The sequence below is a fragment of the Microbacterium lushaniae genome (assembly GCF_008727775.1).
GTDB classification, from domain to species: Bacteria; Actinomycetota; Actinomycetes; order Actinomycetales; family Microbacteriaceae; genus Microbacterium; species Microbacterium lushaniae.
This window is the reverse complement of sequence record NZ_CP044232.1, coordinates 3276564-3333209: the sequence shown is the minus strand read 5'-3', so window position 1 is coordinate 3333209 and position 56646 is coordinate 3276564. Positions and strand designations below refer to the sequence as shown.

General features: G+C 71.5%; 51 protein-coding genes, 1 pseudogene and 1 riboswitch (1 of these 53 cut by a window edge). Of the genes and pseudogenes, 39 read left to right on the top strand and 13 right to left on the bottom strand.

Annotated features, from left to right (window positions below; all coding sequences use genetic code 11):
* Together F6J85_RS16105 and F6J85_RS16100 are read left to right on the top strand one after the other, a co-directional pair.
* Positions 1-422: the end of a nuclease-related domain-containing protein gene (locus F6J85_RS16105; RefSeq protein ID WP_150919827.1), read on the top strand. The gene continues 496 nt to the left of window position 1, outside the view; only the last 422 of its 918 coding nucleotides appear in the window; its start codon lies off the left edge, out of view; the stop codon is at positions 420-422.
* A gap of 29 nt (positions 423-451) precedes the next feature.
* Positions 452-1762, top strand: a complete 1311-nt coding sequence (locus F6J85_RS16100) for an SLC13 family permease (protein WP_150926596.1) — start codon at positions 452-454, stop codon at positions 1760-1762.
* 13 nt (positions 1763-1775) lie between these two features.
* Here the strand turns inward: F6J85_RS16100 and F6J85_RS16095 are convergent, their stop codons facing one another.
* Positions 1776-3326 carry a D-alanyl-D-alanine carboxypeptidase family protein gene (locus F6J85_RS16095; RefSeq protein ID WP_238706989.1) on the bottom strand — a complete coding sequence of 517 codons (1551 nt, stop codon included), beginning with the start codon at positions 3324-3326 and terminating at the stop codon, positions 1776-1778.
* A 36-nt stretch (positions 3327-3362) separates the two neighbouring features.
* Positions 3363-3472: riboswitch (TPP riboswitch) on the top strand.
* On the opposite strand from F6J85_RS16095, the gene F6J85_RS16090 reads away from it, so the two are divergent.
* The 3 genes from F6J85_RS16090 to F6J85_RS16080 all read left to right on the top strand — a co-directional run bounded on the left by F6J85_RS16090 (position 3464) and on the right by F6J85_RS16080 (position 6329).
* Complete coding sequence (locus tag F6J85_RS16090) at positions 3464-4099, top strand: ECF transporter S component (RefSeq protein ID WP_150926594.1); 636 nt, start codon at positions 3464-3466, stop codon at positions 4097-4099. It overlaps the preceding riboswitch by 9 nt.
* Positions 4100-4173: 74 nt before the next feature.
* Positions 4174-5544, top strand: coding sequence for an ABC transporter ATP-binding protein (locus F6J85_RS16085; RefSeq protein WP_150927541.1), 1371 nt, complete (start codon positions 4174-4176; stop codon positions 5542-5544).
* Positions 5541-6329, top strand: a complete 789-nt coding sequence (locus tag F6J85_RS16080; protein ID WP_150926592.1) for an energy-coupling factor transporter transmembrane component T family protein — start codon at positions 5541-5543, stop codon at positions 6327-6329. Before F6J85_RS16085 ends, F6J85_RS16080 begins: the two co-directional genes overlap by 4 nt.
* Positions 6330-6387: 58 nt before the next feature.
* Here the strand turns inward: F6J85_RS16080 and F6J85_RS16075 are convergent, their stop codons facing one another.
* Positions 6388-7008: a TetR/AcrR family transcriptional regulator gene (locus F6J85_RS16075; RefSeq protein ID WP_191906660.1), complete on the bottom strand. Its 621-nt coding sequence runs from the start codon at positions 7006-7008 to the stop codon at positions 6388-6390.
* 123 nt (positions 7009-7131) lie between these two features.
* Between F6J85_RS16075 and F6J85_RS16070 the strand changes: the two genes are divergently transcribed.
* The gene (locus tag F6J85_RS16070; protein WP_191906659.1) at positions 7132-7788 is read left to right on the top strand and encodes a CPBP family intramembrane glutamic endopeptidase; all 657 of its coding nucleotides are present in this window, start codon (positions 7132-7134) and stop codon (positions 7786-7788) included.
* A 43-nt stretch (positions 7789-7831) separates the two neighbouring features.
* Here the strand turns inward: F6J85_RS16070 and F6J85_RS16065 are convergent, their stop codons facing one another.
* Positions 7832-8599 (bottom strand): aminoglycoside 3'-phosphotransferase, encoded by a 768-nt coding sequence (locus F6J85_RS16065; RefSeq protein WP_150926586.1) that lies wholly within the window; start codon positions 8597-8599, stop codon positions 7832-7834.
* Between the two features lie 137 nt (positions 8600-8736).
* On the bottom strand, positions 8737-9222 hold the full coding sequence (locus F6J85_RS16060) for a GNAT family N-acetyltransferase (protein WP_150926584.1): 486 nt from the start codon (positions 9220-9222) through the stop codon (positions 8737-8739).
* Positions 9223-9348: 126 nt separating this feature from the next.
* On the opposite strand from F6J85_RS16060, the gene F6J85_RS16055 reads away from it, so the two are divergent.
* From F6J85_RS16055 to F6J85_RS16040, 4 genes are all read left to right on the top strand, one after another.
* Entirely contained in the window at positions 9349-10113 is a 765-nt protein-coding gene (locus F6J85_RS16055; protein ID WP_150926582.1) for an SDR family NAD(P)-dependent oxidoreductase, read from the top strand.
* Between the two features lie 25 nt (positions 10114-10138).
* Positions 10139-10912 (top strand): enoyl-CoA hydratase/isomerase family protein, encoded by a 774-nt coding sequence (locus tag F6J85_RS16050; RefSeq protein ID WP_150926580.1) that lies wholly within the window; start codon positions 10139-10141, stop codon positions 10910-10912.
* A gap of 57 nt (positions 10913-10969) precedes the next feature.
* Positions 10970-11809, top strand: coding sequence for an SDR family oxidoreductase (locus tag F6J85_RS16045; RefSeq protein WP_150926578.1), 840 nt, complete (start codon positions 10970-10972; stop codon positions 11807-11809).
* Positions 11810-11950: 141 nt separating this feature from the next.
* Positions 11951-12325, top strand: coding sequence for a VOC family protein (locus F6J85_RS16040; protein WP_150926576.1), 375 nt, complete (start codon positions 11951-11953; stop codon positions 12323-12325).
* Between the two features lie 120 nt (positions 12326-12445).
* Here F6J85_RS16040 and F6J85_RS16035 read toward each other — a convergent pair whose 3' ends face one another.
* Positions 12446-13018, bottom strand: a complete 573-nt coding sequence (locus F6J85_RS16035) for a TetR/AcrR family transcriptional regulator (RefSeq protein ID WP_202980847.1) — start codon at positions 13016-13018, stop codon at positions 12446-12448.
* 99 nt (positions 13019-13117) lie between these two features.
* Between F6J85_RS16035 and F6J85_RS16030 the strand changes: the two genes are divergently transcribed.
* The 6 genes from F6J85_RS16030 to F6J85_RS16005 all read left to right on the top strand — a co-directional run bounded on the left by F6J85_RS16030 (position 13118) and on the right by F6J85_RS16005 (position 21139).
* A complete protein-coding gene (locus F6J85_RS16030; RefSeq protein WP_150926574.1) occupies positions 13118-14143 on the top strand; it encodes an ABC transporter permease in 1026 nt (341 codons plus the stop codon).
* Positions 14144-14284: 141 nt separating this feature from the next.
* Positions 14285-15541 (top strand): dual-specificity RNA methyltransferase RlmN, encoded by a 1257-nt coding sequence (rlmN, locus tag F6J85_RS16025; RefSeq protein ID WP_150926571.1) that lies wholly within the window; start codon positions 14285-14287, stop codon positions 15539-15541.
* A gap of 15 nt (positions 15542-15556) precedes the next feature.
* Entirely contained in the window at positions 15557-16426 is an 870-nt protein-coding gene (locus tag F6J85_RS16020; protein WP_150926570.1) for an ABC transporter ATP-binding protein, read from the top strand.
* On the top strand, positions 16423-17256 hold the full coding sequence (locus F6J85_RS16015; RefSeq protein WP_238706987.1) for an ABC transporter permease: 834 nt from the start codon (positions 16423-16425) through the stop codon (positions 17254-17256). Before F6J85_RS16020 ends, F6J85_RS16015 begins: the two co-directional genes overlap by 4 nt.
* A gap of 113 nt (positions 17257-17369) precedes the next feature.
* Positions 17370-19103, top strand: a complete 1734-nt coding sequence (locus tag F6J85_RS16010) for an ABC transporter ATP-binding protein (RefSeq protein WP_150926568.1) — start codon at positions 17370-17372, stop codon at positions 19101-19103.
* Complete coding sequence (locus F6J85_RS16005) at positions 19100-21139, top strand: ABC transporter ATP-binding protein (RefSeq protein ID WP_150926566.1); 2040 nt, start codon at positions 19100-19102, stop codon at positions 21137-21139. Before F6J85_RS16010 ends, F6J85_RS16005 begins: the two co-directional genes overlap by 4 nt.
* Positions 21140-21581: 442 nt before the next feature.
* Here F6J85_RS16005 and F6J85_RS18330 read toward each other — a convergent pair whose 3' ends face one another.
* A complete protein-coding gene (locus F6J85_RS18330; protein ID WP_420846102.1) occupies positions 21582-21950 on the bottom strand; it encodes a hypothetical protein in 369 nt (122 codons plus the stop codon).
* Between F6J85_RS18330 and F6J85_RS18325 the strand changes: the two genes are divergently transcribed.
* From F6J85_RS18325 to F6J85_RS15985, 3 genes are read left to right on the top strand one after another with little or no spacing between them, the layout of a single operon-like run.
* Complete coding sequence (locus F6J85_RS18325; RefSeq protein ID WP_420846101.1) at positions 21934-22080, top strand: LuxR C-terminal-related transcriptional regulator; 147 nt, start codon at positions 21934-21936, stop codon at positions 22078-22080. The two genes, F6J85_RS18330 and F6J85_RS18325, sit on opposite strands and share 17 nt — an antisense overlap.
* 41 nt (positions 22081-22121) lie before the next feature.
* The gene (locus tag F6J85_RS15990; protein ID WP_150926564.1) at positions 22122-23135 is read left to right on the top strand and encodes an aldo/keto reductase family protein; all 1014 of its coding nucleotides are present in this window, start codon (positions 22122-22124) and stop codon (positions 23133-23135) included.
* A 1-nt stretch (position 23136) separates the two neighbouring features.
* Positions 23137-23619, top strand: coding sequence for an NUDIX hydrolase (locus F6J85_RS15985; protein ID WP_150926562.1), 483 nt, complete (start codon positions 23137-23139; stop codon positions 23617-23619).
* Positions 23620-23784: 165 nt separating this feature from the next.
* Here the strand turns inward: F6J85_RS15985 and F6J85_RS15980 are convergent.
* Positions 23785-24300 (bottom strand): annotated as a pseudogene (locus F6J85_RS15980) (ABC transporter ATP-binding protein); the annotation flags it as partial.
* Between the two features lie 104 nt (positions 24301-24404).
* Between F6J85_RS15980 and F6J85_RS15975 the strand changes: the two are divergent.
* The 12 genes from F6J85_RS15975 to F6J85_RS15920 all read left to right on the top strand — a co-directional run bounded on the left by F6J85_RS15975 (position 24405) and on the right by F6J85_RS15920 (position 37688).
* Positions 24405-25247, top strand: a complete 843-nt coding sequence (locus F6J85_RS15975; RefSeq protein WP_150926558.1) for a hypothetical protein — start codon at positions 24405-24407, stop codon at positions 25245-25247.
* Between the two features lie 140 nt (positions 25248-25387).
* Positions 25388-26020: a GntR family transcriptional regulator gene (locus F6J85_RS15970; RefSeq protein WP_150926556.1), complete on the top strand. Its 633-nt coding sequence runs from the start codon at positions 25388-25390 to the stop codon at positions 26018-26020.
* Positions 26017-27543 carry an MmgE/PrpD family protein gene (locus F6J85_RS15965; RefSeq protein ID WP_150926554.1) on the top strand — a complete coding sequence of 509 codons (1527 nt, stop codon included), beginning with the start codon at positions 26017-26019 and terminating at the stop codon, positions 27541-27543. Before F6J85_RS15970 ends, F6J85_RS15965 begins: the two co-directional genes overlap by 4 nt.
* Positions 27544-27652: 109 nt before the next feature.
* Positions 27653-28552: a methylisocitrate lyase gene (gene prpB / locus F6J85_RS15960; protein ID WP_150926551.1), complete on the top strand. Its 900-nt coding sequence runs from the start codon at positions 27653-27655 to the stop codon at positions 28550-28552.
* A gap of 25 nt (positions 28553-28577) precedes the next feature.
* On the top strand, positions 28578-29768 hold the full coding sequence (locus F6J85_RS15955; RefSeq protein WP_150926549.1) for a bifunctional 2-methylcitrate synthase/citrate synthase: 1191 nt from the start codon (positions 28578-28580) through the stop codon (positions 29766-29768).
* The gene (locus tag F6J85_RS15950) at positions 29768-30949 is read left to right on the top strand and encodes a thiolase family protein (RefSeq protein ID WP_150926548.1); all 1182 of its coding nucleotides are present in this window, start codon (positions 29768-29770) and stop codon (positions 30947-30949) included. Before F6J85_RS15955 ends, F6J85_RS15950 begins: the two co-directional genes overlap by 1 nt.
* 169 nt (positions 30950-31118) lie before the next feature.
* Entirely contained in the window at positions 31119-31895 is a 777-nt protein-coding gene (locus F6J85_RS15945) for an electron transfer flavoprotein subunit beta/FixA family protein (RefSeq protein ID WP_150926545.1), read from the top strand.
* Positions 31896-31907: 12 nt separating this feature from the next.
* A complete protein-coding gene (locus F6J85_RS15940) occupies positions 31908-32888 on the top strand; it encodes an electron transfer flavoprotein subunit alpha/FixB family protein (RefSeq protein WP_150926543.1) in 981 nt (326 codons plus the stop codon).
* Between the two features lie 8 nt (positions 32889-32896).
* Positions 32897-34579 carry a cytochrome b/b6 domain-containing protein gene (locus F6J85_RS15935; protein ID WP_150926541.1) on the top strand — a complete coding sequence of 561 codons (1683 nt, stop codon included), beginning with the start codon at positions 32897-32899 and terminating at the stop codon, positions 34577-34579.
* A gap of 231 nt (positions 34580-34810) precedes the next feature.
* Entirely contained in the window at positions 34811-35971 is a 1161-nt protein-coding gene (locus F6J85_RS15930) for an acyl-CoA dehydrogenase family protein (protein ID WP_150926539.1), read from the top strand.
* 28 nt (positions 35972-35999) lie between these two features.
* The gene (gene mmsB, locus F6J85_RS15925) at positions 36000-36902 is read left to right on the top strand and encodes a 3-hydroxyisobutyrate dehydrogenase (RefSeq protein WP_150921827.1); all 903 of its coding nucleotides are present in this window, start codon (positions 36000-36002) and stop codon (positions 36900-36902) included.
* Positions 36903-36911: 9 nt separating this feature from the next.
* Positions 36912-37688 (top strand): enoyl-CoA hydratase-related protein, encoded by a 777-nt coding sequence (locus F6J85_RS15920; protein WP_150926537.1) that lies wholly within the window; start codon positions 36912-36914, stop codon positions 37686-37688.
* 12 nt (positions 37689-37700) lie between these two features.
* On the opposite strand, the gene F6J85_RS15915 is transcribed toward F6J85_RS15920, so the two are convergent.
* The 3 genes from F6J85_RS15915 to F6J85_RS15905 form a co-directional block, all read right to left on the bottom strand.
* The gene (locus F6J85_RS15915) at positions 37701-38237 is read right to left on the bottom strand and encodes a MarR family winged helix-turn-helix transcriptional regulator (protein ID WP_150926535.1); all 537 of its coding nucleotides are present in this window, start codon (positions 38235-38237) and stop codon (positions 37701-37703) included.
* Between the two features lie 694 nt (positions 38238-38931).
* A complete protein-coding gene (gene cofE / locus F6J85_RS15910) occupies positions 38932-39696 on the bottom strand; it encodes a coenzyme F420-0:L-glutamate ligase (protein WP_150926533.1) in 765 nt (254 codons plus the stop codon).
* 1 nt (position 39697) lies between these two features.
* On the bottom strand, positions 39698-40204 hold the full coding sequence (locus F6J85_RS15905) for a GNAT family N-acetyltransferase (protein ID WP_150920571.1): 507 nt from the start codon (positions 40202-40204) through the stop codon (positions 39698-39700).
* A 378-nt stretch (positions 40205-40582) separates the two neighbouring features.
* Between F6J85_RS15905 and F6J85_RS15900 the strand changes: the two genes are divergently transcribed.
* On the top strand, positions 40583-41941 hold the full coding sequence (locus tag F6J85_RS15900; RefSeq protein ID WP_238706986.1) for a hypothetical protein: 1359 nt from the start codon (positions 40583-40585) through the stop codon (positions 41939-41941).
* A 380-nt stretch (positions 41942-42321) separates the two neighbouring features.
* Here F6J85_RS15900 and F6J85_RS15895 read toward each other — a convergent pair whose 3' ends face one another.
* Both F6J85_RS15895 and F6J85_RS15890 read right to left on the bottom strand, forming a co-directional pair.
* Positions 42322-42867, bottom strand: a complete 546-nt coding sequence (locus F6J85_RS15895) for a DUF4352 domain-containing protein (RefSeq protein ID WP_150926531.1) — start codon at positions 42865-42867, stop codon at positions 42322-42324.
* The gene (locus F6J85_RS15890; RefSeq protein ID WP_191906658.1) at positions 42864-43547 is read right to left on the bottom strand and encodes a hypothetical protein; all 684 of its coding nucleotides are present in this window, start codon (positions 43545-43547) and stop codon (positions 42864-42866) included. The genes F6J85_RS15895 and F6J85_RS15890 overlap by 4 nt, the downstream gene beginning before the upstream one ends.
* A 71-nt stretch (positions 43548-43618) precedes the next feature.
* Between F6J85_RS15890 and F6J85_RS15885 the strand changes: the two genes are divergently transcribed.
* The 6 genes from F6J85_RS15885 (at position 43619) to F6J85_RS15860 (ending at position 50365) form a co-directional block, all read left to right on the top strand.
* Complete coding sequence (locus tag F6J85_RS15885) at positions 43619-44653, top strand: LacI family DNA-binding transcriptional regulator (protein WP_150926529.1); 1035 nt, start codon at positions 43619-43621, stop codon at positions 44651-44653.
* Between the two features lie 93 nt (positions 44654-44746).
* Positions 44747-46078 carry an extracellular solute-binding protein gene (locus F6J85_RS15880; RefSeq protein WP_150926527.1) on the top strand — a complete coding sequence of 444 codons (1332 nt, stop codon included), beginning with the start codon at positions 44747-44749 and terminating at the stop codon, positions 46076-46078.
* A complete protein-coding gene (locus tag F6J85_RS15875) occupies positions 46075-47025 on the top strand; it encodes a carbohydrate ABC transporter permease (RefSeq protein WP_150926525.1) in 951 nt (316 codons plus the stop codon). Before F6J85_RS15880 ends, F6J85_RS15875 begins: the two co-directional genes overlap by 4 nt.
* Positions 47022-47933 carry a carbohydrate ABC transporter permease gene (locus tag F6J85_RS15870; RefSeq protein WP_150926523.1) on the top strand — a complete coding sequence of 304 codons (912 nt, stop codon included), beginning with the start codon at positions 47022-47024 and terminating at the stop codon, positions 47931-47933. Before F6J85_RS15875 ends, F6J85_RS15870 begins: the two co-directional genes overlap by 4 nt.
* Positions 47934-47973: 40 nt before the next feature.
* The gene (gene arfA, locus F6J85_RS15865; protein WP_150926521.1) at positions 47974-49509 is read left to right on the top strand and encodes an arabinosylfuranosidase ArfA; all 1536 of its coding nucleotides are present in this window, start codon (positions 47974-47976) and stop codon (positions 49507-49509) included.
* Positions 49510-49801: 292 nt separating this feature from the next.
* On the top strand, positions 49802-50365 hold the full coding sequence (locus tag F6J85_RS15860; protein WP_150920579.1) for a thioesterase family protein: 564 nt from the start codon (positions 49802-49804) through the stop codon (positions 50363-50365).
* Here F6J85_RS15860 and F6J85_RS15855 read toward each other — a convergent pair whose 3' ends face one another.
* On the bottom strand, positions 50366-52720 hold the full coding sequence (locus F6J85_RS15855; RefSeq protein WP_150926518.1) for a transglutaminase domain-containing protein: 2355 nt from the start codon (positions 52718-52720) through the stop codon (positions 50366-50368). It abuts the gene before it with no gap.
* A 199-nt stretch (positions 52721-52919) separates the two neighbouring features.
* On the opposite strand from F6J85_RS15855, the gene F6J85_RS15850 reads away from it, so the two are divergent.
* The gene (locus F6J85_RS15850) at positions 52920-56609 is read left to right on the top strand and encodes a proline dehydrogenase family protein (protein WP_150926515.1); all 3690 of its coding nucleotides are present in this window, start codon (positions 52920-52922) and stop codon (positions 56607-56609) included.
* Positions 56610-56646 lie beyond the last annotated feature (37 nt).

Below are 56646 nucleotides of genomic sequence, written 5' to 3'. Positions count from 1 at the left end.
ACGACGTCGCCGCATCCCGTGACGGCATCCCCGACGACAAGGTCGACCACGTCGTGCTCGGACCCAGCGGCCTGTACGCCGTGCTCTCGGAGGATTTCGGCGGCCCGGTGGGATTCCGCCGCGGCGAGCTCGTCGGGCCCAACGTCATCGGGGCACCGGTGACCGACCTCGTCAGCAGACTGCGCGTGATCGCGCGTGCGGCCGGCGTGCGCTTCAGCGGCGCCATCGTCGTCCTGCCCGACGGCGACACACTCGACGCGATCACCCAGCTCGGCAAGGTCCGCGGCACCCCGGTGGCCGTCGCCGCGCGCAGCGCCCTCTCCACCGTGCTGCGGCAGGGGGTCGCCGGTGCCCGGGAGATCGGCGGGACCGAGCTGTTCGACGTCCGCACCCGTCTGCAGCAGCGCGTGCGGCACGTTTGAATCCGGCCCCTGAGGGTTAGCGTGGGAGCGTGGATCCCCTTCTCGCGACGCTCCTGATCCTCGCCGCGGCGATCCTGGCCTTCCTCTCCGGTCGCATCCCGCTGGAGGTCATCGCCGTCGGCGTGGCGCTGGCGCTGTGGGGCACCGGGGTGCTCACCCTCCCGGAGGCGGTCGCCGGGTTCGCCGATCCCACGGTGCTGTTCATCGCGAGCCTGTTCGTCGTGGCCGGGGCGCTGGATGCCACGGGGGTGACGCGCTGGGCGGGTGGCTTCATCGTGGCGCGGGCCGGCCGCCGGCGTGGTCCGGTGACGGTCTGGATCATCGGGGTCGCCGCCCTGCTCACGTCGCTCATCAGCATCAACGGAGCCGTCGCCGCTCTCGTGCCGGTCGTGGCCGTCGTCGCACGGCGCGCGGGCATCCCGGTGTCGCAGCTGATGATCCCGCTGGCCTTCGCAGCATCGGCCGGATCGCTGCTCACCCTCACCGGCACGCCGGTCAACGTCGTGGCATCCGAACTCGCTGAAGAGGCGGTCGGACGCCCGATCGGCTTCGTCGAATTCGCGCTCGTGGGCGGGCCGCTCCTGATCGTGAGCGCGCTGATCATGCTCGTGTGGGCACCGCGCGCCCTTCCCGCCCACGGGCCGGGGCCGCACGTCCCGCTGACCGAGCGGGAGGAGGAGAACCTCGCGCTGGTCCCGCCGGCGGTCCGCACCGGTGGCATCCGCGTGCCCCGGCCCGCCGGGGGCGTGGGGCGCGGCGCCCGGCGCACGCTGATCATCACGGGAGTGATGATCGTGCTGCTGGCCACGGGCCTGGTACCGCCCGCCGTGGCGGGGCTGCTGGCCGCCGGGGCGATCCTCCTCGCCCGCGTCCTGCCCGCCGATGAGGCCTACCGCAGCATCTCGTGGACGACGATCATCCTCATCGCCGGCATGATCCCGCTGTCCAACGCGGTCCTCGACAGCGGGGCCGCCGACGCCCTCGCCGACGTCGTGCTGGGTCTGGTGGGCACCGCGTCGCCGCGCCTCGCGCTGCTGGTCATCTGCCTGGTGACGGTCGTCCTTGGGCAGTTCATCTCCAACGTCGCCACCGTGCTCGTGGTCGCTCCGGTGGCCATGTCCATCGCCGCGACGCTGGACGTCAGCGCACTGCCGTTCATCGTCGGGCTGGCGGTGGCGGGGGCCGCCGCGTTCCTGACCCCCGTGGCCACGCCCGCCAACCTCATGGTCATGGAGCCCGGTGGCTATCGGTTCGGCGACTACTGGCGGCTGGGGCTCCCCCTCGCCGCGGTGTTCGTGGCGTTCGCGGTGCTCTACGTGCCGCTCGTGTGGCCCTTCTGAGGCCGCTGCGGCATCAGCCGTTGAGGCCCAGCAGGTCGAGCGGGTGGGTGAGTCGCCACCACGCGGTCGGCCCTTCCAGGTCGGAGGCGAGCTGGAGCTCCACGGTCGTGCCGTCCAGCGGGCCGGTCACCGAGAGGGTGCCGACGGCATCGCCCTTGCTCTCGGCGTCGCCGAGGTCGAACTCGGATGCGGCCGTGGCGGCGATGCCGTTCCACAGGATCACCGAGGCATCCGATGCGGTGATCACATCGGCCGACTCGCCCCACCGGGTCACGACCTGACCGGCGACCGTGCCGGCCGTCACGGACGGACGCAGCCGCAGCTCGTCCTCCATCTGCGTGAACAGAGCCCGCGTCGCGTCGTCGCGCGCGGTGGTGTCGGGCTGACCCAGCACGGCGGCGTAGAGGCGGACGGTGGTGTCGCCGAGGACGACCTCCTTGGCCGAGAGCAGGTTGTACGAATCCAGCGTGCCGGTCTTGATGCCGACCATCCCGGGGTCGACCAGGAGCGGGTTGGAGTTGGTCACGCTTCCCGCGCCCGGCAGGTCCACCGACTGCTTGCGCACGATCTCGGAGATCACCGGGTGGCGCATCGCCCTGTCCGCCAGCGCCAGGAGCGCCTCGGGGCTGGCGGCGTTCCCGGCCTCGATCCCGGTGGGGTCGACGATCGTGATGCCCGGGATCCCCTGCGTGGACAGCCATGACCGGGCCGCCGCGGCGAAGACCTCGTCGGAGGGCCACAGATCGACCGCGAGACGGTCGGCGTAGTTGTTGGCCGAGCCGATCAGCATCCCTTCGAGCATCTGGTACTGCGTGAGGCTGCCACCCACCGGCACGTCCAGCGCCGATTCGCCGTTGGCACGGTACTGCCAGTACCGCGCGCGATCGGCGGCGGAGAACCGGTAGTCGGGACCGCTCTCCCCGACGGCCAGCGGCATCCGATCCAGCACCAGCAGCGCCGTGACGACCTTCGTGATGCTGGCGATGGATGCCGCCTCGCCGCTGGAGGCCAGTGCTCCGTCGATGCCGGCCACCGAGATGGCGGCGCTGCCCTGGCCGGGCCAGGCTGGGGCGGCGGCGGGAGCGGGAGCAGTCTGCACCGCGACGGCTTCGATGCGGGGCGGGATCGCGTGCAGGGGCCACAGCAGCGTGATCGCGGCGTACGCCATCGTGACCAGGAGCAGGAAGGCGGTGGGGACGATGACCCCGGGGCGCAACGGCGAGCGCGGACGTACGCCGGTGAGCAGATCCGGCGCGGAGTCCGGTGCGCCCTCCGCCGGTCCGGTGACCGGGGCCGGCAGGGTGATGCGCGTCTCGTCCACCCAGCCCAGGGCCACCGGCCCCGAGGTCTCCGCAGACCCGGGCGGGTCGGCCGGCTGCTGCATCACGAGCACGCCCGCATCCTCCGGCGCGGCGGCGTCCTCCGGCGCGGCGGCATCCTCGGGCGCGGCGGCAGCCTCCGGCGCGCCCGCCGCGGCGGCGCCCTCGCCGGCGGCGCCGGCATCAGGGTCACCGGCGTCATGCCGCAGAGCCCGCCGGGTCGGCGGGGGCGCATCCGTGGTCACCCGGCTAACTTAGCGTCCCGCGAGGCTATACTCGGGCGCGACAACCACGGGAGTCCGGTGAGCCGGGCTGAGAGGAAGCGATCCACGCTTCGACCGTCGAACCTGATCTGGGTCATGCCAGCGCAGGGAGGAGCGAAATGAACATTTCCACGTCCACATCCGGGTCCGCCGGAACCGCCACCGCGGCGCACCGCTTCCGCTGGCGCGTCATCGACATCGTCGTGGCGAGCGTCCTCGGCGTCGCCTCGGGCCTGATCTTCCTGCTGTGGAACATCGGCTACCTGGGTCCCAAGGCGCTGCTCGAACCCCTCCTGCCCGGGGTGCAGGGGCTTCTCGACGGACCCTGGCTGTTGGCCGGCGTGCTCGGGGCGCTCATCATCCGCAAGCCGGGCGCTGCCATCTACACCGAGACGCTCGCCGCGGTCGTGTCCGCGCTGATCGGCAACCAGTGGGGCGGATTCCTGACGATCGAGGCGGGACTCGTGCAGGGGCTCGGGGCCGAGCTGGTGTTCCTGCTGTTCTTCTACCGCCGCTGGAACCTCCCCGTCGCCGTGCTCGCGGGCATCGGCGCCGCCCTCGCCGGGGGGATCAACAACCTGGTGCTGTGGTACGCCGGCGCCGACACCGGCTTCACCGTCGTGTACCTCATCAGCACGGCACTCTCCGGCGCCGTGCTGGCCGGCGGCCTCGCCTGGCTGCTCGCGCGAGGGCTGGCCGCCACGGGGGCGCTGGACCGCTTCGCCGCGGGCCGATCCGCCCGCGTGCGCGTCTGAGCCCGGTGGAGCAGCCGGCAGAGGTCGTCGCCCGCGGGTGGGGCTGGCGGCACGCGTCACGGCGGGCGTGGGCGCTGCGGGAGGTCTCGCTGCGCATCGCGCCGGGGGAGCGCGTGCTGCTTCTGGGCGTCTCCGGGTCGGGCAAGTCCACGCTGCTGGCAGGGCTCGCCGGCGTGCTCGGAGGCGAGGAGGAGGGCGAGTCCCGCGGCGAACTGCTCCTGGACGGCGTGCCGGCCGCCCACCTGCGCGGCCGCGCGGGACTGGTCCTGCAGGACCCGGATTCGCAGGTGATCCTCGCGCGCGTCGGCGACGACGTCGCGTTCGGATGCGAGAACCTCGGCGTGGCGCGCGAGGAGATCTGGGGGCGCGTGGCGGCGGCGCTGGATGCGGTGGGTCTGGACGTGCCGCTCGAGCGCCCCACCAAGGCGCTCTCGGGCGGGCAGAAGCAGCGCCTCGCCCTCGCCGGTGCCCTCGCGATGCGCCCAGGCCTGCTGCTGCTGGATGAGCCCACCGCGAACCTCGACCCCGCCGGCGTGGCCGAAGTGCGTGCGGCCGTCGACCGGACCCTTGCGGCCCACCCCGCGACGCTCGTCGTCGTGGAGCATCGCGTGGACGTGTGGCTGCCGATCGTGGGCAGGGTGATCGTCCTCGGCGACGGCGGCGTGATCGCCGACGGATCGCCCGAGCGCGTCCTCGCGGAGGAGGGCGAGGCACTGGCCCGCGCGGGCGTGTGGGTCCCCGGCATCCCCCCTGCCCACCCCGCCCCGCCCAAGGCTGCGCCCGGGCCCGCCCTCCTGAGCGCGCGGGATCTGGCCGTCGAGCGGGTGCGCGGGCAACCCGTCGCCGCCGGCATCGACCTCGTGGTGGAGGCCGGCGCCGCCCTGGCGATCACCGGGCCGAACGGGGCCGGCAAGTCCACCCTCGGACTCACCCTCGCCGGGCTCCTGCCCTCCGCGTCGGGTGAGCTGACCGCATCCGCCGCCCTCGCCGGCGGCGCCGGCCCCGCACCCATCCGGTGGACGTCGCGGCAGCTGCTGACGCGCATCGGCACGGTGTTCCAGGACCCCGAGCACCAGCTGCTCACCCGCACGGTGCGGGACGAACTGGAGGTCGGGCCCGCCGCTCTCGGCACCGTCGACGCGCGCCGCATCGACGAGCTCCTGGAACGGCTGCGGCTGTCGGCCCTCGCCGCGGCGAACCCCTACACGCTCTCGGGCGGGGAGAAGCGGCGGCTCACCGTCGCCGCGGCCCTCGCCACGCGCCCGAGCGTGCTCGTGCTGGATGAACCCACCTTCGGGCAGGACGCCCGCACGTGGGCAGAGCTCGTCGCCCTCCTGGCCGAGGTGCGCGACGACGGCGTGGCGCTGGTCGCCGTCACGCACGACGAGGACGTGGTGACTGCGCTGCACGCCCGCCGGTTCGCGCTGGATGGAGCGGTGCGATGACGCTCCTGGACGCGCGAGCGCGCACCGGGGCGGTCGCGGGGCTCAACCCGCTGTCCAAGCTCGCCGCCAGCGCGCTCATCGCGCTGCCGCTGATCCTGACGCTGGATGCCGTGTCGGCGGGTGTCGCGCTGGCGCTGGAGTGCCTGCTCCTGCCCTTCGCAGGGCTCGGATGGCGCGAATTCTGGGTGCGCACGTGGCCGGTGTGGGTGGCCGCGCCCCTCACCGCCGTCACGATCGCGCTGTACGGCGAGGCGTCGGGGCGGGTCTACGTCGAATGGCTCCTGCTGCGCGTGAGTGACGGCTCCCTCGAGCTCGCGCTCGCGACGCTGCTGCGCGTGCTGGCGATCGCGCTGCCCTCCGTCGTGCTGTTCGTCACGGTCGACCCCACCGATCTCGCCGACGGGCTCGCGCAGATCCTGCGGCTGCCGGCCCGGTTCGTGCTGGGCGCGCTGGCGGGGCTGCGGATGGTCGGGCTGTTCCTGGACGACTGGCGCGCCCTCGAGCTCGCGCGGAGGGCGCGGGGCGTCGCCGACCGGGGCCGCATCCGGCGATTCGCGGGCATGGCCTTCGCGCTGCTGGTCCTGTCCATCCGGCGCGGCTCCAAGCTCGCCACCGCGATGGAGGCGCGCGGCTTCGGCGCGCCCGGCCGGCGCACGTGGGCGCGGGAATCGCACTTCGGCGCCGGTGACATCGCGCTCGTCGCCGTCGGAGCCGCGATCTCGGTCGTCGCGGTGCTCGCGGCCGTGCTCACCGGCGCGTGGAACTTCATCCTCGGGCCCTCCTGACGCGGCTCGCGCTCGAGTCGGCGGGAGCGCAGGTGCAGCGCGTCTGCGGTTCGGGATCTCAGCGGGCAGACACCGCACTCGTCACGAAGTCGAGCAGTGTCGCGGTGGCTGATGCCAGGTCGCTCGTTTCCTCGGCCGCCCATCGGTCGAGGACCGCGTTCTTGGCAGCAAGGATCAGGTGGGCGACTTCCCCGACGTCGAATGGCCGGAAGTCGCCCCGTGTCTGGCCTTCGGCCAGCAGCTCGGCCAGAGCCTCGCTCTCCGTGGCGGAGACGTGGTCGAATTCGCGCGCGAAGCGGGTGTCGCGATGGTTGGCCATGACTTCCGCCATCGCGCGGAACTCCACGCGGCGCGAGGAGAAGAACTCCAGTTCGGCACTGATCGCGGCACGCAGGCGCTCGGCAGGGGTCGTCGCGCCCGACGTGTTCGCGGCGATGTGGGCTGCGCACTCCCGGAACAGGCGGAGCGCCACTCGGCGCAGGATCTCGTCCTTGCTTGCGAAGTGGTAGGTGATGACGCCCTTGCTGACGCCGGCATGCTCCGCGATGCGCGCGACGGACGCGGCAGCGTAGCCGACCTCAGCCAGCACCTCCGCCGCCGAACGCTCGATCTGATCGCGCCGGGCGCGACCGGCGAAGGTGCCGCCCGCTTCGCTCGACCCTTCCTCATTAGTACGCACGTGCAGATTCTAGTACGTTCGGACTAGGCTGGTCGGATGCGAGCAGTGGAGGAAGCGTCGGAGAGGACGCGCGCCGGCAGCCGGAGCCTCCGAGTTGCGAGGCTGAGTCTCTTCTCCGTTCTCATGCTGCTGGTCACCGCGTTGCTGGCCCTGGTCTCCAGTACGCCGCTGTTCCGGTTCGCTCCCTTCGAGAGCGACGTCGTGAACCGGATGCTGAACTATCAGCTCAGCGCCCTGCCGGTCGCCGGCCTGGCCCTCCTGTTGACGTTCGCGTGCGCGGGGAGGATCCGACTGGGCTACCTGAACCTGAACCGGCGGGGAGAGATGCGCCCCGTCTTCGGGCGGTCGGGCGGCGGCAGATGGGAAACCGATGCGTGGTTCATCGGCTCCGTCATGGTCGCGATCGTCGCGGTCGTGACGTTCTTCCAGCTCCTCCCGGGCGGGTTCACGTTCCACTGGGTCCACGTGGCGCTGATCGTCCCGTTCGCGGTGATGAACGCGTTCACCGAGGAAGCGATCTTCCGGCTGCCCTACGTCACCATGGGCGACAACGACACCAACTCCCGGGCGTACGGGCTCGTCATGGGTTCGATCGTGTTCGGATTCATCCACTTCTGGGGCGTCGCGCCGAACGGATTCGTGGGCGCGATCATGTCGGCGGCTCTCGGTTTCTTCCTCGCGAAGTCCATCCAGGAGACCAGAGGGTTCTTCTGGGCGTTCATGATCCACTTCACGCTGAACCTCGCGGGCATGACTTTCATACTCAACCGGAGCGTTTGAGTCAGAACCGGCTGCGGCCAGGAGCCCGGGGCGGGCATTGGCCTCAGGTGGCGTTCCAGAGGGCCTGGTAGTACGTAAGGCGCTCGCGATCCGGGCTGATGCCATAGGCGTCGACCAGGGCGTCCTGCCATCCCGGGCCGTAGTTCCACTCCGTGCTCATGGCGGCCACGGCGATGTCTGCCCACCGGTCGGCGACGCCCAGGGCGCCCAGGTCGACGTGCCCGCTCCAGGTGCCGTCCTCGCCGACGAGGGTGTTCGGCGCGCACGCGTCGCCGTGGCACACGACGAGCCGGTCGACCGGCGGAGCCTCGCGCAGCGCCGCCGGGAGGATGATCCCGCGCTCGGCCGCGTTGGCCGCGCGGGCGGGCACGTTCCAGTCGAACGGGCACTCCTCGACGGGAAGAGCATCGTGCAGCCCCCGCAGCCCGCGCCCGATCGCGCGGACGGTCGTGTCGGGCTCGGCGAGCCAGCGCGGATCCACGGCGGAGCGGCCGGGCACGGCCGCGGTGACGAGCCACTCCGTCGTCGCATCGGCGCCGTGCGTCAGCACGCGGGGCACGGGTGTGTACGGCGCCGCCCATCGCATGCGCGCGGCCTCCGCGACCATCGAGGTCTCGGCATTGCGTGGACCGTACTTGATGTAGCGGATGCCGCCATCCCCACGGGCGCGGAAGGTCACACCGCCGAGTTCGTTCTCCCACACCGGCTCCAGCTCCGCGTCGCCGGCGAGCGCGCGGACCCGAGCGGGGACCGGGGTGGCGGCCGGCGGCACGAAGGCCTGCTGCCACGTCTCCGACTCGCTCCGGCTCATCGCCCCATCATCCGCTGTCCACGTGCGGCGCGCTCGCCGGCGCCCGAATCAGGAGAATCGCCGAGATCAGGACGATTTGCGGCCGGATCGGCCTGATCCGGGTGATTCTCCTGATTGCGGATGCGGGGGGCGGCGGGTCAGAGCACGCGCTCGAAGCACAGCGACTCCGGCATCGTGGCGACGTACGGCTCGTAGACGGGGATCGGCGTGAAGCCCGCGGCGGCGTAGAGGCGCACCGACTCCGGCTGCGGCTCCCCGGTCTGCAGGATGACCCGGCGTGCGCCGCCGGACCGCGCCCGCTGCACGACGGCGTCGGTGAGGGCGCGCCCGACGCCCCGGCGGCGTCCCGCCGGCGGCACGATGAGGCGCTTGAGTTCCCACTCCTCGCCCAGGCGCCGCAGCATCACGTGACCGAGCGCCTCGTCATCCTCACCGAGTGCGAGGAAGGTCGCCACGACTTCGCCCGGGTGCACGGTCAGGGCCGCTTCGCGCGCGGCGGTGACCTCGGCCGGCTCGCCGGCGACGAGGGGGCCGTAGCGGGCGTGGAGTTCGGCGTCCAGAAGCGCGCGCAGCGCCAGCGCCCTCGGATCGGCGACGGAGACCTCTTCGATGCGCGGCGTCACCTTCCCATCCTGCCCCGGGCACGGCAGGGTGGGTGAGAAGCTGCGGACCCGGCCCAGAAGCCCGATTCTCAGTCCCGGATAGGCTGGGACCCGGTTCCTGGTTCGACGACGAAACGGAAGAGACGAATGGACATCGCAGGATCGAGCGCACTGGTCACCGGCGGCGCGAGCGGCCTGGGCCGTGCGACGGCGCGACGACTCGCGGCATCCGGCGCCACCGTCACGATCGTCGATCTCCCGTCCTCCCCTGGCGAGGAGGTGGCCGCCGACCTGGGCGGCCGGTTCGCGCCGGCCGACGTCACCGACCCCGGGCAGATCGCCGCGGCCGTCGCGGTCGCCGCCGAGACCGGACCGCTGCGCGTCGTCGTCAACTGCGCGGGCATCGCGCCGCCGGGGAAGGTCCTGGACCGTGACGGCACCCCCACGCCCCTCGAGACGTTCGAGCGGATCGTGCGGGTGAACCTCGTCGGCACGTACAACGTCATCGCGCAGGCAGCCGCCGTCATGTCGCGCACCGAACCGGTGCATGAGGGCGGTGACCGGGGCGTCATCGTCAACACGGCGAGCGTCGCCGCCTTCGACGGGCAGATCGGCCAGCCCGCGTACTCGGCGAGCAAGGGCGGCGTGCACGCCATGACCCTCCCGATCGCCCGCGAGCTGGCCCGCTACGCGATCCGCGTCGTGACGATCGCCCCCGGCATCATGGAGACGCCGATGCTGCGCAATCTGCCGCAGGCGGCGCAGGACTCCCTCGGCCAGCAGGTCCCGCATCCCGCGCGCCTGGGTGAGGCCGACGAATACGCGCGGCTCGTGCTCGCGATCGTCGACAACGGCTACCTCAACGGCGAGACGATCCGCCTCGACGGCGCCATCCGCATGGCGCCGCGATGACCGCACCCCTACCGAAGGAACGACGATGAGCGACAGCATCCTGGTCACGATCGACGACGGGCTCGCGCGCGTGACGCTGAACCGTCCGGGGTCGCTGAACGCGATGGACTTCGAGATGGCCGAACGCTGGCGCGACGCGGCCCGCACGGCCACGGCGCCCGGCGTGGGCGCGGTGATCCTGGATGCGGCCGGCCCGGCGTTCTGCGCGGGGGGCGACGTCGTCGCCATGGCCACCTCCGGTGCCGCCGGTGCCGACCTGACCGCGACGGCGCACGTCATCCACGAGGGCATCCGCACGTTCGTCGAGGCCCCCGTGCCGGTCGTGGCGGCCGTGCAGGGAGCCGTCGCCGGTGGCGGACTCGGGCTCATGCTCACCGCCGACTACATCGTCGCCTCGGAGGCCTCGCGGTTCGTCAGCAAGTACGCCAACATCGGGCTCACCCCCGACCTCGGTGTCTCGACGCTGCTGCCGGCGGCGATCGGACAGCGCCGTGCGCTCCAGCTGCTGCTGCAGGACCGGTCGCTGTCGGCCGCCGAGGCGCTGGAGTGGGGCCTCGTGGCAGAGGTGGTCCCCGCCGCATCCGTCGCCGCGCGCGCCGAGGAGGTCGCCCGATTCTGGCTCGACAACGCCACCGCCGCCTTCGGGCAGGCGGCGCGCCTCGTGCGCACCGGCGCTCAGCGCACATTCGCCGAGAACCTCGACGACGAGGCCCGCACGATCGGCGCCGCCTTCGACACCGCCGACGCGAAGGCCCGCGTGGCCGCGTTCGCCGCCGCATCCTCGAAGCCCCGCGCGTGAGGGCGGCTTCCGCCGCGGGACACGCACGACCGGGACGACACACGTGAAGGAGAACGCATGAGCGAGAACACCCTGGCCGGGAAGACCATCCTGATGTCGGGCGGCAGCCGCGGCATCGGGCTCGCGATCGCCCTGCGCGCGGCGCGGGACGGGGCGAACATCGCGCTGCTGGCCAAGACGGATACGCCGCATCCGCGCCTGGAGGGAACCGTCCACACCTCCGCCGCCGCGATCGTGGAGGCCGGCGGCAAGGCGCTGCCGATCGTGGGAGACGTGCGCAACGAGGACGACATCACCGAGGCCGTGCTGAAGACCCAGGGGGAGTTCGGCGGCATCGACATCGTCGTGAACAACGCCAGCGTCATCGACCTGTCCGGCTCGCTCGAGCTCGCGACGAAGAAGTACGACCTGATGCAGGACGTCAACGTCCGCGGCACGTTCCTCCTCTCCCGTGCGGCGATCCCAATGCTCTCCGACGCCGAGAACCCGCACATCCTGTCGCTGTCGCCGCCGCTGAACACCACGGCCAAGTGGCTGGGCGCGCACACCGGCTACAGCCTCGCGAAGTTCGGGATGACGATGGTCACCCTCGGGATGGCGGAGGAGTTCGCCGACCGCGGGATCGCGGCGAACACGCTGTGGCCGCGCACGACGATCGCCACCGCCGCGGTGCAGAACATCCTCGGTGGCGACCGGATCATGGCGGCCAGCCGCACGCCGGAGATCTACGCGGATGCCGCATACGAGGTGCTCACGGCGCCCGCGCGCGAGCGCACCGGGCAGACGCTCATCGTCGAGGACGTGCTCGCCGAGGCCGGCGTCACCGACTTCGCGCGCTACGCCGCCGTGCCGGGCACGCCCGACGGCGCCCTGTTCCCCGACATCTTCCTCGACTGACCCGCGTCCGCCCCGCGCCATCCCCGCCATCCCGCTCCACCCCGAGAGTGCATCACCTCGGCGAATCCGTACCGGATCCGGTGCACTTTCGCCGAGTCGATGCACTTTCGGGGGCGGGAGGGCGCGGGTACTGTGGCCGCCATGGCGGTGCAGTCGCTGTTCCCGATCCTGCTGACAGGCGACCTGCCGCGACTGGTGGCGTTCTACGAGGCGGCGATGGATGCTGCCGTCGGGTACCGCTTCACGGATGACAGCGGCGCCGACGCGTACGTCTCGCTCACGATCGGCGCCACCACCCTCGCGATCGGCCGCGACGCCGCAGCATCCGCCGCCACCGGCGACCGCGCGGCGCTGTGGTTCTACGTGGACGACGTCGACGCGGCCTTCGCGCGCATGATCGATGCCGGCGCGGTGACGGTGCAGGAGCCCGCCGACATGCCGTGGGGTGAGCGCGTCGCGCAGGTGCGCGATCCCGACGGCACCCTGGTGAACCTCGGCGCCCTCGCATCCGCCTGATCCCGCATCGCCCCCAGAGTGCATCACCTCGGCGAATCCGTACCGAATCCGGTGCACTTTCGCCGAGTCGATGCACTTCCGGCGGAGCGGGCAACGCCCGCCTGATGCGTCGGCTCCGGGCTACGCGCGCAGGCCTGCGGCGAAGACCGCGGCCAGGCGCGCCGTGAGGTGCGGGGCGCGGGCCTGGAGGGCGGCGGGCTGCGGCCGCGTGATCATGCCGATCGCCAGCACCAGTTCGACGGGGTCCAGTTCGGCGCGGACGATCCCCTTCGCGCGGGCGGCTGCCAGCAGGGCGGCGACCTCGTCGAGCGCGTCGTCCTGCGCCTGGCGGACGGCGGCGGTCAATTCCGCCGGTGCGCGCAGGGCGAGGGCATCGGCGAGCGCGCCGAGTTCGAGCCCGACCATGCGCGTGAGGAAGTCGTCCCACGCGGCCGTCGCTGAGTCATCGACCACGGCGAGGGCGGCGCCGGCGGCGGCGCGGATGTCGGCCAGGATGTCGAGGGCCACCGCGTCGGCGAGTTCGGCGCGCGTGGCGAAGTTGCGGTAGAGCGTCGCGATACCCACGCCGCCGGCATCCGCGATCGCCTCCAGCGCGACCGACCCGCCGTGCTCGGCGAAGAGCCGCCGGGCCTCGTGCAGGATCGTCGCGCGTCGCTTCGCGGCATCCGAGCGCATATCCACCTCCGCGTCCATCGTGTCGGGGAACCGTCCGCGACGCGACTCCCAGCAAAAGTGGAGGGTTATCCTCCGTATGATCGGAGACTCATCCTCCACTTATCCCGTCTGGACTCCATGGCCGCCCCCACGCCCCTCGACGCCGCCCCCGCGACGGTGCGCCGCACCCCGCCCAAGCCCGTACTCCTGGTCGGTCTCACCGCCGGGCTCGGCGTCATCCTCGCGGTGCTGCTGATGCTGTTCATCATGCCGTCGCTCAAGAGCGGCGCCCACAACCTCCCGATCGGTCTCGCCGGTCCGTCGTCCGCCGTCACGCAGGTGGAGGAGGACCTGGATGCGGCGGCCCCCGGCGCCTACACGACGCAGGCTTTCGCATCGGAGGCCGCCCTGCGCGACGCGGTGCTCGATCGCGACGTGGTGGGCGGCATCGTCGTGAAGGAGGGCGGGGTGGACGAGGGTGGGGTCCACGCCCTGGTGGCGGGCGCTGGGTCCACGGCGATCTCGGCGACCATCTCCGGCACGGCCCAGAGCCTGGCGCAGAAGGCCGGGACCACCGCGGAGATCGAGGACGTGGTGCCGCTTCCCGAGTCCGATCCCACGGGGGTCGGCATCGGCGGCCTCGCCTTCCCCCTCGTGTTCGGCGGGATCGTGCCGGCGGTGGCCTTCCGCAAGGTGTTCTCGCGCAACCTCGGCTGGGCCGTCGGCGGCATCCTCGCCTTCGCGGCCGTGGGCGGCATCGTCGTGGCCGCCGTCCTCATGTTCCTCTTCGGCAGCATCACCACGGCGTTCTGGCCGGTCGCCGCCGCCATGGCCCTCGGGATCGCCGGCCTCGCGCTCCCGCTGGCCGGCCTGCAGGAGGTGTTCGGGGGCAAGGGCTTCACGATCGGCGCGATGATCATGATGTTCGTCGGCAATCCCCTCGCCGGCATCGCGACCGGCGGCGCGTGGCTGCCCGCGGGGCTCGGCGCGGTCGGACAGATCCTCCCGCCCGGCGCCGCCGGCACGCTCGTCCGCTCGGCGGCGTACTTCGGCGGCGCGGGCGGGATGACCGCGGGCCTGACCCTCGCCGCGTGGGTCGCGGCCGGCGCCATCCTGCTCGCCATCGGCGCCCGCCGCACGCGCCTGCCCGCGACCTCCCGCTGAGCGCACACCGCCCGCATCCCGAGAGTGCATCACCTCGGCGAACCGGCACCGAATACGGTGCAGTTTCGCCGGGGCGATGCACTTTCGGCGACCTGGGGCAAGGACAGCTTGCGTGCAGGCGGCCCCGGTAGCCTGGAATCCATGACCGATCAGCCTCCCGTGCGCACCACCAAGCCCCGCCAGGTGCGCCCGACCACCGAAGGCTGGTCGCAGAAGAAGGATGCCGAGGGCCGGCCGCTGCTGCAGTTCGCCAGCCCCAAGCGCGGCAAGCCGCCCGTGCACCTGGCCGACCTCACTCCCCAGGAGCGGGTGGCCAAAGTGCAGGAGCTCGGGCTCCCCGGTTTCCGCGCGAAGCAGCTGGAGAAGCACTACTTCACGCACTACACCTCCGACCCGGCGCACATGACCGACCTGCCCGCATCCGGGCGCGAGGAATTCGTCGCGGGCATGCTGCCGCCCCTGCTGACCGAAGTGCGGCGCCTGGAGACCGACAGCGGCGACACGATCAAGTTCCTGTGGAAGCTGCACGACGGCGCCCTGGTGGAGTCGGTGCTCATGCGCTACCCCGGCCGGATCACGCTGTGCGTGTCGAGCCAGGCCGGATGCGGCATGAACTGCCCGTTCTGCGCCACCGGCCAGGCGGGCCTGACCCGCAACATGTCGGCGGCCGAGATCGTCGAGCAGATCGTGCGAGCCAACCGCCTCATCGCCGAGGGCGGCCTCGGCGGGAAGACCCGCCGCCCGGCCGACGGCCCCGGCCAGGCGCCCGAGCGCGTGTCGAACATCGTCTTCATGGGCATGGGGGAGCCGCTGGCCAACTACGCCCGCGTGATGCAGGCCGTGCGGGTCATGGTCGACAAGGACCACGGCCTCGGCATGAGCGCGCGCGGCATCACGGTCTCGACCGTCGGCCTGGTGCCGGCCATCACGAAGCTTGCGAACGAGAACATCCCCGTCACGTTCGCGCTGTCGCTGCACGCCCCCGACGACGGGCTGCGCGACGAGCTGATCCCGGTGAACTCGCGCTGGAAGGTCGACGAGGCCCTCGACGCCGCTCGCGCGTACTTCGACAAGACCGGCCGGCGCGTGTCGATCGAGTACGCCCTCATCAAGGACATGAACGACCACGGATGGCGCGCCGACCTGCTCGCCGACAAGCTCAACGCCCGCGGCCGCGGGTGGGTGCACGTCAACCCCATCCCCCTGAACCCGACGCCCGGCTCGATCTGGACCGCATCCGACGTGCCCGTGCAGAACGAGTTCGTCCGCCGGCTCAACGCCGCCGGGATCCCCACGACGCTGCGCGACACGCGCGGCAAGGAGATCGACGGCGCGTGCGGTCAGCTCGTGGCCACCGAAGAGGACCAGGTCGTCGCCGCCGCGACGCCCGTGGGCTGACCGGCGGCTCCGGACATGACGGATGCGGTCGTCCAGGTCTCTGATCTGCGGAAGACCTATCGCGGCGGGTTCGAGGCGCTGCGCGGCGTGAGCTTCGACATCCGCCGCGGCGAGACCTTCGCCCTCCTCGGACCCAACGGCGCCGGCAAGAGCACCGTGATCGAGATCCTCGAGGGCTACCGCGACCGCTCGTCGGGCGACGTGTCAGTGCTGGGGGTCGATCCGCAGCACGGCGGGCTGGCGTGGAAGGCGCGCCTGGGGATCGTGCTGCAGAACACCGGCGAGGCGCCCACCGCGACCGTCCGGGAACTGCTCGCGCATTTCGCCGGGTTCTACCCGAACCCGCGGGGCGTCGACGAGGTGATCGATGCCGTCGGGCTCACCGCCAAGGCCAAGACGAGCGTACGCAAGCTCTCCGGCGGCCAGCGCCGCCGCGTGGACGTCGCCCTCGGCATCCTCGGTCAGCCGGAGCTGCTCTTCCTCGACGAGCCGACGACGGGGTTCGACCCGGAGGCGCGCCGGCAGTTCTGGGGACTCATCCGGGCGCTGCAGGATGACGGCACCACGATCGTGCTCACGACCCATTACCTCGACGAGGCTGCCGTCCTCTCCGAGCGTGCAGCGATCCTCGTCGGCGGGCGCATCGCGTCGCTCGGCCCCATCGACGCGCTCGGCGGCGAGGAGGCGCGCGTGCCGATCGTGCGCTGGGCCGACGAGCACGGCCGACACGAGGAGCGCACCCGACGCCCCGGCGAACGCGTGGCTCAGCTGGTCGCCGAAGGCGGCGAGCCGGACCGGCTGGAGATCGTGCACCCGAGCCTCGAGGACATCTACCTGTCGTTCCTCGGCGAAGACGCCGCGCAGTCCTCGGGGGTCGCGGCGTGACCGCCGCCACGCGCACGGTGTCCTTCGGCATCGCCCGAGTGCTGCGCCTGGGCGTGTCGCGCATCGGCTTCGAGGTCCGCTCGTACTTCCGGCAGGGCGACACCCTCTTCTTCACGTTCCTGTTCCCGCTCGTGCTCCTGCTGATCTTCTCCGTCGTCGCATCCGACGGATTCGGCCCGCCCGGCGAGGAGATCTCCTCCGCGGCCTACTATCTGCCGGGGATGGTCGCGGCGGGCGTGCTGCTGTCGGGCCTGCAGAACATGTCGATCGACATCGCGATGGAACGCAGCGACGGCACGCTCAAGCGGCTGGCGGGCACGCCGCTGAGCCCCGTGTCGTACTTCATCGGCAAGCTCGGGCAGGTCATGATCACCGGCATCCTGCAGTCGGCACTGCTGATCGTCGTGGCCGCCACGGTCTTCGGCGTCGAGCTGCCCACCGACCCCGAGCGCTGGCTCACCTTCACGTGGGTGTTCCTCCTCGGCGTCACCACGTGCGCGATCCTGGGGATCGGCCTGAGCGCCGTGCCCCGCACCGGGCGGAGCGCGGCGGCCGTCGTCATCCCGATCGTGCTGATCCTGCAGTTCATCTCGGGGGTGTACATCGCGTTCTCGTCGCTGCCGGACTGGCTCCAGAACGTCGCGAGCGTCTTTCCGCTGAAGTGGCTCGCGCAGGGGATGCGCTCAGTGTTCCTCCCCGAGTCGTTCGCGTCGGTGGAGCCGTCGGGCACGTGGCAGCACGGGCTCACCCTGATCGTGACGCTGCTGTGGCTCGTGGTGGGTCTCATCGCCGTGCGGCTGACCTTCCGGTGGATCCGCAAGGACGCCTGAATCCGCCCTCAGCGGACGCGGCACGGGGACCGATGCGGATGTCGGCGGCCCGTGGCAGGCTTGCCTGATCCACCCGCGCGCGTCCGATCGCGCCGCCCTGCCCGGGAGTCGTCGTGCTGGTCTCTCTGCTCATCCGCTACCTCAAGCCGTCGCGCTGGCTGCTCGTGGGCGTGCTCGTGTTCCAGGCCGCGTCTGCCCTCGCCTCGCTGTACCTGCCGAGCCTGAACGCCCAGATCATCGACGAGGGCGTGGCCCGGGGCGACACCGAGTTCATCTGGCGCACGGGCGTCTTCATGCTCACGATCTCGCTCGCCCAGATCCTGGCGTCGATCGTCGCGACCTACTTCGCCGCGCGGGCCGCGATGCGCGCGGGTCGCGACATCCGCGACGACGTCTTCGAGCGGGTGTCGGCCTTCTCCGAGCGCGAGGTGACCGCGTTCGGTGCGGGCTCGCTCATCACGCGCAACACGAACGACGTGCAGCAGGTGCAGATGCTCGCCATGATGGCGGCGACGTTCCTGGTCACCGCGCCGCTGCTGGCGGTCGGGGGGATCGTGCTGGCGCTGTCGCAGAGCCTCAGCCTCTCGTGGATCATCGCCGTCGCCGTGCCCGTGCTGCTCGTGGTCGCCTTCGTCGTGATCGGCCGCATGGTTCCGCTGTTCCGCAGCTTCCAGCGCAAGCTGGATGCGGTCAACCGCGTCATGCGCGAGCAGCTCACCGGGATCCGCGTCATCCGCGCCTTCGTGCGCGAGCCGATCGAGCAACGCCGCTTCGGCGAGGCCAACACCGACATCATGATCGTCGGCCGCAAGGTCGGCTCCCTGTTCGTGCTGCTGTTCCCCGCCGTCATGCTCATCCTGAACCTGACCGTCATCGCCGTGCTGTGGTTCGGGGGGATGAAGGTCGACGCCGGTGAAGTGCAGATCGGCACGCTGTTCGCCTTCATGCAGTACGTCATGATCATCCTCTCGGGCGTCATGATGGCGAGCTTCATGACGATGATGATCCCGCGCGCCGCGGTCTCGGCCGAGCGGATCGGCGAGGTGCTCGACACGACCGCATCCTTCACCCGGCCCGCCGACGCCCAGCACGAGTTCCCCACCCCCGGGCGGGTCGAATTCCGCGACGCCGCGTTCACGTACCCCGGCGCGGAGGAGCCGGTCATCGCCGGCGTCTCCTTCGCGGCCGAGCGCGGAGAGACCGTCGCGATCGTCGGATCCACCGGCGCCGGCAAGACGACGCTCGTGTCGCTCATCCCGCGTCTGTTCGACGTCACGGGCGGGGCCGTGCTCGTCGGTGGCGTCGACGTGCGCACCGCCGACCTGGACGCCCTGTGGCGCATGATCGGGCTCGTCCCGCAGCGCCCGTTCCTGTTCACCGGCACCGTCGCCTCGAACCTCCGGTTCGGGCGGGAGGAGGCAGACGACGCCGAGTTGTGGGAGGCGCTGGAGATCGCGCAGGCGAGCGACTTCGTCGCGCAGATGCCGGGAGGACTCGACGCGCCCATCGCGCAGGGCGGCACGAACGTGTCAGGCGGCCAGCGGCAGCGCCTCGCGATCGCCCGCGCCATCATCCACCGGCCCGACGTCCTCGTCTTCGACGACTCGTTCTCGGCGCTCGACCTCTCCACCGACGCGCGCCTGCGCCAGGCGCTGTGGCGCGAACTGCCCGAGGTCACGAAGATCGTCGTGGCCCAGCGCATCTCCACCATCACCGACGCCGATCGCATCGTCGTCCTCGATGACGGTCGCATGGTGGGCCTCGGCACCCATGACGAGCTCGTGGAGACCAACCCGACCTACCGGGAGATCGTGCAATCACAGCTCGCGGCGGAGGTGATCCGATGAGCGGCGACGCCGAGCTCACCGACGAGGAGAAGCGCGACCTCGAACAGGCCGAACAGGCCCGCATCGGCGCCGATGACTGGAGCGGAGCGGTCGCGCCGGGAAAGCCGGCGCAGTTCGGCCCGTCGTTCCGGCGCCTCCTGGGACTTCTGCGCCCGGACGCGGTCGCGTTCGTCGTGGTCTCCGTGATGGGGGCGATCGGCGTCGTGCTGGCCGTCCTCGCACCCAAGATCCTGGCGGAGGCGACCAACATCCTGTTCGAGGGTGTGGTGTCGCAGATGGCACCCGCCGGCACGACGCAGCAGCAGGTCGTCGACGGCCTCGTCGCGTCGGGGGAGCAGGACCTCGCCAACATCGTGGCCAACCTGCAGAACTTCCGCCCGGGGGAGGGCGTCGACTTCACGCGGCTCGGGCAGGTGCTGGCCGGTGTGATGGCGCTGTACATCGCCTCGTCGGTGCTGTCGTGGCTGCAGGGCTACGTCATCAACGTCGTCATGGTCCGCACGATGTGGCGCCTTCGCGAGCGCGTCGAAGACAAGATCCACAGCCTGCCGCTGAGCTACTTCGACCGCACGCAGCGGGGCGAGCTGATCTCGCGCGTGACGAATGACATCGACAACATCACCCAGATGATGCAGCAGTCGCTCTCCAGCGCAGTGACCTCCGTGCTCACCGTGCTGGGCGTGCTCGTCATGATGCTGTCGATCTCCTGGCAGCTCACGCTCGTCGTCCTGATCAGCTTCCCGCTCATGGCCGTGCTGTTCGGCGTGATCGGCCCCCGCTCGCAGAAGGCCTTCGGCATCCAGTGGCGCAAGGTGGGCCGGCTCAACGCCCGCGTGGAGGAGTCGTTCTCCGGTCACGCGCTGGTGAAGGTGTTCGGCCGCGAGGAGAGTTCGCGCGAGGCCTTCCGCGTCGAGAACGAGGAGCTGTACCAGGCGTCGTTCAAGGCACAGTTCCTGTCCAACATCATGATGCCCGCGATGACGTTCATCGGGAACCTGACATATGTCGGCATCGCGGTGTTCGGGGCGCTCATGGTCGCGAGCGGGCAGCTGCGGCTGGGCGATGTGCAGGCCTTCATCCAGTACTCCCAGCAGTTCACGCAGCCGCTGTCGCAGCTGGGCGGCATGGCCGCCGTCGTGCAGTCGGGCACAGCCTCGGCCGAGCGCGTGTTCCAGCTGCTGGACGAGCCCGATCAGGAGCCGGATGCGGCGGATGCGCCGGCCCCGGTGGACGGCGACGGCACGATCGAGTTCGACCATGTGTCGTTCTCGTACTCGCCCGAACGCCCGCTCATCACCGATCTGTCCTTCCGTGTGGAGCCGGGCCAGACGGTCGCCATCGTCGGCCCGACCGGCGCGGGCAAGACGACGCTGGTGAACCTGATCATGCGCTTCTACGAGCTCGACGGCGGCCGCATCCTGCTGAACGGTCAGAACACCGCCGACCTGACCCGCCACGACGTACGCGCCAAGACCGGCATGGTCCTGCAGGACCCGTGGCTGTTCGCCGGCACGATCCGCGACAACATCCGCTACGGGCGCGCGGACGCCACCGACGAGGAGATCCTCGAGGCGGCGCAGGCCACGTACGTCGACCGTTTCGTGCACTCGCTGCCCGATGGCTATGACACCGAGCTCGACGAGGACGCGTCGAACATCTCCGCGGGCGAGAAGCAGCTCATCACGATCGCGCGGGCGTTCGTCGCCCGGCCGAGCGTCCTGATCCTGGATGAGGCGACCAGTTCCGTCGACACGCGCACGGAGCTGCTGCTGCAGAGCGCCATGGCGGCGCTGCGGCAAGGGCGCACGTCGTTCGTGATCGCGCACCGTCTGTCCACGATCCGCGACGCCGACCTCATCCTCGTCATGGAGGACGGGGCGATCGTCGAGCAGGGCACCCACGAGCAGCTCATCGCCGCGCGGGGGGCCTACTTCCGCCTCTACAACGCCCAGTTCCAGCACGCGGCCACCGACCCCGACGCGGATGCCGCGACCGCGGACGAGCGCCAGGAGACCGAGGGCGCCGAGGTCCTCTAGCCGCGGTCGTGCGGTGACACCCGCCGGGTGGGGCGGGGTTCCCGGTCGCTGAGCGGCGCATCAGGCTGGGGGCTGGGGCTGGGGCTGCAGGCTGCCCGGCTGGGGCTGCTCGGCTGGGGCTGGGGCTGCCCGGCTGGGGCTGGGGCTGGGGCTGGGGCTGCGGGATTCGGTGCCGGGCGCGCCGGCCGCAGCCCGAACTCCGCAATTCCGGGCCCGGGAACCGGTTGCAGGCGCCGTTCGCGGGCATGTCGGTGCCGGTTTCGAGGAGTTCGGGTTCACGCGGACCGCTGATCGGCGCACCGTGCAGCGGGGTCGGGGCTGGGGCTGCGGTATTCGGTGCCGGGCGCGCCGGCCGCAGCCCGAACTCCGCAATTCCCGCCGCGGGAACCGGTTGCAGCCGGCGTCCCCGGGCATGTCGGTGCCGGTTTTGAGGAGTTCGGGTTCATACGGACAGCTGAGCGGCGGTGGACATCGCACAGAGCTCGACCGTCACGACGAGGCCACCGGCCGCATCCTCGCCGTCGCTCCCGCGGTCCGCGTGATCATCCTCACCACCTATGAGACCGACGACGCGATCCTGCGCGCCATCGGCGCCGGTGCCAGCGGATACCTCCTCAAGGCCGCGCCGGAGGACGAGCTGCTCGCCGGCATCCGCGCCGTCGCCGCTGGAGAAGTCGCGCTCGCTCCCAGCGTCGCGCGCGTGCTCGTGCGGCGGGCGACGCAGCCTCCGAGCGCCGCCCGCTCCCGTGCTGACACCACGGGAGCGGGAGGTCTTGAGCCTTGTGGCCGCAGGCTTGAGCAACCGCGCCATCGGTTCCCGGCTCCACGTCGGTGAGGCCACGGTCAAGACGCATCTGCTGCACGTGTTCGTGAAGCTGGAGGTGGATGACCGTACCCGGGCGGTCACGCGGGCCATGGAACTCGGCCTCCTGGGTCGCTGAGCACGGGCCGGGCAGGGGTGCGGCGCGGATAGCGTAGGGGGATGGTGAACTATCGGTACCTCGGAAACAGCGGCCTGAAGATCTCGGAGATCACGTACGGGAACTGGGTGACGCACGCGTCGCAGGTCGAAGACGACGCTGCAGTGAAGACCGTGCACGCCGCGCTGGATGCCGGCATCACGACGTTCGACACCGCCGACACGTACGCCAACACCGGCGCAGAGGTCATCCTCGGGAAGGCCCTGGAGGGGCAGCGCCGCGAGTCGCTCGAGATCTTCACGAAGGTGTACTTCCCCACCGGCCCGAAGGGGCCCAACGACACCGGGCTCAGCCGCAAGCACATCTTCGAGTCGATCCACGGGTCGCTGAAGCGGCTGGGCACCGACTACGTCGACCTCTACCAGGCGCACCGCTTCGACTACGAGACTCCGCTGGAGGAGACCTTCCAGGCCTTCGCCGACCTCGTCCGGCAGGGGAAGGCGCTCTACATCGGGGTGTCGGAGTGGACCGCCGAGCAGCTGCGCGCAGGGCACGCGCTCGCGAAGGAACTCGGCATCCAGCTCATCTCCAACCAGCCGCAGTACTCCATGCTGTGGCGTGTCATCGAGGGCAAGGTCGTCCCGGCCAGCGAGGAGCTCGGCATCTCGCAGATCGTGTGGTCGCCGATGGCGCAGGGCGTGCTCAGCGGCAAGTACCTGCCGGGGCAGCCGGTGCCGGAGGGCTCCCGCGCGACCGACGAGAAGAGCGGCGCGACCTTCATCAAGCGCTTCCTCCACGACGAGGTGCTCACGGCGGTGCAGCGACTCAAGCCCATCGCCGAGCAGGCCGGGCTCACGATGCCGCAGCTGGCGATCGCGTGGGTGCTGCAGAACCCCAACGTCGCCGCGGCGCTGGTGGGCGCATCCCGACCCGAGCAGCTGGCCGACACGGTCAAGGCCTCGGGCGTCACCCTCGACGCCGACACGCTCGCGGCGATCGATGAGGCCCTCGGCGACACGGTCAACCGCGACGCGGAGGACACCTACACCCTCTCGCCCAAGAGCCGGCTCACCTGACATGGCGGCCAGGAGCGCCGGCATCCTGCTCTACCGCCTCGAGGGGGAGGGTGGGGTGCGGGTGCTCCTGGCGCACATGGGCGGACCGTACTGGGCGTCCAAGGACGCCGGCGCGTGGTCGATCCCCAAGGGCGAGTACGACATCGACGCCGAGGGGGCGCTGGATGCGGCGCGCCGCGAGTTCCGCGAGGAGCTGGGTGTCGATCCGCCCGACGCCGAGTACGCAGAGCTCGGCACGTTCGCATACTCGTCCGGCAAGAAGATCGTGGTGTTCGTCGCCGACGGCGCCGAGTTCGACCCGGCTGCCGACGACCTCGAATTCGGCGAATTCGACATGGAATGGCCGCCCCGCTCGGGGAAGACCGCGCGCTTCCCCGAGGTCGACCGCATCGAATGGTGCACGCCCGACGAGGCACGCGAGCGGCTCGTGAAGGGCCAGCGCCCCGCGCTCGACCGACTCCTCGCGCACCTCGCGGAGCTCTGACCCCGCCGCGCGACGGGCCTGGGCTCACTCGGTGGGTGCCAGTTGCCGCCGGCGCATGAGGGTGAAGGCCAGGGCGGTGCCGGCGACGACGGCCGTGACCAGCCATCACAGCCCACGCAGGTCGACGTCGCTGCCCGACACGGTGGGCGTGACGGCGATCGGCGACACCATCTCCATCAGCGGGTCCAGCCCGCTCGTCGGTTCGTCGAGGATGTAGAGGTCGGCGGGAACGGTGAACGCGGCGATCAGCGCGATCTTCTGCCGATTGCCCTTGGAATACGCACGGCCCTTCTTGCGAGGGTCGAACTGGAAAGCCTCCTGGAGGCGCGCCCGTTCGTCGCGATAGGCGGTCGACCGCCCGCCCCCGCGAAGCCGGCAGAGGAGATCGATCGCTTCGCCGCCGGAGAGGTTCGGCCACACGCTCACGTCGCCGGGGACGGCGGCGATCCGTCGATGCAGCCGCACGGCATCGCGCCACGGATGACCTCCGAGGACGGATGCCTCGCCGCCGCCGGCGCGTGCGAGGCCGAGGAGGATCCGGATCGTCGTCGACTTCCCGGCGCCGTTCGGGCCGAGGAACCCGTGGATCTCGCCGGGTGACACGTCGAGGTCGAGCCCATCGAGCGCCAGGACGCGGCCGTAGCGCTTTTGCAGCCCGCGCGTGCGGATGACAGCTTCCATGGGCGGGACGCTACGCCGGTCCGGGGCCGGCGGCATCCCCCCGCCGACCGGCATTTGCACGAAGCGATGCCGGCCCGGCACACTGGGGCCGGCGAAGGAGCACGATGTCCGATGACGCGCTGATCACCCACACCCGGATCGCCTCGCGGCAGGTGGTCCGCGGACACCTGAACGCGGCGTACGTCGAGCGCGCCGCCATCGACGGGGTCGCAGGCGAAGGGCTGGCCGATCGCACGTGGCACGCGGCCCGCGAGGTGGCCGAGTCCGCGCGCCGGGAGGTGAACCGGGCCCTCCGCGAGCGGTTCGGTCCCCGCGACCCCCATCGCGGATGGCTGGGGTGGCTGTTGTTCTTCACGCTCCTGGCGGCGGCCTTCGCGCTCGTCCATGCCCTCGGCGTGCAACGCCTCCCCACCGACACGGGCGTCTCCGGCTGGCTGGGCCTGGCGGTGGCCGCGATGGACCTCCTGCTTCTCGCCGTCGCACGCACGCGCACCCTGAACCGTGCCTTCCCGCGCGCCCTGGCGCCGACCCCGGTGCTTCTCGCGGTGACGACCGTCGCGCTGGCGAACGGGGACCTGCCCGGGGTGGAGGGCGCCCTGGCGGGTGCCGTCGTGTCCTTCGCGACGCTGGTGTGGGTGGTCGCCGTGCGCCATCGGGATGCGGGGGCCCGTCACGAGATCGACATGGCCATTCCGATGGCGTATCTCAACGCGGCTCCGCTCCTGCGGGAGGGGGTGGCGAAGATCCAGGACGACGTGCTGGCCGAACTCGGGAGCGACCGCGCCGCGCAGGTCGTCCGGGTGCGGGACGCCGTGCTCGCCGAATTGGCGACGGATCATCCGAAGCTGCGGGACGCCCCGTCCGGGGTGCCCGCGGGCGCCCTCATCATCGGACACCTCACCGAGAACTGGTCGCCCGTCTACATCCCGCAGGGCAGCGACGGCTGACGGGGGGCTGCTCCGGGCCGGTCGCGTCCGGGTGTGGGGCTGGCATCGATGTATACCCAAAAGCAGGATTCCCGCACCATCGCGCGACCGGATGGCTCCTGATGTATACACTGGAGTGAGTTGATGCCGAAGGAGGAGCCATGCGGGCCAGTGACCGCGCCTACGCGACGCTCCTCGACGAGATCCAGTCCGGTGCGCTGCCCCCCGGCGCCGTTCTCGCAGAGGTCGAGCAGGCGACCAGACTCGGCGTGAGCCGCACGCCGTTGCGCGAGGCCCTCGGTCGTCTCGCCGCCGACGGACTCGTGGAGCAGGCCTCGCCCCGTGTCACCGTCGTCGCCGGCATCGACGCCGACGACATCCGCGCACTGTTCACCGTGCGCCGTGCCCTCGAGGAGATGGCTGCGCGGCTCGCCGCTTCGACTCCCGACCGTTCGGTCTTCACAAACCTCGCGGCGGAGTTCGCCGCCGCCGAACCCTCGGACCGGGCCGACGCCTACTATGCCCTCATCGGCCGCTTCGACGCGGCGATCGACGCGGCCGTCGTCAACGACTACCTGACCTCCGCCCTGCGCACGGTGCGCACGCACCTCGTGCGGGTGCGGCGGATGGCACGGGACAACCCCGTGCGCCTGGGCGAATCCGCCCGCGAGCACGAGCTCATCGCGAGCGCCATCGCCGCCGGCGACGGCGAGCTGGCCGCGCATGCCACCCACGTGCACCTGCACAACGCCCTCACGACCATCCTCGAGTCCCTTCCGGAGGAACAGCCATGACCATCACCCACCACGTACGCGTGCACCGCAGCGACGAGGACCTTCCCCGCGAGGGGCAGCTGGCATGGGCGATCGCTCGCGTGGCGACCGACGACGTCGCCGTCGACGACGACGTCGCCGACATGATCATCAACCGCGTCATCGACAACGCCGCCGTGGCCGCGGCATCCCTCACCCGCCGGCCCGTGTGCGCCGCACGGCAGCAGGCCCTCGACCACCCCGTCTCGATCGGCGGCGTCGGCTCGACCGTCTTCGGCTGCGCACTCGAACGGCGCACGAGCCCCGAGTGGGCGGCGTGGGCCAACGGCGTCGCCGTGCGCGAGCTGGACTACCACGACACCTTCCTGGCCGCGGAGTACTCCCACCCCGGCGACAACATCCCGCCGATCCTCGCCGTGGCCCAGCACACCGGCCGTGACGGCGCCGCGCTGCTGCGCGGCCTCGCGACCGGATACGAGATCCAGATCGACCTCGTCCGCGCGATCTCGCTGCACAAGCACAAGATCGACCATGTCGCCCACCTCGGCCCGTCGGCCGCGGCCGGCATCGGGACGCTCCTGGGCCTGGACATCGAAACGATCTACCAGGCCGTCGGCCAGGCGCTGCACACCACCACGGCCACGCGGCAGTCGCGCAAGGGCGAGATCTCCACGTGGAAGGCGCACGCGCCCGCGTTCGCCGGGAAGATGGCGGTCGAGGCGGTGGACCGCGCGATGCGCGGCGAGACCAGCCCTTCACCCATCTACGAGGGCGAGGACGGCGTCATCGCGTGGATGCTGGACGGCAAGGACGCGGCGTACGACGTGCCCCTGCCCGGTGAGGGCGAAACCAAGCGCGGCATCCTCGACTCGTACACGAAGGAGCACTCCGCGGAGTACCAGGCGCAGGCCTGGATCGACCTCGCGCGCCGCCTGGGGGCGGAGCATCCCGAGCTGCGCGATCCCGCGAACGTCGCCTCGATCGTGCTGCACACCAGCCACCACACGCACTACGTGATCGGGTCGGGCGCCGGCGACCCGCAGAAGTACGACCCCACGGCCTCGCGCGAGACCCTCGACCACTCCATCCCGTACATCTTCACCGTCGCTCTGCAGGACGGCGCATGGCACCACGTCGACTCGTACGCCCCCGAGCGCGCCGGGCGACTGGACACCGTCGAGCTGTGGCACAAGGTCACCACCGCCGAGGACGCCGAGTGGACCCGCCGCTACCACTCGGAGGACCCGAACGAGAAGGCCTTCGGCGGCCGGGTCGTGATCACCCTGACCGACGGGTCGACGATCGAGGATGAGATCGCCGTCGCCGACGCGCACCCCCTCGGCGCCCGCCCGTTCGCCCGCGAGGAGTACATCCGCAAATTCCGCCTGCTGGCAGAGCCCGTGCTGCTGCCGGAGGAGATCGAACGGTTCCTCGACCTCGCCCAGCGCCTGCCCGAGCTCACGGCAGCCGAGGTGCTGCAGCTGAACATCACCGCCAAGCCCGGCGTGCTCGCGATGGCGCCGGCTCCGAAGGGGCTGTTCTGATGGCGCGCACCGTTCAAAACTCAGGAAGAATCGGCCGCCGGATGCCCCGGAGCGGCGTCGCCGCGGCGTGTCTCCTGAATTCTGAACCTGACAACGAAGGAGAACGCTGATGCTGTACGCGCAGACTCCGGCGGCCGAGAAGCGCCGCCTCTTCCGTGAGCGGCTCGCCTCGGGTGAGCTGCTGCGGTTCCCCGGGGCGTTCAACCCGCTCTCGGCCCGCCTCATCGAGCGCAAGGGCTTCGAGGGCGTCTACATCTCGGGTGCCGTGCTCTCCGCCGACCTGGGCCTGCCCGACATCGGCCTGACCACCCTCACCGAGGTCGCCGGCCGCGGGCAGCAGATCGCCCGCATGACGGAGCTTCCCGCCATCATCGACGCCGACACCGGATTCGGCGAGCCGATGAACGTCGCCCGCACCATCCAGACGCTCGAGGACGCCGGCCTTGCCGGCACGCACATCGAGGACCAGGTGAACCCCAAGCGGTGCGGGCACCTCGACGGCAAGGCGGTCGTGGATGCCGATACCGCGGTCAAGCGGATCCGCGCGGCCGTCGACGCGCGGCGTGACCCGAACTTCCTCATCATGGCGCGCACCGACATCCGCGCAGTGGACGGGCTGGATGCGGCGATCGACCGCGCCAAGGCGCTCGTGGACGCCGGTGCCGACGCGATCTTCCCCGAGGCGATGCGGTCGCTGGAGGAGTTCGCCGCCGTGCGCGCGGCCGTGGACGTGCCGATCCTGGCGAACATGACCGAGTTCGGCAAGAGCGACCTGTTCAGCGTCGACGCCCTCCGCGACGTGGGGGTCAACATCGTCATCTGGCCGGTGTCGCTGCTGCGCATGGCGATGGGTGCGGCCGGGCGTGCGCTGGACACGCTGGTCGACGAGGGGCACCTCACCTCGAAACTCGATGAGATGCAGCATCGCGCAGATCTCTACGACCTGATGGACTACGAGGGCTACAACCACTTCGACACGAGCGTGTTCAACTTCACCGTCGCCCGCTGACGCGGCATCCTCCGAAGGAACGGCAATGACCGACACCGACATCAAGAAGGGCCTCGCCGGCGTCGTCGTGGACTACACGGCCGTCAGCAAGGTCAACCCCGACACCAACAGCCTCCTCTACCGCGGGTACCCCGTGCACGAGCTGGCGGCGACGCAGCCCTTCGAGGCGGTGGCGTACCTGCTGTGGCACGGTGAACTGCCCACCGACGAGCAGCTCGCGGAGTTGCGCGCCACCGAGCGGCGGAACCGCGCGCTACATCCCGACGTCAAGGCCGCGATCGACATCCTGCCCACCAGCGCGCACCCGATGGATGAGGTGCGCACGGCCGTCAGCGTCATCGGTGCGCAGGACACCGCCGGCATCGCGAATGTGATGGATGCCGTCGGCACACCGGAGGAGAATCTGGAGCGCAGCCTCCGCCTGTTCGCCCAGCTGCCCGCGATTGTCGCCTACGGTCAGCGCCGCCGTCGGGGGCTGGAGCTCGTGGAGCCCCGCGACGACCTCGACTACGCCGCGAACTTCCTGTGGCAGACCTTCGGCGAAGACGCCGACCCCGTCGTCATCGATGCGTTCAACCGCTCGATGATCCTGTACGCCGAGCACTCCTTCAACGCCTCCACCTTCACCGCGCGCGTCATCACCTCGACCCTCAGCGACCTCTACTCCGCGGTCGTGGGTGCCATCGGCGCGCTGAAGGGACCCCTCCACGGTGGGGCAAACGAGGCCGTGCTGCACATCTTCGAGGAGATCGGTACCGCCGACAACGTCGTGCCGTGGCTGGATGCCGCGCTCGCCGAGAAGCGCAAGATCATGGGCTTCGGCCACCGCGTGTACAAGCGCGGCGACTCCCGCGTGCCGACGATGAAGGCCGCCCTGGACACGCTCGTCACCCACTTCGACCGCCCCGACGTCGCGGAGCTGTACGACACCCTCGAGAGCGAGTTCGTCGAGCGCAAGGGCATCTACCCGAACCTCGACTACCCGTCCGGGCCGGCGTACGACCTCATCGGCTTCGACGTCCTCACTTTCACGCCACTGTTCGTCGCAGCCCGCATCACCGGGTGGACCGCGCACATCATGGAGCAGCAGGCATCCAATGCGCTGATCCGCCCGCTGTCGGAGTACAACGGTCCCGACGAGCGGCACATCTCCGGCTACGTGCCCGACACCGCGGTGCTCGACGTGGCCGAGCGTCCGGAGGAAGCGGCGGGGTGATGTCCGAGAAGGTCGTGCTCCTCGCCGGTGCGCGCACGCCCGTCGGCAGTTTCGCCGGGTCGCTGTCGAGCGTCCCCGCGCACGAGCTGGGCGCGACCGCGGTCACGGCGGCACTCGCGCGGGCAGGCGTCTCCGGAGAGGACGTCGGAGAGGTGGTGATGGGATGCATCGCCCAGAACGGTCCCGACGCGTACAACGCGCGGCGCGTCGCGCTGGCCGCCGGCCTGCATCCCCGCATCCCCGCATTCACGGTCAACCGCCTGTGCGGATCGGGCCTGCAGGCCATCTGGTCGGGCGCGCAGGAGCTGCTGTGGGGCGGCGTGGATGTCGTCGTCGCCGGTGGTGACGAGAGCATGTCGCGGACGCCCTTCCTCGATTTCCAGGCTCGGTCCAACCCGCGTCTGGGCGACCGCAAGCTCCTCGACGGCACGCTCGCCATCCTCACCGACCCCTTCAGCGGCCGGCACATGGGCACGACCGCCGAGACGGTGGCCACGCGCTACGGCGTGACCCGGCAGGCACAGGACGAATTCGCGGCCGAGAGCCAGCGCCGGGCGGCATCGGATGCGGCCCGCGCGGCGTTCGCGGAGGAGATCGTGCCGGTCACCACCGGGGGTCGGAAGCCGATGGAGGTCTCGGTGGATGAGCATCCCCGCCCCGGCACGACGATGGAGGTGCTCGCGGGGCTGCGTGCCGCGTTCGAGGAGGGCGGCAGCGTCACGGCCGGTAACTCCTCCGGCATCAACGACGGAGCCGCGGCGACCGTGCTCATGCGCGAGTCCGATGTCCGCGAGCGCGGGCTGAAGGGTCTGGTGACGCTGGAGGCGGTCGTGACCGCGGGCATCGAGCCGGAGATCATGGGCTATGCGCCCGTGATCGCGCTCGAGCGGCTGTGGCGGCAGACCGGTCTGTCGCCGAGCGACGTCGACGTGATCGAACTCAACGAAGCCTTCGCGTCGCAGGCGATTGCCGTCATCCGCGACGCCGGCTTGGACCCGGCGAAGACCAACCCGTACGGTGGCGCGATCGCGCTCGGTCACCCGGTCGGCGCGACGGCCGCGATTCTCACGCTGCGAGCGGCGATGGATCTGCACCGACGCGATCTCGAGTACGCCGTCGTGACGATGTGCATCGGCGGGGGGCAGGCGCTGGCGGCGCTGCTGCGGCGCTGGGATGGGTGAGGCTCGGCCCCGCACCCTCTGACCGCCCGTGGAGGCACCGGCCATAGCCGAGCGGGGTTGTGCGTATGTATACATAACGGGCAGTTAGCGTGCCTCCGAGACGCAGCAGGGCCCAGATTGGGTACATTGCGTTCGGCGCCGTAGACTCGAAGCATCGTGAGGAGATGACATGAGGATCGTCGTCCTGGTCAAGGAAGTCCCGGATACCTACGGGGATCGCAAGCTGTCGCTGGAGACGGGTCTGGCCGATCGAGCAGCGAGCGAGAGCGTGCTGGACGAGATCGGCGAGCGCGCGCTGGAGGTGGCCCTGTCGTTCGCGGAGAAGCACGCCGGCACCGAGGTGGTCGTCCTGTCGATGGCGCCCGAGAGCGCGCTGGCGACGGTCCGGAAGGGCCTGGCGATGGGCGCCGGATCGGCCGTCCAGGTCGTGGACGAGGGGCTGCGCGGCGCAGACATGGGTCTGACCGCCGAGGTGCTGGCGGCCGCCGTGAAGCGGACCGGGTTCGATCTCGTGATCGCGGGCAACCAGTCCACCGACGGCACGGGCGGCGTCCTGCCGGCGATGCTCGCCGAGCTGCTGCAGGTGCCGCACGCGACGGCGCTGAGCTCGGTGGAGATCGGCGAGGACGTCGTGCGCGGTGCGCGGGCGTCCGACGCGGGCACCATGACGGTGTCGGCACCGCTTCCGTCGGTGATCTCGATCACCGAAGCCCTCCCCGACGCGCGGTTCCCCAACTTCAAGGGCATCATGGCGGCCAAGAAGAAGCCCTTCGAGACGCTGTCGCTGGCCGACCTCGACGTGGACCCGATGGACCCGGGCGCAGCACGCTCGATCATGATCGCGGTCTCGGAGAAACCCCCGCGCGAGGCGGGCGTGAAGATCACCGACGAGGGCGACGCGGGTGAGAAGCTCGCCGACTTCCTCGCGTCCAACCGGCTGCTCTGAGAGGCCATCGAGATGACTGATTTCGCAGCGGATTCCATCCTCGTCATGGTCGACGTCATGCCCTCGGGCGAGGTCGCCAAGAGCGCCGCCGGACTTCTGGGCGCGGCGTCGGGCGTCGGCACCCCCGTGGCCGTCGTCGTGACCACGCCCGACCTGCTCTCCGGAGCCGCCGAGCAGGCCGCATCCCTCGGTGCCCACGTCGTGCTCACGGCGACCGGCGACACGAGCGTCCTGTCGGCGCCGGCGGTGGACGCGCTCGTCGCGGCGGCCGGGCTCGTCCGTCCGGACGCCGTGCTCGTCTCCAACTCGATCGAGGGGCGCGACATCGCCGGGCGGTTCGCCGCGCGCACGCGCTCCGGGCTCGCCGCCGACGCCATCGGCGTCTCGCGCGACGACGAGGGCATCGTGGCGCACCACTCCGTCTACGGCGGCGCGTACAACGTCGATTCCGCCGTCACCTTCGGTGCGCCGGTCATCACGGTGCGTCAGGGCGCGATCGACTCCCGGGCCGAGGCGCAGCCGCTGAATGCGCTGCCGCTCGAGGTGGCGCCGGCCGGCGCGCCCGCCGCGACGGTCGAGTCCTTCGATCAGGTGCAGGCGACCTCCACCCGGCCCGAGCTACGCGGCGCTGCCAAGGTCGTCGCGGGTGGCCGGGGGCTCGGCTCGAAGGAGAAGTTCGAGCTGGTCGATCAGCTGGCCGATGCCCTCGGGGCCGCCGTGGGCGCCTCGCGCGCGGCGGTGGACGCCGGCTACGTGCCGCACTCCTACCAGGTCGGCCAGACCGGCGTCTCGGTGTCGCCGCAGCTCTACATCGCCCTCGGCATCTCCGGCGCCATCCAGCACAGGGCCGGCATGCAGACGGCGAAGACGATCGTGGCGATCAACAAGGACGGGGATGCGCCGATCTTCGAGATCGCCGACTTCGGCGTCGTCGGCGACGTCTTCACCGTCGTGCCGCAGTTGATCGCGGCGCTCGAGGCGAAGAAGAAGTAGGCGCGCACATGGCGACGTACGCGAGATCGGTGCGCCGCGGCCTGCCGCGCGTTGCCGGGGGCGACCCGTGGCCGCCCGCCGACGCCATGCCGGTGACGGCGGACGGATCCGACGGCGATACGGCTCCCGTCGACGCGCCCCCGGCCCCCGCGGGTGCCTCCGCGCCTGCCCCGGTCGAGGTGCAGTCGCCCACCGTCGAACCGGCCGCTCCCGCCGTGAATGCCGCGGCCGCGCCGCCGCCGCAGACCATGGCGCCGCAGGCTCGGGTGCGCCGTGGGCTGCCGCGCGTGCCCGGTGGCGAGCCGTGGCCGCCCGCGGATCAGGCCGCCCCGGCCTCGCCTGTGCCGTCCCCCGCCATCACCGACTCGCAAGCTCCCGCTGAGGCAGCGCCGCCGCCCTCCGCCACTCACGACCGTGCGCCCGCGGTTGCGGAAGCACCGCCCCGCCCGTCCGCGCCTGCCGTCCCCGCCGCACCAGCCGGCGAGGGCGTCGCGCTGCGCCGTGGGCTGCCCCGCGTACCCGGTGGCGACCCCTGGCCGCCCGCCGGATTCGCCCCGACGGTCGCCGCCGAGGCCGAGCCGATCCACACGCCGGATCCGGCTGCGGATGCGGTGGCCCCTGTCGTCTCCGAGCAGCCGCCTGCGCCGCCCGCCGAGGTCGCCGTGCCGGTCGCCACCGGCCCCCGCGCACCGCTGCCGTTCACGCCGTCGGTGTGGCCGGGCGCCGCCGCATCCGCGCCCCGCGCCGACGAGCGCCCCGAGCCCCGGCGCTACGGCCCCTTCACCCGCCTGCAGTGGGCCGGTGCGGTCGTCGTGCTGGGCGCAGGCCTGCTCGTCGCCGCAGGCATGGCCGTCGCGCTCGTGCGGTGGCTGCTGTCCACGCAGTGGGGAGAGGGTTTCCTCGCGCAGTATCCGGGCGAGTACCACCTTCCCGAGGGGGCGCCGGTGGGGTTCCCGGCGTGGCTGGGGTGGCAGCACTTCTTCAACGCGTTCCTGATCATCCTCATCATCCGATCGGGACTGCAGGTGCGCCGCGAGAAGCGGCCGAGCGTGTTCTGGTCGCCGCGCGGCACCGCCAAGCGCAAGATCAGCCTCGCGCTGTGGTTCCACCAGTCGCTGGACATCCTGTGGCTCGTGAACGGTGTGGTCTTCGTCATCCTGCTGTTCGTCTCCGGGCAGTGGATGCGCATCGTCCCCACCTCGTGGGAGGTCTTCCCCAACGCGGTGTCGGCGGCGCTGCAGTACGTGTCGCTGGACTGGCCCACCGAGAACGGATGGGTCAACTACAACGCCCTCCAGCAGCTGGCCTACTTCACCACGGTCTTCGTGGCCGCGCCCCTAGCAGCCGTGACCGGCGTGCGGATGAGCGGCGTCTGGCCGAAGAACGCCACCACGCTGAACCGCCTGTATCCGCTCGAGTGGGCTCGGCGCATCCACTTCCCCGTCATGATCTACTTCGTGGTGTTCATCGTCGCGCACGTCGCGCTGGTGTTCGCCACGGGTGCGCTGCGCAACCTGAACCACATGTACGCGGCGCAGGGATCGGTGGATCCGGGCGCCTACGCGGACAACTGGACCGGCTTCTGGATCTTCGTCGGCTCGGTGGTCGTCATGGCCGCCGCCTGGATCGCGGCCCGACCCCTCGTGCTGGCGCCCATCGCGCGCCTGTTCGGCAAGGTCAGCGGCCGATGACCGTGACCGCTCCTCCCGGCCGCGTGCCGGGGGAGCGGGTGAGACCCGGTCCGCGACACCCGGCCCGCGTCGCCTTGCGAACGTCGATCGGCGGGCCCGGAGGCTGGCGGGGCGACTGCCGCCCGGAGTTCGGGAGCCCTAGCGACTCGTAGGACGCCCAGCTAAAGTGGTGGCGTCGCGCACCACCCCGCGCCGTCGTCGTGCAGGTTGCCCCACAAGGACGTGAATCCGATGAGCACCACCACCCTTCCCACCAGTTCCATGGACGCCGAGGAGCGCGCCGCCGTCGTGGCGGCGGTGCGGGACTTCGCCGAGACCGAGCTCGCGCCGCACGCGCTGGAGTGGGACGAGCGCAAACACTTCCCTCGCGACGCCCTCCGCCGGGCCGGCGAGCTCGGATTGGGCGGCATCTACGTCCGCGAGGACGTCGGCGGAAGCGCCCTCAGTCGCGCCGACACCGCCCTCGTCTTCGAGGAGCTGGCCAAGGGCGATCCGGCCGTGGCCGCGTACATCTCGATCCACAACATGGTCGCGTGGATGATCGACGCGTACGGCACCGAGCCGCAGCGGCAGCAATGGCTGCCCCAGCTGACGGCGATGACCGGGTTCGGCAGCTACTGCCTCACCGAGCCGGGGGCCGGGTCGGATGCGGCGGCGATCACGACGACTGCCGTCCGCGACGGCGACGGTTTCGTGCTCACCGGGGTGAAGCAGTTCATCTCCGGAGCCGGCGAAGCGGCGGTGTACGTCGTGATGGCCCGTACGGGCGGACCCGGGCCGCGCGGCATCAGCGCGTTCCTCGTACCCGCCGACGCCCCCGGCCTGTCCTTCGGCGCGAACGAGAAGAAGATGGGGTGGAACGCCCAGCCCACGAGGCAAGTGATCTTCGACCAGGTGCGCGTGGGCGCCGACGACATCCTCGGCGGGGAGGGACGCGGGTTCGCCATCGCGATGTCGGGGCTGGACGGCGGCCGGCTCAACATCGCCGCCTGCTCGCTCGGCGGCGCGCAGTGGGCGCTGGAGCGCGCGACGCGTTATGTCCACGAGCGCTCCGCCTTCGGTGCACCGCTGGATGAGCGGCAGTCGGTCGTGTTCACCCTCGCCGACATGGCGACGGATCTGTACGCCGCACGCACGATGGTGCTCGACGCCGCTGCATCCGTGGACGCCAAGGCTCCCGACGCATCCGTGCGGTGCGCGATGGCCAAGCGCTTCGCCACCGACGCCGGGTTCCGCGTCGCCAACACCGCCCTCCAGCTGCACGGCGGATACGGCTACCTGCACGACTACGGGATCGAGAAGGTGGTCCGCGACCTGCGGGTGCACCAGATCCTCGAGGGCACGAACGAGATCATGCGCGTGATCATCGGGCGACACGTCGTCGCCGCGTGACCTCGGAACGGACGAAGGAGACCGACGCATGAGGATCGCATTCCTGGGCCTGGGACACATGGGGCTGCCGATGGCCCGGAATCTGGCATCCGCGGGGCATGACGTCGTCGTGTTCGACGTGGTCCCCGCCGCCCTCGACGCGGCGCGGGATGCGGGACTGCCGGCGGCGGCGTCGGGCGTGGAGGCCGCCGCATCCGCCGACGTGGTCATCACGATGTTCCCCGAGGGGCGCCATGTGCTGGCGGCCTACCGCGGGTCGGCGGATTCGGCGGGTCTCCTGCAGGCCGCCCGGCCGGGAACGCTGTTCGTGGACTGCTCCACCATCGCCGTCGACGACGCGCGCGCCGCCCACGCCCTCGCCGAAGCGGCCGGGCAGCGCAGTCTCGACGCCCCCGTCTCGGGTGGGGTCGTCGGCGCCGAGAACGCGACGCTGGCGTTCATGGTCGGCGGCGACGAGGCCGATCTCGAGGAGGCCCGGCCGCTGCTGGAGCGGATGGGGCGGCGCGTCGTGCACTGCGGCGGCCCCGGTCTCGGGCAGGCGGCGAAGGTGTGCAACAACATGATCCTGGGCGTGAGCCAGATCGTGGTGGCCGAGGCGTTCGTGCTCGGCGAGCGGCTGGGCCTGTCGCACGAGGCGCTCTTCGAGGTCGCCGCGAACGCGTCGGGGCAGTGCTGGGCGCTCACGACGAACTGCCCGGTACCCGGCCCCGTTCCCACCAGTCCCGCGAACAACGACTACCGTCCCGGCTTCGCCGGCGCCCTCATGGCCAAAGACCTGGGGCTCGCCGCGCACGCCATCGCCCGCACCGGGGTGGACGCGCAGATGGGGCTGCTCGCGCAGGCGATCTACGCGCAGTTCGCGGACGGGCCGGGCGCAGGGCAGGATTTCTCCGGGATCATCCACACCATCCGGTCCGGCGAGGCCGCGTAAGGAGCCGACATGACCAGCTACGACACCATCCTCGTCGAACAGCGTGGACGGGTCGGGTGGATCACGCTGAACCGCCCCGACGCGCTCAACGCCCTGAACACCCGCGCGATGCATGAGATCGTCGTGGCCGCCGAGGGGTTCGACCGCGACCCCGGCGTCGGCGCGATCGTCGTCACCGGATCCGAGCGCGCGTTCGCCGCGGGCGCTGACATCAAGGAGATGGCCGACAAGAGCTCGGTCGATATGGTGCTCGACGACCACTTCGGGGCGTGGAACCGCTTCGCCGCCGTCCGGACGCCGGTCATCGCGGCCGTCTCGGGCTACGCGCTGGGTGGCGGGTGCGAGCTCGCGCTCATGTGCGACATCATCCTCGCCGCCGACACCGCGGCCTTCGGGCAGCCCGAGATCGCCCTCGGGGTCATCCCCGGCATGGGCGGCACGCAGCGCCTCGTGCGCGCGATGGGGTATTACAAGGCCGCCGACCTCGTGCTCACCGGGCGCCGGATGAGCGCGGAGGAGGCCGAGCGCGCGGGTCTGGTGTCGCGGGTCGTGCCGGCAGGCGAGCTCCTTGACGTCGCAGGGGAGGTCGCCGACGGCATCGCCGCGAAGTCGCTGCCGTCGCTGTACGCCGCGAAGGCTGCGCTGGATGCGGCGCTGGAGACGCCGCTGAGCGCGGGCCTGCGCTACGAGAGCGCCGCGTTCACGTCGCTGTTCGCGACCGAGGATCAGAAGGAGGGCATGGCAGCCTTCCGCGACAAGCGGGCCCCGGAGTTCACCGGGCGCTGACCGGCGGCGTCGTCACAGCGGGTCGGGCTGCGGCCGAGGGTCGTCGAAGTCGCCGGCGCCCTTGCGCATGCGCGCGATGATCGCGACGAGTTCGTCGGTGTCCTCCGGCGTGAGGCCGGGCTGCGCGAACACCTCGGCGTTGAGCCGCGCGGTGGCCTGCTCGGAGAGTTCGCGGCCGGGATCGGTCAGCACGACGAGGGTGACGCGGCCGTCCTCCGGGTGCGGCTCACGCTGGACGTACCCGCCGGCTTGGAGACGGTCGACCGTGTTGGTGACGCTGGTGGGATGCACCTGGAGGCGTGCGGATGCGGAGGCCATCGGCATCCGCCCGCTGCGCGAGAGCCGCAGCAGTGTGAGGAGCTCGTAGCGCGCGAATGTCAGCCCGAAAGGCCGCAGGGCCGCGTCGACGCTGGCGAGCACGAGCTGCTGCGCACGCATGATGGAGGTCACCGCGGCCATCCCCGCGGCGGCGTCGGTCCATCCGTGGGCGACCCACTGCCGCTTGGCTTCAGCGATCGGGTCGATCCGGAGTCGTCGGGGACCGGGCACGGCGCACCGCCTTTCGCGGTCTACGGTACCGGTGCCGCTCGCGCGGCCGACTGCGCGAGGCCGCGCCGGTGCCGAACTCCTCGAATTCGTACGGGGGTGCGCCGAAACCGGGCCGGTGGGGCGGGTGAGGCGTCGGTTTTGAGGAGTTCGGGAAGGGACAGGGGTCGAGGCGGAAGGGGGAGACGGCTCCGCGTGGGGCGCCCGGCTCTCGCCGGCTCCGCGCACCGGGCGGCGCCCGGCTTTCGCCGGCTCCGCGCAGCGTGCGACGCGCCGCTGCTCCTCGCCTTGGTCCGGCGCCGCCGCGCCCGGCGAGAGGTGAGAGGCCGCGCCTTTTCCGAACTCCTCAAATCCGTGCGGGGATGCGCCGAAATCGGGTGGATCGCGCACCAGGCGCACCCGTCTTGAGGAGTTCGGGATGGGATCGGACCGAGGTGGAAGGGGGAGACGGCGCCGGGGCGGCGCCCGGCTTTCGCCGGCTCCGCGCACCGGGCGGCGCGCCGCTGCTCCTCGCCTTGGTCCCGGCGCCGCCGCGCCCGGCGAGAGGTGAGAGGCCGCGCCTTTTCCGAACTCCTCAAATCCGTGCGGGAGTGCGCCGAAATCGGGCCGATGGGGGTGCCGGGGCGTCGGTTTTGAGGAGTTCGGGACGGGGGCGGGACGAGAGCGAGGCAGGAGGGGAGGGGGCCGAAGCCGCCCTTCAGCGGGGGTGGGCGGAGGCGGCGCCGTCGGCGTGGCCGGCGGCGTAGGCCTCGTCGGCTCCGAGGCGGAACATGTCGCGCTCGGCGGGGCGGACGATCGACCGCGCGCCGGGCAGGTCGAGCGAGCCGACGAGGTCGGCGCGTCCGCGCACCACGGCGACCGGAAGGCGGGCCGCCTTGCCCTTGACGAGGTCGGCGGCGGAGGCGAGCTCGTCGGCCACGCACGGCATCGTCACCACGAGGGGGCGCCCTTCGGCGTCGACGTGGCCACGCAGGTCTTCGAACACCTGCACACCCGCCGCGCCGATGGCGGCGTCGGTCTGGCCCTCGCGCCACGCGCGTCCCAGGGTGTCGGAGACGAGCACGCCGATGAGTGCCCCGGTCCGCTCCCGCAGGCCCGCCGCCAGCGTCCGCGCCGACGCATCCGGGTCTTCGGGCAGGAGGAGGATGGTGCCCTCCGGGGTGTTGCTGGCGTCGACGCCCGCGGCGGCGGAGACCATGCCGAGGCGATTCTCGACGATGCGGGTGACGTGGCCGGTCGGCGACGTGCGGGAGGCGACCACACGCACGGTTTCGGCCGTGATGGCCGCCTCGCGGTCATCGGCCACGACGAACCGGCCCTCGGCCTTCGACACGATCTTGGAGGTCACGACGACGATGTCGCCGTCGACCAGTTCACCGCGCGCGGCGTCGGCGATCACCTCGACGAGGTCGGTGCCGGGCGCCACCTCCCCGATGCCCGCGAGGGCCCAGACCTGCAGCACGTCAGCGGACGAAGCGGACTTCGGTGAGGGTCTCGCCGAGGAACGGCTCGGTGTGCGATGCGCCGTCCAGCGCGAAGCCGTTGCGCGTATAGAAGCGGTGCGCGCGCGGGTTGTCTTCCGCGACCCACAGGTAAAGCGGCTCGTCCTCGCCCACGACGGCGTCGAAGAGCATCTGGCCGATGCCGGTGCCGTGCCACGCGTCGAGGAGGTAGATGAAGTAGAGCTCGCGGTTGCGGGGTGCGTCGCGGTCGCGCGCCGGGCCAGAGCCGGCGAACCCGACGATGTCGCCCTTGACCAGGGCGGCGCGCATCGTGAACTCCGGGCCCTGGACGGCCCAGTGCGTCCACAGCTCGGCCATCCGCTTCGGGGAGACACGCTCCAGCGCTGCCTTGCTGATCAGGTGGTCGTAGGTCTCGTGCCAGCACGTCGCGTGAACCCGCCCCAGGGCTTCCGCATCCACGTCCCGCACCGGACGGACGACGATGTCAGTCTGCAGTTCGGCTTCCATGGGGCAGACTCTACGCGCGGCCCCCCGGCGGCGGAAATCGGCGGTCGGGTGCCTGGGCCTCCCACCCCGCACGCGATGATCCGAAGTTCGGCCCCATCCCAGGTTCGCGCCCGTTCGGTGCAACCGCGCCGATTAAGGATGGCGCGGTTGCGCCGATGTGTGGCGGACGTGGGGTTCGGCCGGAGGATGGCGCGGTTGCGCCGATGTGTGGCGGACGTGGCGTTCGGCTGGAGGATGGCGCGATTGCGCCGATGTGTGGCAGGCGTGGGTGGGCCGGACCGGCGCCGGTGGCGTCGGGCGGGCCCGGCGCGGTGGGGTCGGCCGGACCCGGCGCGGCGAGACGGCACCGGGCGGCAGTACGGCCGCTACTGTGAGAGCGTGCGCGCGGTGGTCAGCTCGGTCGGACGGCTGCTTCTGGCGCATTGGCCCGCACTGCTGGCGTGGTTCCTCGCGGGGATGCTGGGGCGTTACCTCGCGATCGAACTGGCGGGTTTCGTCGGGGCCTTCACCGCGATCGGCGGACTGCTCCTGCTGCCGCTGGCGATCCTGTCGCGCTTGGTGGGCTTCGTGGCGATGTTCCTCGTGCTGCGCGACGGCATGGTGCGCCTCGGCGCGATCGCGCCTCTTCCCTCCGACGCGCGTGCCCGGCGGCGCTCGTTCCGTGATGCGCTGCTGTCGGCGATCCTGCCGTTCTTCGCCGTCTACGCCGCGTGGGGGTTCCTCCGCGAAGACGTCGTGGCGTATCTGTCCCGTGCCCTGGAGGTGCAGACCGAACGTCGTTTCGTCGAGGGGGCGTCGGCCGTCGACACCGCCGGCACAGTCGACCGGCTCGGATTCGAGCCGTGGACCGTCGCCGTCATCGTGCTCGCGCTGGCCGGCCGGTGGGCGTGGAAGAGATGGGCGGCACGGGTGCCGCGCTGGTTCGCCGTGGGGGCGGTGTACCTCGAGGCCGTCTGGGTCTTCCTCACGGTGCTGCTCATCTCCGACGTGCTCGGGCAGGTCAACGCGTGGGTGCAGGCCCGTCAGGCCATGGCGTGGCTGGCGGATCTGCGCACGTGGCTCGTCGAGATGGTGGCGCCGGCGGCCTGGACCTGGGATGCGGTGGAGTGGCTGATCGGCGAAGTCGGCGGCGTCGTCCTGCTGCCCCTGGCATGGCTGACGATCGCGGGGGTGATCTACGGGCAGGCGGTGGCGCCGGAGGGCGTGAAGGTGCGTGCCCGCATCCTGGAACGGGTGCGCGGGCGATACAGCGCCCTGCCGCACCTGCTGCGGCGCCGCCTTGCCGACATCGGGTCGGGCATGGGGGAACGGTTCCGCCCGATCTGGCGTGCTCTCGTCCTGATGTGGCGGGGTGGGCCCGTTCTCATCGGCGGATACGTCCTGCTGTACGCGCTGGTCGTCCTGGGCGGTCGGATGCTGGAGTGGGGCGTGACGCGGCTGATCGGACCCCAGGACTTCTGGACGTTCTGGCTCGTCGCCGACTCCCTCCTGGCACTGGCCGTGCTGGCCATCACCGATCCCCTGCGCACCGTGCTGGTCGCCAGCGCGTACGACGCCACCGTCGGCGCGCTGATCGGCGCACCGGTGGTGACGTCAGGGCACGTCGACGACGAGTCGGAGGAAGCGCGGCAGCTCGTGCACGATCGTGAGGTCGAGGCCGAGCGGGCCGGAGACGTCGTCGGGGACGAGGAACGGAACGACGACGGTGTAGGCGCCGGTGCGGTCGGACGGGCATGACGCGGGGCGTTCGTCATAGGGGATGCCGGAGAGCCCGCTCGCCGCGTCCCACTGCCGGCCGGCCCCGCTCAGCTCCCTGAGCATGGGGGAGCCGCAGGTCGCGGGCCCTTCCCCCGTGCGGACGGGCACTTCGACGGTCACCACCTTCGTCCCCTCGGGAAGCTCGCGCGTGTCGTCGGCAGGCGCGACGGATGCTGTCGGCGGCCCGTAGCTCGCGCCGCCGAAGTCGAACGGCGCCTCCTGATCGACGGTGACGGCGAAGACGCGGTCTCTGCCGAACATCGACCACCACTCGTTTCCGCCGATGACCAGCGCCGTGCCGGGGACGAGCACGGCGACCGCTACGAGCGCGAAGGCGTTCCGGCGCCACCATCTCCTGCTCACGGTCGCGCCCACCCGGTCTCGGCGAGCTCCGAGCTTTCGGTCAGGTCCAGCGCGGCCAGATCGAGGGGGAGCTCGATCAGCGAGTCGAGCCGGGTCTCCCAGTCGCCGGACAGGTGCAGGAGCGCCGGCTCGTCCACGGCACCCGGGGGGAGTTCGAACGCGAGGCTTCCCGCGCGGGGGATGCCGACGAGCAGCGGCTGCTGGAAGAGCGACGCCGGTCGTTCACTGGCGCGGTAGGTGCGCCCGCCGATCACGAGGCTGGCCCCGCCCAGGTAGGTGCGGTCCTCCTCCTGTGTCGCGGCCGCGTCGAGATCGACCACGAGCCACACCCCCTCGGCCGCCCACCCGCCGGCGCTCACGTGTTCGGCCAGGCGCACATCCGTCACCGTGACCGTGAGGGAGCGGCCCCGTGCTTCCTCGCCCAGGACGGCGGGCACCACGAAGGGAGCCTCGTCGGCGTCCTCGGTGGGTGTGACCTGCGCCACCAGCCACGCCCCGAAGAGCAGGGCGGCGCCCATCGGCCATGCCAGCCACCGCCTCATCGCGGCTCCTCCGTCGATGCGCCGGCCCCCACGTCGGTGATGCTCACCGACACCCGTGCGGCCAGCACGGGGTCGCCCCACGCCTCGCCGGCGGTCACGAGCCGGCCGAGGGACAACCGGGTGTCGTGCAGCTCGATGGAGAGGGTGTCGCCTGCCTCGAAGGCGCCGGCATCCACGGTCCACGCCATCACGACCTCCGCCGGCACGCGCGGCTGCAGCCACGGATAACGGGTCGCGTCGTCGTAGCGGGCGACGGCGTCGGGGCGGGCGTCGCCGAAGTCGGGGATGCGCACGGCCTGCGTCACGCTCGTGTCGCCGGCGGTGGGGAGGGGCTCAGTCCACCGGTTCTCGACCGTCGCGATCAGCGCGAGCACCCGCTCCCCGGCGCCGGCTTCCACGCCGACTTCGGGGAGGTCGTCGACGAGCACCGCTCGTTGCACGGAGAGGGCGAGCTGTGCGTTGGTGTGCTCCTGTCCGGCCGACAGCTCCGGGACGGGCTCGGCGACCGCCGTCGACAGACCTCCGAAGGCCGCGGTGCCGGCGAGGAAGAGCGCCGTGGCGAGACCGGCGAGCCACGTGGTGGGGACGCGATCGGCCGCTGCCCGTACCCACCGCGACCCCCGGCCGCGGGCAGGAGCCGGCGCCCGATCGCCCCCGCCGTTCGCCGCCCCCGCGTTCACGGCGCCAGCCTAGAGGACGCGGGGATGCCCGTGCGTCCGGAACTGTCGCGCCGCCGCCCTATCCTGAGCACATGCGAACGGCCCGCGCGACGGTCAAGGACGTCGCGGCCCTTGCCCGCGTGTCGCCCAAGACGGTATCGAACGTGCTCACCGGTTCGGTCCATGTCCGTCCCGACACCCGTGCGCGTGTCGAGCAGGCCATGAGCGCCTTGGACTTCGTGCCCAACCTCAGTGCGCGGGGGCTCCGCAGCGGCCGGTCGGGGGTCATCGCGGTCGCCCTCCCCGACCTGGCGACCGCCTTCTCGGCCGACCTCCTGCACTACCTCGTCGAGGCGGCGCACGAGCGCGGGTTCGCGGTGCAGATCGAGGAGACGGCCGACCGCCCGCAGCGTGAGCGCGATCTGCTCTCGCGCGCACGTGCCCACCTGGTGGACGGCCTCATCCTGAACCCGATCCGGCTCGAAGACAGTGTGATCGATCGAGCGGCTGACCTGCCCCCGGTCGTTCTGATCGGCGAGGTGGAGCAGCATCGCACCGACCGGGTGCTGATCGACAGTCGCCGGGCGGCGAAGGATGCGACGTTGCACCTGATCGCCCGCGGCGCCCGCCGTATCGCCGCGGTCGGCGGTGACGACCGACCCGAGCATGCCACGGCGACCAGCCGTCTCCGGCTGGCGGGGTTCCGGGATGCGCTGAGGGAGTCGGGGTTGGACCCGGACCCGGCGCGTGAGGTGAACCTCCTGCCGTGGAGCATGGCCACCGGTGCGGCGGCGGTCCGCGAACTGCGCACCCGCGAGGTGGACATGGATGCGATCCTCGCGTTCACGGATTCCCTCGCTGTCGGCGCCACGCGCGAGCTCGTCGAATCCGGGCTGCGCGTCCCCGACGACGTGCTGGTGGCCGGATTCGACGACATCGAAGTCGCGCGGTTCACGACTCCCTCCCTCACCACTGTGGGCTTTGATCGCCGCCTCTTCGCGCAGGAGTCGCTGCGGCTCCTGGTCGAGCGGATCAGCCGGCCCGGGCAGACGCCCCAGGCCGTCACCATCCCGCACCGCGTCGTCGAGCGGGAGAGCACGGCGTCTTCGAGGCATCCGGCCCACTGACCGACGGCGGTCGGTCAGAAGCCTCTTGCCCCGCCGTTACATCGATGTAAGGATGCTGTCATCCTCCCCCGGACAGGTCACGAAGGAGTGGCGATGACGGCACCCCCCGCCTTCAGCAGAAGGCAGTTCCTGGGCCTCGCGACGGCCCTGGCCGGAACGGCAGCCCTCGCGGCGTGCAGTCCCGGCGCGGTGGCGCCCGGCGCCCGCCCGCTGGAGTTCTGGCACCTGCTCAGCGGCGCCGACGGCATCACGATGTCGGGTCTGATCGACTCCGCGAACGCGGGACAGAACGCCTACCTCGTGCGTCCGACGGTGCTGTCGTGGGGTGAGCCGTACTACACGAAGCTCGCCATGGCGGCCGCCGGCGGACGCGCACCCGACCTCTCGGTCATGCACGCCTCGCGCGTCGTGGGGTACGCGCCGGGCGGCCTCCTGGACACGTGGGATGTGCAGCGGCTGGCGGAACTCGGCGTCGATGAGCGCACGTTCCCGGCCGCGATCTGGGAGAAGGGGTTCGTCGGCGACAACCTCTACAGTGTCGCGCTGGACGCGCACCCGTTCATCCTGATGTACAACACGGAGATCTGCGAGCGGGCCGGCGTCCTGGACGGCGACGGGCGACTCCGGGCGGTGTCGTCCCCGGAAGACTTCCTCGAACTGGCTCGGGCGGTGGCGGGGGAGTCGGAGGGCCACGGCCTGTCGTACGGATACCTCGGCGACGGCGCCCAGATGTGGCGGCTGTTCTACACCTTCTACACCCAGCACGGGCTGGAGATCGGGCTGCCGGAAGGGGGCAGCGCCGACATGGACGACGACGTGGCGGTCACGGCCCTGACGTTCATGCAGCAGCTCCTGGACGGCGAGATCGCCGCACGCGAGAACGACTACCAGTCCGCCATCGCCGAATTCGCCACCGGACGCAGCGGTCTGTTCCTGACCGGCGTGTGGGAGCTGCGCTCGATGCAGGAGCAGGACCTTCCCCTGGATGCCACGATCATCCCCACGCTCTTCGGCACCCCGAGCGTCTACGCCGACTCGCACGCGTTCACCCTGCCGCACCAGAGCTCGCCCGACCCGCAGACCCGGGACCTCGTCTATCGCTTCGTGGCCGACATCCTCAAGGGCTCGTTCGATTGGGCGGGGGCGGGGCACATCCCGGCCTACCTGCCCGTCACCGAAGCCCCCGACTACGCCGACCTGCTCCCGCAGGCCCACTACGCCGAGGCCGCCGAGTACGTGCGCTACGACCCGCCGGCGTGGTTCACCGGTTCGGGGTCGCGCTTCCAGGCCGAGTTCGGCTCGGCGGTGCAGAACGTGCTGCTGGGCGGGGACGACCCCTCCGCGGCGATCGCCCGGTTCCGCTCGCGGCTCGACTCGCAGCTGAAAACGCCCAACCCGGCCAACCCCGAAGGGGGCACGGCATGACCGCCACCGCATCCGCCCCCTCGACCACCACGGTGGTGACCGGGCGCGCCGCCGTGGGCACCCGGCGCCACGCGGGCGACCGGCGGGAGGGGGTCGCGGCGTGGGGATTTCTCGCGCCGTTCGTTCTGGCCTTCCTCCTCTTCCTCGTGTGGCCCCTCCTGCACGGGCTGTACCTGAGCTTCACCAACCAGTCGCTCACGGGCGCCGGCGGATCCTTCGTGGGGTTCGCGAACTACGCCGAGGCGCTCACGGATCCGGTCATGTGGCGCTCCCTCGGCAACACCGCGTGGTTCACGATCCTCTCCACCGTGCCGCTCGTGCTGCTGGCGCTGGTGATGGCGCTGCTGGTGCACCGCGGCCTGCCGGCCCAGTGGCTGTGGCGGCTGTCGTTCTTCCTGCCCTATCTGCTGGCCTCCACCGTGATCTCGCAGATCTGGGTGTGGATCTTCAACCCGCAGATCGGTGCCGCCAACCGGATCCTGGAGTCCTTCGGGCTGGAGCCCCTCGCGTGGCTGCAGAGCCCCGACACCAACATGTACGGGATCGTGATCGCCACGGTGTGGTGGACGGTGGGCTTCAACTTCCTGCTCTACCTCGCCGCCCTCCAGAACATCCCTCAGCAGCAGTACGAGGCGGCATCCCTCGACGGCGCGGGGCCGTGGCGCCAGCTGTGGTCGATCACGCTTCCGCAGCTCGGGCAGGTGACGGTGCTCATCGTCATCCTGCAGATCCTGGCCTCGCTGAAGCTCTTCGACCAGGCGTACCAGATGCTCGGGGGCATCGCGAGCGACACGACCCGCTCGATCGTGCAGTACATCTACGAGGCGGGTTTCGTCGGCTACCGCTTCGGGTACTCAGCGGCGATCTCGTACGTCTTCTTCGCGATCATCGTCATCGTCGGCGTCATACAGGCGTTCGCGCTGCGTCGCCGAGGGGAGCAGTCATGAGCACCACCGCGCAGGCCCGAGCACCCCTCGCCACCCCCGAGGGTGCGGCGAACACCCCCGACCGCGTGCGGAAGACGGGCGCTCGCCGGTTCAGCCTCCTCAACGTCCTCGCCTTCATCGCGCTGGCGCTCATGGCGATCGGGTGGCTGCTGCCGTTCCTCTGGGCGGTGGCGACCTCGTTCATGACCGAGACGGATGCTGCGTCCGGGGGGACGTGGATCGGGGCGTCCGGTCCGACCACCGACGCGTACCAGACGATCCTGGCGCAGGGGAACGTCTACATCTGGGCGTTCAACAGCCTGTGGACCTCTGCCGCGGTCACGTTCATCACGCTGGCCATCTCGGCGCTCGCCGCCTACGCGTTCTCGCGGCTGGAGTTCCCGGGCAAGAGCTTCCTGTACGGCATCGTGATCGCCTCGATCGTGGTGCCGCCGCAGGTGCTGATCATCCCGCTGTTCTACGAGATGCTCGCCTTCAACCTCGTCGACACGCCTCTCGGGCTGATCCTGCCGCAGGTCGTCGCGCCGGCGATGGTGTTCATCCTGAAGAAGTTCTTCGACCAGGTGCCCATCGAGCTCGAGGACGCGGCGCGCGTGGACGGCGCGGGGCGCGTGCGCGTGTTCTGGTCGGTCGTGCTGCCGCTTTCCCGCGGCATCCTGGCGGCCGTGGCGATCTTCGTCTTCATCACCACGTGGAACAACTTCCTGTGGCCCTTCCTCATCATCAACGACACCAGCCTGATGACGCTGCCGGTGGGCCTGCAGACCGTCATCAGCGCGTACGGCGTGCAGTACGCGCAGCTCATGGCGCAGGCCGTGCTCGCCTCGGTGCCGTTGATCGTGCTGTTCCTGATCTTCCAGAAGCAGATCGTCCGCGGCGTCGCCACGACCGGCTTCGGCGGCACCTGAGCCGTCTGCGCCGCATCCCCCGTCGAACAACAGGAGAGCCATGCCCCGCGCCCGCATCGTCATCGACCGTGACTTCACCGTGGCCGACGTGCCCCGACGGCTCTTCGGCTCTTTCGTCGAGCACATGGGCCGGTGCGTCTACACCGGCATCTTCGAGCCGGGGCACCCCGAAGCGGATGAGCGCGGGTTCCGCCGCGACGTCCTCGCGCTGGTGAAGGAGATGGGTCCGACGGTCGTGCGCTACCCGGGAGGCAACTTCGTCTCGGGGTATCTGTGGGAGGACGGCGTCGGTCCCGTGGCCGACCGTCCCCGGCGGCTGGACGGGGCATGGCACACGGTGGAGACGAACGCCTTCGGGCTGCACGAGTTCGTCGAGTGGGCCCGTGCGGCGGACGTCGAGGTGATGCAGGCGGTGAACCTCGGGACGCGCGGCGTCGAGGAGGCCCGCGCGCTCGTGGAGTACGCGAATCACCCCGGCGGGACGTACTGGTCCGACCTCCGGCGCCGCAACGGTGCATCCGAGCCCTTCGACATCCGCCTGTGGTGCCTGGGCAACGAGCTCGACGGACCGTGGCAGATCGGCCACAAGACGGCGCACGAGTACGGCCGGCTCGCGCAGGAGACGGCGAAGGCGATGCGCTTCGTCGACCCCGACCTGGAGCTGGTCGCGGTCGGATCCTCCAACCGGCAGATGCCGACCTTCGGCTCGTGGGAGCACACGGTGCTCACGCACGCGTACGAGGAGGTGGACTACATCTCGATGCACGCGTACTACCAGGAGCGCGACGAGGATGCCGCATCCTTCCTCGCCGAATCGGTCGACATGGATGCGTTCATCGAGGGCGTGATCGCCACGATCGACGCAGTCAAGGCGGCGGGCAAGCACACCAGGCAGGTGGACATCTCCTTCGATGAGTGGAACGTCTGGTACCAGGAGGGCCTGCAGACCGACGACCAGCCGCACCTGGTCGCGCGGCAGTGGCGGGAGCATCCGCGGCTCATCGAAGACACCTACTCCGTCACCGACGCGGTCGTCGTCGGCACCTTCCTGCACAGCCTGCTCCGGCACGGCGACCGCGTGCGGATCGCCAACCAGGCGCAGCTGGTGAACGTCATCGCGCCCATCCGCTCCGAGGAGAACGGCCCGGCGTGGCGGCAGACGATCTTCTGGCCGTTCGCCCGGATCGCCGAGCTCGCCCGCGGCCGCATCCTGCGCCTCGCCGTGGAGTCGTCGCAGATCGCGACGGCGAAGTTCGGAGACGTGGATGCGGTGGACGCGGCGGCGACGTGGGATGAGGGGTCGGGCCGGGCCGCGCTGTTCCTGGCGAACCGCTCGCTGGACGAGGAGGCCGCGGTGACGCTGGAGGTTCGCGGGCTCGGGGTCACGGGTGTGCGCGGCGCGGAGGTGCTGACCCTGCCGGAGGGCGGCGACCGGCACAGCGCCAACACCCAGGACGCGCCCGACACGGTGGGCCTGGTGCCCCTGCGCTCCGTGGGACTCGAAGACGGCACGCTGCGCGCGACGCTGCCGCCGCTGTCGTGGGCCGTCGTGCAGTTGGACGTCGCCCGCACGTGATCCCCGCCCCGCCCGCCCCGGGCCCGCCCGCGCCGCCCACGTTCGCGCCGTCCCACGTTCGCGCCTGTTCGCTGCATCCGCGCCACTAAGAATTGGCGCGGATGCACGGATGTGGCGCGGACGTGGGGCTGAGCCGAGGCTGGGCTGGGGATGTGGCGCGAACGTGGGGCTGAGCCGAGGCTGGGCTGGATGTGGCTGAGCCGAGCCGGGGGTGGGCCGAGGCCACCGCCGGACTGTCGGCATCCCACAACCGAATGCGCGGGCGGCGTGCGGGAAGCTACGCTCGCGGATCGTGAATCTCCTCTGGCGCACCCTCTTCGTCATCGCCCGCGCACGGCGCTCCGTGCGCCGCTCGGGGGAGCGGCTCCCGCCCAGCGCGGTCGGTCGCATCCGGCTGAGGACCCTCCCCACCGACATCGACATCCTCAAGCACATGAACAACGGCCGCTACCTGTCGGTGTTCGACCTGGGCCGGTGGGATCTGCTCGTGCGGACGGGCCTGCTGGAGGAGATGAACACCCACGGGTGGTACCCGGTGGTCTCCAGCGAGACGGTCACCTTCCGCAAGTCGCTCAACCTGTGGCAGCGCTTCGAGCTGGAGACGCGCCTGATCGGCCACGACGACCGGGCGCTGTACCTCGAGCACAGGGCCGTCGTGCGCGGCGAGATCTATGCGCGGGCGATCATCCGCGCTCGCATGCTCAAGCGCTCGGGCGGCACCGTCGACCACGACGAGCTGTTCACCGCGCTCGGCTACCCCGAGGGGCTGCCCGACGTCGAGCCGTGGGTGCACGAGTGGGCCGCGGCATCCGCACTCCCCTCGCAGCGCCGTCCCGCGCCCAGCGTCTGGGACTGATCAGCCGGCCGCGTACTGCCCGACCATCGAGGGGATGGTCCAGCGTTCCGAACTGAGCTCGTGGCTCCACTGCGTGAGCGCGATCTCGTCGGTGATGCCGAACAGCTCGTTGGGTGTCGGCGCGTCGTTCCAGGTCGGATCGACGACCTGCCACTTGCCGTCCATGAACGTCTTGTTCCAGGCATGCCCGCTCGCGTTGGCGTTGCCCACGACGTACACCGACTCGATCCCGGCCTCGTCGGAGAGGAGCTTGTAAGCGAGCGCGTACCCGGCGCACACCCCCGACCCGCCGAGCAGGATCCCGTCGGCCCGCCACGCCGGCGCGTACTCCGGCGCGTACCAGCGGCTGCGGTCGGCCTGGACGGCGTCGAAGGCGACGTAGTCGTACTCGGCGTGGGCGACGATCCAGTCGTTCAGAGCGAGCGCGGTGTCGCGCTCGCTCATGCCGTCGCGCACCACCTCCGCGACGACCGCCTGCGCCTTGGCGCGGGTCTCCTCCTGCACGCGGCGCATCTCCTCGACGGGGAGCGGGTAGTCCACTTCGAGCACGAGGCGCTCCTCGATCTGCCTGAGGCTGTAGGTGCGCACCATCGCGTACGGGGTCTGGCTGATCACCGCCTCCACGAGTTCACCAGGCGCGAAGGGGTTGGCCACCGCATCCATGTCGATGCGCTCGTTGCCCGCGATGAGATTCGCCGCGACGTATTCGCCGATCTCCCCGAACTCGTCGGGCAGCGGGAAGTCCACCTCGGGCGCTTCCCGCGACACGGGCGCGTCGGACGCGGGCGTGGCCAGCTCCTGGTACGACGATTCGAAGATGCCGGTGGGGCGGGGGAGTGCTGCCTCCAGTCGCGCGCGCACCCCCTCGACGAACGCGTCCCACGTGCCGTCCACGTAATCCCAGCCCAGCGAGACCGCCGCGGCGGTACCCGGCACGCGCGCGTGGATGTAGCCGGTCGCACCGTTGCGTTCGGCGCGGTCGAACACCAGCGGCACGTCGCCCTCGGTGGCTCCGACGGTGAGGGTGCGCGCGGTGGTGGGAAAGCTGTCCGGGGCGCCGGTGTACACCGTGGTGGTGCCGGCGGGGCGTTCGATCGACACCTCTCCGGGCAGCATCGCGTTGAGCATGCGGCCGTCGAAGCGGTCGATGAACGAGCGGGTGCCGTCCTCGCCGATCGCCATCAGACCGTAGCCGATGGCCTCCCCGTTCTCGAGAGCGAGGTACGCCCCTCTCAGGGCGCAGTTCTGCACGCTGTCGCCGATACCGCTGAACCAGCAGTCCTCGGTCTCGACATCCCGCGTGGACCAGGCCGTCGCGGAACCGTCCACGGTGTCCAGCGCCTCGTACACGGTGTACCCGATGTCGGGGTTCGTGGTGGCCAGCAGCGGCACGTACTCCACGGCGCCGTCCACCGGCGCCCACGTGAGCTCGAGGAATCCGTCGGTGGCGGCGGTGTACTGCACCTGCGGCGTGGCCGGCACCTCGGTGGTCGGACGCACGCGCGCCATCGTCACGATCGGCTTGTCGAATTCCTTGCCGTCGGGGTCGAGGTACTGCACGACGTACAGCGTGTCCATCGGCGCCCACGACCTCCGCTCGTCCTCTCCGAAGAGCGGATCGGCGTCGGCGTCGCGGATCTTCGGCGGGGAGGGCGAGAGCGTGACCGAGTGGTCGATGGACGACGAGCGGAGGTAGTAATCCGCCAGCTGGCTGAAGTCGGAGTCGTAGTAGGCGGCCACCATCGCGGTGCTGCGCTTCATGTACGACTCTTCGTCGTACGTCTCCGGGTCGACGCGGAACCGGAAGGTGAGTTCCTCGTCGTCGGCGATGTCGACGGGGGCGGTGTACCGGAAGTCCGCGGATTCGGAGACGATGTCCGTCGGCAGCCCCCCGGCGGCGGCGGTGCTGGTCAGAAGCGGACCGGCGGATGCCACGCCGAGGGGGATCGCGGCCACGGCGACCACGGCGCCGACGGTGAGCATGGCGATGCCGGCAGTCCGCCGCTTCGGGGCGGATGCGGCGGCCGCTGTGCGCACGCCGACCGCTGTCGCCGTCGGGGCGCCCGTGGCGTCGACCCCGTGGACGTACCACTGCTGCGACGGGGCATCCCACACCTGCACCTGCGTCCACTGGCCCTGCACGAACTGCCAGCCGTCGCGGTAGTGCGGGTTCGCGGGGTCGTACGGGGGGTAGTGGGGGCTGGGCGCGGCGGCCGCCGGCTCCGTCGGCGGCGTCGTCGCCGGGGCCGGACGGCGGCGGAGCCGACGGGCGCCGAGCACCACCAGGAGGGTGCCCGCGGCCAGCAGTAGAACGGATGCGGCGATACCCACCCACCAGAGCACAGAAGTGAACACCTGATCCCCCTCGGAACGCACTGCCCGGACCCCCGCCGGACGCACGTGGTGCCAGGTTACCGATCAGTTCACCTTCACCGACAATCTTGGCGGTGCCTCCTGCCGCTCGATACGGGCCGCGGCGGGCGGCGGGGAGAGTTGCCGCGGCGCGCGGCACGGCGCATCCGGCGGCCGGGAGCGCCTGCCTAGGCTGTCGAGCATGAGCACGACTGCGCCCGCGCTGCCTCCCGACCTCGCGGACCGTGCCGTCGAACTCGCCGCCCGGTGGGTGGCCGAATCCGCCGCGGAGCCGACGGACCGATCGGCACAGCGCCTGGCCGGCGTCCTCCGCGACCCGCACGGACTGCCCTTCACGATCGGGTTCGTCGACGGCGTCATGCGGCCGGAGAGCCTGGCGGCCGCCGCATCCCAGCTGCACCGCATCGCCCCGCTCGTGCCCGAATTCCTCCCGTGGTATCTGCGCGGCGCCGTCCACGTCGGCGGGATGGTGGCCCCTGCGCTCCCCGCCCCCGTCGTCCCGATCGCGCGCCGTGCGCTGCGGGAGATGGTGGGCCACCTCGTCGTCGATGCGCGTCCAGCCAAGCTCGGTCCGGCCCTCGCGAAGCTGCGGGAGGGCGGCGCGCGGCTCAACCTCAATCTGCTGGGGGAGGCCGTGCTGGGAGAAGCCGAAGCGCAGCGCCGGCTCGACGGCATCCACGACCTCATCCGCCGCCCCGACGTCGACTACGTCTCGGTCAAGGTGTCGGCGATCGCGTCGCACGTGACGCTGTGGGCGTTCGACGACATGGTCGAGCGCGTCGCCGACCGGCTCATGCCGCTGTACCTCAGCGCCGCCGCCGACGGCACGTTCATCAACCTCGACATGGAGGAGTACCGCGACCTCGACCTTACGATCGCGGTGTTCACGCGCGTGCTGGAAGACCCGCGCCTGAGCGGGCTGGAAGCCGGGATCGTGCTGCAGGCGTATCTGCCCGATGCGCTGCCGGCGCTGCGCGAACTCACCGCGTGGGCGCGCCAGCGCGTGGCCGCGGGCGGTGCGCGCATCAAGATCCGCCTCGTCAAGGGCGCCAACCTCGCGATGGAGCGCGTGGATGCGGTGCTCCACGGGTGGCGGCCGGCCACGTACGACAGCAAGCTCGACACCGACGCGAACTACCTGCGATGCCTCGCCGAAGCGCTCCGCCCCGAATCGACCTCCGCGGTGCGCGTCGGGGTGGCCGGCCACAACCTCTTCGACATCGCCCACGCGTGGCTGCTCGCCTCCGAGCGCGGCGTGAGCGCCGACATCGAGGTCGAGATGCTCCTCGGCATGGCCCAGGGGCAGGCGGCCGCGGTGGCCCGCGAAGTGGGGCCGGTCCTGCTGTACGTGCCGGTCGTGCGACCCGACGAATTCGACGTCGCGATCAGCTACCTCGTGCGGCGGCTGGAGGAGAACGCCTCGGGGGAGAACTTCCTCTCCACGGCGTTCGATCTCGCCGACGACCCCGAGCTGTTCGCTCGCGAGCGCGACCGGTATCTCGCCTCCGTCGAGCGTGCCGCCGATCCGCGACTGCCCCTCGGCGCCCGGCGCAGCCAGGAGCGCGACGGCGAGGCCGCCCCCGACGTCCCCCGCATCCTGCGCGACCCGCCCGCCGCCGAGGAGGGCCTCACGCAGGCGGTGCTCGGCATCGCGCGCGCGGCGTCGCCGGGCGACGACGATGCCGGGCAGGTCGTCTTCGGCGGTGAGGCCTTCGTCGAGACGGCGGTGTTCTCCGCCCGCGAGGACGACGAGGACGCCGTCGGGGCGCCCGGGTTCCGCAACACCGCCGATTCGGATGCGGCGCTGCCGGCGAACCGCGAGTGGGCCGCCGCCGTGCTGGCCCGCGTGCCGGCCTCCGCCGCCGGCGACGCCGTGCTGACGGATGCGCGCGTGGACGACGCCGCCACGCTGGATGCGATCCTCGCCCGCGTGCGCGACGCCGCCGGCTCGTGGGCCGCCCGCTCCGCGGCGGAGCGGGCGGAGATCCTCACGCGTGCGGCGCGCATCCTCGCCGCCCGGCGAGGCCTGCTCATCGAGGTGGCCGCATCCGAGACCGGCAAAGTGTTCGCCGAGGCCGACACCGAGGTGAGCGAGGCCGTCGACTTCGCCGACTACTACGCCGCGACCGCGCGCGAGCTCGACCGCGTCCCCGGCGCCGTCTTCACTCCGGCACGGGTCACCGTCGTCGCCCCGCCCTGGAACTTCCCGCTCGCCATCCCCGCCGGTGGCGTGCTCGCCGCGCTCGCCGCCGGCAGCGGCGTGGTCTTCAAGCCCGCACCGCAGGCCCGGCGCTGCGCCGCCGTGGTCGCCGAGGCGCTGTGGGACGCCGGGATCCCGCGTGAGGTGCTCGCGCTCGTCGACGTCGACGAGGACGCCCTCGGCCGATCGCTCATCGAGCACCCCGCCGTCGAGCGGGTCGTGCTCACCGGGTCGTGGGAGACCGCGCAGCTGTTCCGCTCGTGGCGGCCCGATCTGCCGCTGCTGGCCGAGACCAGCGGCAAGAACGCGATCGTCGTGATGCCCTCCGCCGACCTCGACCTGGCCGCATCCGACCTGGTCCGAAGCGCGTTCGGCCATGCCGGCCAGAAGTGCTCGGCCGCGTCGCTGGCGATCCTCGTGGGCCCGGTCGCGCGGTCGCGGCGGTTCGCGCAGCAGCTCGTGGACGCCACGACGTCGCTGCGGGTGGGCCCCGCGTCCGATCCGCTGAGCGAGGTCGGCCCGCTCATCCAGGTGCCGCAGGGCAAGCTCGCGTGGGCGCTGACGACGCTGGAGGACGGCGAGCGGTGGCTCGTCGAGCCCCGCGAGCTCGATTTCGGCCCGGAGGAGGCCGGGCGGTACTGGACCCCCGGCATCCGCACGGGTGTGTCGCCCGGATCGCGCCTGCACCGCGAGGAGTTCTTCGGACCGGTGCTCGGCATCATGCGCGCGTCCTCCCTCGCGCAGGCGATCGAGCTGCAGAACGCCGTCGAGTACGGGCTCACCGCGGGGCTGTACACGCAGAACCCCGGCGACCTCGCCCTGTGGCTGGACCGCGTGCAGGCGGGGAACCTGTACGTCAACCGCGGGATCACCGGCGCGATCGTGCAGCGCCAGCCCTTCGGCGGGTGGAAGCGTTCCTCGGTGGGTCCCGGCGCCAAGGCCGGCGGGCCGAACTACCTCGTCGGGCTCGGATCGTGGCGCGCGACCAGCGGCGGCCCCCCGTCCTCCACGCTGCACCTGCGCGGGCTCGACTCGCGCATCACGGGCCTCATCGAGGCCGCCCAGTCGAGCCTGCACTACGAGGCGTTCGAGTGGCTCCGCCGGGGCGCCCTGTCGGACGCGATCGCGTGGGACCGGGAGTTCGGCCGCGTGAAGGACGTGTCGCACCTGCAGGTCGAGCGCAACCTGCTCCGCTACCGTCCCGTCGACGGCGTGGCGGTGCGGGCGACGGCGGATGCTCCGTGGCAGGCGGTGCTCCGCGTCGTGCTCGCGGGCGTGCGGGCAGGTGGGGTCTTCACGCTGAGCACTCCGGTGGGGCTTCCCGCCGAGGTGCGCCGCGCCCTGGGCGATCTCGGCGTCCCCGTTGCGGTGGAGACCGACGAGCAGTGGATGCAGCGGATGGTCGCGCACGGCACGGTGGACGCCGGCGAGGCCGCAGCATCCGCCCCGCGGCCCTCGCGCGCGCGGCTGGTGGGTGCGGGGGAGAGCGTCACGGCGCTGCACCGGGCGCTGGCCACCGCGGTCGCGGGCGATCCCGACCTGGCCGTCTACGCCGACGAGGTGACCACCGCCGGGCGCATCGAGCTCCTGCCGTTCCTGCGCGAGCAGTCGATCTCCATCACCGCGCACCGCTACGGCACGCCCGACCCCTGGAGCACCGCGGTCATCTGACCCGCCCCCCGGCCCCCCGCCGCCGAGACATCACTCT

What these genes read in the sequence shown, in the direction of transcription:
- F6J85_RS18330 (WP_420846102.1), bottom strand. Translation starts at nt 21,950, where the DNA reads ATGGCGCGGTTGCTCAAGCCTGCGGCCACAAGGCTCAAGACCTCCCGC.
- rlmN (WP_150926571.1), top strand. Translation starts at nt 14,285, where the DNA reads ATGACCGATCAGCCTCCCGTGCGCACCACCAAGCCCCGCCAGGTGCGC.
- F6J85_RS15970 (WP_150926556.1), top strand. Translation starts at nt 25,388, where the DNA reads ATGCGGGCCAGTGACCGCGCCTACGCGACGCTCCTCGACGAGATCCAG.
- F6J85_RS15920 (WP_150926537.1), top strand. Translation starts at nt 36,912, where the DNA reads ATGACCAGCTACGACACCATCCTCGTCGAACAGCGTGGACGGGTCGGG.
- F6J85_RS15950 (WP_150926548.1), top strand. Translation starts at nt 29,768, where the DNA reads ATGTCCGAGAAGGTCGTGCTCCTCGCCGGTGCGCGCACGCCCGTCGGC.
- F6J85_RS15975 (WP_150926558.1), top strand. Translation starts at nt 24,405, where the DNA reads ATGTCCGATGACGCGCTGATCACCCACACCCGGATCGCCTCGCGGCAG.
- F6J85_RS16020 (WP_150926570.1), top strand. Translation starts at nt 15,557, where the DNA reads ATGACGGATGCGGTCGTCCAGGTCTCTGATCTGCGGAAGACCTATCGC.
- F6J85_RS15940 (WP_150926543.1), top strand. Translation starts at nt 31,908, where the DNA reads ATGACTGATTTCGCAGCGGATTCCATCCTCGTCATGGTCGACGTCATG.
- F6J85_RS16005 (WP_150926566.1), top strand. Translation starts at nt 19,100, where the DNA reads ATGAGCGGCGACGCCGAGCTCACCGACGAGGAGAAGCGCGACCTCGAA.
- F6J85_RS15895 (WP_150926531.1), bottom strand. Translation starts at nt 42,867, where the DNA reads ATGAGGCGGTGGCTGGCATGGCCGATGGGCGCCGCCCTGCTCTTCGGG.
- F6J85_RS16070 (WP_191906659.1), top strand. Translation starts at nt 7,132, where the DNA reads ATGCTGCTGGTCACCGCGTTGCTGGCCCTGGTCTCCAGTACGCCGCTG.
- prpB (WP_150926551.1), top strand. Translation starts at nt 27,653, where the DNA reads ATGCTGTACGCGCAGACTCCGGCGGCCGAGAAGCGCCGCCTCTTCCGT.
- F6J85_RS15880 (WP_150926527.1), top strand. Translation starts at nt 44,747, where the DNA reads ATGACGGCACCCCCCGCCTTCAGCAGAAGGCAGTTCCTGGGCCTCGCG.
- F6J85_RS15945 (WP_150926545.1), top strand. Translation starts at nt 31,119, where the DNA reads ATGAGGATCGTCGTCCTGGTCAAGGAAGTCCCGGATACCTACGGGGAT.
- F6J85_RS16035 (WP_202980847.1), bottom strand. Translation starts at nt 13,018, where the DNA reads ATGGACGCGGAGGTGGATATGCGCTCGGATGCCGCGAAGCGACGCGCG.
- F6J85_RS16055 (WP_150926582.1), top strand. Translation starts at nt 9,349, where the DNA reads ATGGACATCGCAGGATCGAGCGCACTGGTCACCGGCGGCGCGAGCGGC.
- F6J85_RS15930 (WP_150926539.1), top strand. Translation starts at nt 34,811, where the DNA reads ATGAGCACCACCACCCTTCCCACCAGTTCCATGGACGCCGAGGAGCGC.
- F6J85_RS16080 (WP_150926592.1), top strand. Translation starts at nt 5,541, where the DNA reads ATGACGCTCCTGGACGCGCGAGCGCGCACCGGGGCGGTCGCGGGGCTC.
- F6J85_RS15875 (WP_150926525.1), top strand. Translation starts at nt 46,075, where the DNA reads ATGACCGCCACCGCATCCGCCCCCTCGACCACCACGGTGGTGACCGGG.
- F6J85_RS15985 (WP_150926562.1), top strand. Translation starts at nt 23,137, where the DNA reads ATGGCGGCCAGGAGCGCCGGCATCCTGCTCTACCGCCTCGAGGGGGAG.
- F6J85_RS15935 (WP_150926541.1), top strand. Translation starts at nt 32,897, where the DNA reads ATGGCGACGTACGCGAGATCGGTGCGCCGCGGCCTGCCGCGCGTTGCC.
- F6J85_RS16030 (WP_150926574.1), top strand. Translation starts at nt 13,118, where the DNA reads ATGGCCGCCCCCACGCCCCTCGACGCCGCCCCCGCGACGGTGCGCCGC.
- F6J85_RS15870 (WP_150926523.1), top strand. Translation starts at nt 47,022, where the DNA reads ATGAGCACCACCGCGCAGGCCCGAGCACCCCTCGCCACCCCCGAGGGT.
- F6J85_RS16090 (WP_150926594.1), top strand. Translation starts at nt 3,464, where the DNA reads ATGAACATTTCCACGTCCACATCCGGGTCCGCCGGAACCGCCACCGCG.
- F6J85_RS16065 (WP_150926586.1), bottom strand. Translation starts at nt 8,599, where the DNA reads ATGAGCCGGAGCGAGTCGGAGACGTGGCAGCAGGCCTTCGTGCCGCCG.
- arfA (WP_150926521.1), top strand. Translation starts at nt 47,974, where the DNA reads ATGCCCCGCGCCCGCATCGTCATCGACCGTGACTTCACCGTGGCCGAC.
- F6J85_RS16040 (WP_150926576.1), top strand. Translation starts at nt 11,951, where the DNA reads ATGGCGGTGCAGTCGCTGTTCCCGATCCTGCTGACAGGCGACCTGCCG.
- F6J85_RS15965 (WP_150926554.1), top strand. Translation starts at nt 26,017, where the DNA reads ATGACCATCACCCACCACGTACGCGTGCACCGCAGCGACGAGGACCTT.
- F6J85_RS15850 (WP_150926515.1), top strand. Translation starts at nt 52,920, where the DNA reads ATGAGCACGACTGCGCCCGCGCTGCCTCCCGACCTCGCGGACCGTGCC.
- F6J85_RS15990 (WP_150926564.1), top strand. Translation starts at nt 22,122, where the DNA reads ATGGTGAACTATCGGTACCTCGGAAACAGCGGCCTGAAGATCTCGGAG.
- F6J85_RS15905 (WP_150920571.1), bottom strand. Translation starts at nt 40,204, where the DNA reads ATGGAAGCCGAACTGCAGACTGACATCGTCGTCCGTCCGGTGCGGGAC.
- mmsB (WP_150921827.1), top strand. Translation starts at nt 36,000, where the DNA reads ATGAGGATCGCATTCCTGGGCCTGGGACACATGGGGCTGCCGATGGCC.
- F6J85_RS15885 (WP_150926529.1), top strand. Translation starts at nt 43,619, where the DNA reads ATGCGAACGGCCCGCGCGACGGTCAAGGACGTCGCGGCCCTTGCCCGC.
- F6J85_RS16045 (WP_150926578.1), top strand. Translation starts at nt 10,970, where the DNA reads ATGAGCGAGAACACCCTGGCCGGGAAGACCATCCTGATGTCGGGCGGC.
- F6J85_RS16050 (WP_150926580.1), top strand. Translation starts at nt 10,139, where the DNA reads ATGAGCGACAGCATCCTGGTCACGATCGACGACGGGCTCGCGCGCGTG.
- F6J85_RS15955 (WP_150926549.1), top strand. Translation starts at nt 28,578, where the DNA reads ATGACCGACACCGACATCAAGAAGGGCCTCGCCGGCGTCGTCGTGGAC.